Genomic DNA, 57,671 nt, shown 5'->3' with positions numbered 1-57,671 from the left:
TGCGCAGCGGCCCAAAGGCTACCCGACAGCACAGTTGATTGAAATACCGGTGCGGAGCCTGGTGGCGATGTCGTCGATGCACATCGGATTGGTAGGATTTCTTGAAGCGGAGGATGTGCTTGTAGGGCTCGGTAATGTACAATATGTATCGTCGCCGCGGGTGATTGAGCGGATCAAAGCGCGCAGGATTGTGGAAGTAGGCAAAGACCAGGGCTTGAATGAAGAAAAGCTGATCACCATGCACCCGGACCTGGTCATGGCGACAGGTAGCCCGGTTTCCAAGATGAACCACTATGCAGCGCTGCAAGCCGCGGGGATACCAGTCCTGATCAATTCGGAATGGGTGGAAACCACGCCGCTCGGGCGGGCTGAATGGGTGAAGCTGATGGGCGCATTGCTCAATAAGGAAGCCGAGGTGAACGCGAGGTTCACGGTCGTGGAAAACGAGTATAACCGCCTCGCTGCAATGGGCCGGAATGCGGCTGTCAAACCGAGCGTGGTCACAGGAATGAACTCGCGGGATGCGTGGTTTGTGCCGAATGGAAACAGCTACGTTTGTCAGTTTTTGCGGGATGCGGGGGCTGCTTACCATTGGTCGGCAACAAGAGCTACGGGCAGTCTGCCGCTCAGTTTCGAGGCAGTATACCCCATTGCGTTGCAAGCCGATTACTGGCTGAATGTCAGTATCGGAAATATCACAAAAAAGGAGCAGATCCTAGCCAAAGACACACGCTACGCTGATTTCAAAGCATTCAAGTCAGGACAAATATTTAATTATAACAAAAAAATAAACGAACAAGGCGCCAATGATTACTGGGAATCCGGCGCCGTAAATCCCCACGAAATACTAGCCGACCTCATCCAAATCCTCCACCCGGAATTGCTGCCCGAACGGGAGCTGGGGTATTATAGAAGGGTGGATTGAAGACTTCGGCTGTCGGCTTTCGGCAGTCGGCTTTGCGAATGACATCAAGAGAAATAACTTTTAAATAACTAGACAAGAATAGGCCGAAAGCTGACAGCCGACGGCCGAAGTTCACATATGAAAATCTACACCAAAAAAGGAGACAAAGGAACTACTGGATTATTCGGCGGGAGCCGGGTATTTAAGGATGATGTACGCGTGGAATGCATTGGCACGCTCGATGAAGCCAATTCGACGATCGGACTGCTCCGCGTGAAGTTGGGCGAGACGCATGAATGGCAGGGCAATCTGCAAAAGATCCAGAAGGATTTGATGGACATGATGTCGCACCTGGCGCGGCCTTCGGATGCCAAGAAGGAAAACAAAAACCCGATGCCTGTTGACGGGGCCGCATTTTGCGAACAATGGATCGACGAACTGGAAGCCGCCATGACTTCGCCTTCGGACTACTTCCTGCTCCCGGGCGGCAACGAAGTTTCTGCGCTATGCCACGTAGCACGTACCCAAATGCGCCGGGGAGAGCGGCGACTCGTTTCACTGATCAAAACCGACGAAGTGAACGAGGCGATCCCTGCTTATATCAATCGGCTGTCAGACCTGTTTTTCACATTGGCCCGGGCCGAGATGGACAAAGCGGGCGTGGCCGAAGAGAAGTGGCAGCTTTTTCTGTACAAAAGATTTAAAAGCGCAGAATAGATGATCATTTATGTAAGCGGCGGGGCAAGAAGCGGTAAAAGCAGCTATGCCCAGCAAATGGCATTGCAGCTCAGCAAAAATCCCGTTTATGTAGCGACCGCACGCATTTGGGATGAAGATTTTGCGCGGCGCGTGCAGCTGCACCGCCACGAGCGCGGACCGGAATGGGACCTGATGGAACAGGAGCAGGATATCCATTTGCTCCCGCTGCACAACCGCGTCGTAGTGATCGATTGCGTTACCCTGTGGCTCACCAACTTGTTTATGGAACATGAACAGGACATGGAAGAAGCTATAAATGCTTTCAGGATTGAGATAGACGCGATCGCAGCTATGTCCGGAACCTTCATTATCATATCTAACGAGATCGGAATGGGGTTACATGCCGATACCGAGGTGGGCAGGAAGTTTACCGACTTGCAGGGCTGGGCCAATCAGTACGTGGCTGCGAAGGCTGAAAAGGCCATTTTTATGGTTTCGGGATTGCCCCTTTTCTTAAAATAATAATTGGAACAAAATAGCAGAGCACCAAAGATGCCTATGGATTTAGATGCCCGCATCCGGGAGAAAATTGATTCGAAAACCAAGCCGCAAGGTGCATTGGGTTTACTGGAAGAGCTGGCATATCAGATTGCTTCAGTGCAAAATACGCTTAGTCCGCAACTCACTTCCCCGCATATCATTGTTTTTGCAGCCAGCCACGGGATCGCTGCAAACGGCGTGAGCGCCTATCCCACAGAAGTAACCGCGCAAATGGTACTGAACTTCCTGAACGGCGGTGCGGCGATCAATGCATTTACCCGCCAGCACCAGATCGGATTGACGGTAGTGGATGCAGGGGTAGATTATGAGTTTTCGCCGCACGAGAAGCTGCTTGACCGCAAAATTGGTTTTGGTACGAAAAACTTCCTCGAAGGCGCTGCAATGACGGCAGACGAATGCTTGCGCTGCCTGGATGAAGGTGCGAAGCTGGTGGGCTCGATCAGCGAGTCGGGTTGTAATGTGATTGGTTTTGGAGAAATGGGCATTGGTAACACCTCTTCTGCGGCGATGATTATGAGCCAACTGCTCGGCTTGCCTGTGGAAGATTGCGTGGGAAAAGGTACCGGCCTGGATAATGCGGGAGTGGAAAGGAAAACTCAGCTTCTGACCAAAGCTGCTGAATCGCACAGAGATACCGCTAATGATCCGATACAGGTTTTGCAGACTTTCGGTGGGTTTGAAATTGCGATGATGTGTGGCGCAATGCTGGAAGCTGCGGCCCGGCAGATGCTGGTGCTGGTCGACGGGTTCATCGCTTCGGCGGCTTACCTGGCGGCTTTGAAAATGAACCACGGCGTGCGGCAGTATGCGGTATTCTGTCACCAGTCCGACGAGAAGGGGCATAAGATCTTGCTGGACACACTGAATGCGAAACCGATCCTGCATTTGGGAATGCGGCTCGGCGAGGGTACAGGCTGCGCAGTAGCTTACCCCATCCTGCAAAGCGCAGTTGCCTTTTTGAACGAAATGGCGAGTTTTGAAAGTGCCGGTGTCAGCGGAAAGCCCGATTTATGAGACACCAGGCTGCCCTCTTTTTTGCTGCATTGCAATTTTACACCAGGATTCCGATTCCCGGCTGGGTTGTGTTCAAGCCAGAGAACCTGAGTCCGGCTACGCGCTTTCTGCCGCTGATTGGCTGGATCGTGGGCGGCATTTCGGCTGCGGTGTGGCTGGTTATTTCACCGCTGACCGGCTTTTCCATTGCCATCGTATTTTCAATCATAGCCTCCATTCTCACAACAGGTGCGCTGCACGAAGACGGCTTTGCGGATACCTGCGACGGCTTTGGCGGCGGCTGGACGCGCGATAAGATCCTGGTCATCATGAAAGACAGTCGATTGGGTACTTACGGTGCTTTGGGGCTGATTGGTATCCTGGCCTTGAAATTTGCTTTGTTACAGGAGCTAGCTGATCGTTTTGACAATCAGGTTTCACAAGTTTTTGGATTGATGATAGCGGCACATGCGATCAGCCGGTTGATGCCCGCATCGATCATTTACAATCAGCCTTATGCACGCGATACCGACGATAGTAAAGCAAAGCCGGTGGCGCAAAATGTCACAGCCGTTACATTGGCAATTGCTGCTATGTTCGGGATTGTGCCTTTGCTTTTGCTGTGCACGATGTTCAGCTCTGCGCTTCCGCTCTTGTCCATTCCCTTTCTAGGCGTGGTTACCTGGGCGATGAGCCGGTATTTTGTGAAATGGATTGGGGGATATACAGGGGATTGCCTGGGTGCGGTCCAGCAGGTGTGCGAAGTGGGTTTTTACTTTTGCCTGATTGCAATATGGAAATTTATCTGATCCGGCACACTACCCCGGCACTCTCGCCAGGCTTGATCTACGGGCGGCTCGAAGTACCTCTTACCGGGGATTTTGAGAAAGAGTTTGACATCCTGAAAACTCAGCTTCCGGTAAAATTCGATCAGGTATATTCCAGTCCGGCGACACGCTGCACGCTTTTGGCGGAAAAAATTGATCCTGCATTTACCACAGATCCGCGCCTGGCTGAGCTTGATTTCGGCGACTGGGAAGGAAAAACCTGGGATACGGTTGATCAAAACGATCTTCAACAATGGATGGACGATTTTGTGAACTGCTGCGTGCCCGGAGGTGAAAGTATGCTCGACTTGCAGCTGCGGGTCAATGTATTTTGGAGTGAGTTAATTAAAATGAATTGGCAGCGCGTGGCAATAGTGACGCACGCAGGTGTAATCCGGATGCTGCTGACGATCCACCGGGGCACATTGCTTGCCGATTTTTTTAAGATAGAAGTAAAATACGGCGCAGTGCTTGTGATCCGCGTCTGATTTTAAATGCTAACCTGTACGCTACCAAACCATATTAGACGTAGTAGCAAGCATATCCAGTACATACTGCGCAAGCGGATCGTTGGGGTCGTGGGCACTGATGAACTCATTTAATTTTACATCCCAGTCCAGCATCGCAGCCCGTGCTGAATCTCCTGTGCCCAGAATACCCGTTTCCAGATCCGGCCCGAGCAGACATTTGTACATATCCCCGTCGGTAAATACAGCAGGGCGGAAGATTTTGAGGTTACGGGTCAATGCCTCATTTTCGAAATCCACAGGTACCAGTGCATCCTGGTCGATTTTCATTTGTTCCATGTTGTTCAAAGAATGTTGACCGGGTTATAAGCAAGGATTGTGCCAAACGTGCGTGCATTCAGCTACCTGCGTTCACCAACCTGCTGCCGCCACATCGAGTAATAGAGTCCTTTGTGTTCGAGCAGCTCGTCGTGGGAGCCCGACTCTGAGATTTTGCCTTTTTCTAAAACATAAATCACATCAGCATGCATGACGGTCGATAATCTGTGGGCGATTAAGATGGTCATTTGGTGGCGGCTGGTGGATATATCGCGGATTGTGGCGGTAATTTCTTCTTCGGTGAGCGAGTCGAGTGCGGAGGTAGCTTCGTCGAAAATCAACAGCTGTGGATTTCGCAGCAATGCGCGTGCAATGGAGATCCGCTGCTTTTCGCCGCCTGAAAGTTTCATCCCGTTTTCACCTAGAATGGTATCGAGCCCATTGGAAGCTTTGGCAACAAGTCCGAGCGCTGAGGCTTTTCGCAGTGCCTCCTGAACTTCCTCGTCGGTTGCGGCAGGTTTTACCAGAAGGAGGTTATCGCGGATCGTGCCTGCGTAAAGCGCCGTATCCTGCGTTACGAAACCGATTTGCCGCCGCAATGGATTGTAACGAATCTGTGTTGCTGGGGTTTCGTTGAAGTAAATAGCGCCGCTTACCGGCGTGTACAAGCCGACCAAAAGCTTCACCAATGTAGACTTACCCGATCCCGAAGGTCCCACGAAGGCAATGGTTTGTCCCAAAGCAACATCGAACGAAATGTCATCGATTGCATTGTAACCAGCAGTTTGATGACGGAACACAATGTGACTGAAACGCAGACTTTCCAATTTGCCAAGCTCAACCGAGTTCTCGGGTCTTTTCTCAATGGGCTTTTGCATTAACTGATCAAAACTCTTCAAAGAAGCATCGGCTTCACGGTACAGAATGATCATATTACCGAGATCCTGCAAAGGCGTGAAAATGGCAGTTGATATAAATTGCATGGCAATCAGCTCGCCGGTACTGAGCACTTTCCTGAAAATCAGCCAGAGTAAAATGAAGAGGATCGACTGTTTGAGCAGGTTGAGCATGTTGCCTTGCAGGAAGGAGAGGAAGCTTACCTTGCGCGCTTTCTGCATTTCCAGCTCGAAAATATCCAGCGTTAATGCATTCAGTCGTCGTATTTCGGCAAAGGTTAAGCCCAGACTTTTAACAAGCTCTATATTGCGGAGACTCTCTGTAATTACGCCCGCCTGTTTGGTCGTTTGCCGGTTGATGGATCTTTGAATGCCCTTGATGCGCTTGGAAAGCAGTCCGGTGAGCGAGCCTAAAAGCAAAACGCCCACGAAGAACACAGGTACGAGCAGCCAATTACGGTTGATACTGTACCAAACCAGAAAACCCACGCCCACGAAAGACGAAAAGAGTACATTGATGAATGCATTGATAAACCGCTCGGCGTCGGTTTTTACCTTTTGAAGTACGGAGAGGGTAGTGCCACTCCGGCTTTCTTCAAACTCCTGAAAGGACAGGCGGAGTGTTTGTTTGAGTCCATCATTGAAAATGTACATGCCAAAACGGGCCACCGCCTTGCGGGTAATGTAATCCTGTGCCGCTTTGCATAAACGCGCCAGTACTGCTATCCCAAGCGCGAGCAAAAGCCAGCGGGTGGCGCCGCGCAGCAGCTCGTCCTCGCTCAGTCCGGCCGTGTTCGTCGCATATTCGTCGATAATCTTCCCGAAAATAACGGGATCTATCAGAGTCAGCAGCTGGGCAATACCGGCCAGCAGAAGAGCGAAAGAAATGAGGCGGTAATGCGGACGAAGGTATTTTAACAATAATCTCATATCCGCTTACAGCAAAAAAGTTGCGCCAGAACTGACGCAACTTTTGAATTGGAAAATGAACTACCCGATCGCAGGGTTTGCGTATCATTCAGCCTAATCCTGCCAGACGAGCATTCCGAATTTCACCCCGACGGACACGATCGGAGTAAATTTCTTGCCGGGATAAAAATTCTCTCCTTCAAAAAACGGATCGTACGATTCTTCTCTGGGATTTACGATTTCGGTATATCTGACATTCGTGCGGGCGAGGCCAAGTCCGGTGTAAAGGTCAATCGTCAGCTTTTTCGGGATCAGGAATTTGGCGCCGATCTTGCCGGCAAGACCGAATTTTGTTTTACTGAAATTCGATCGCTCGAAGTAGATCTGGGTGGTATCGGATACGTAATGGGAATCTCTTCCCAGCTCCCTGTTTACATGAGAAACAATGCCTTCTGCCGCCAGGTACCAGCCCATGTAGTCTCTTTTAAGCCAGTAGAACTTCACCTCCGGCCGGATTTCCACCATGCTGTATTGGGGTGGTTTGTTGTTGCCGAACAGCGTTTTTCCCAAAGTAAGCGCCCGCACGCCAGCGCCTACACTTAGTCCGTAGCTCCACCTGCCGCCGGTCATAAACTCACTTCCAATCCGGATAGAAGGATCAGGAAAAGCGAGTGCGATGGGCATAATATGAACATCCACATTCCGCCTGAACAAATCAGGTTGCTTTTGACCAAAACTTACAACTGCATTCAAAAGCAATACAGAGCACAGTAGAGAAGTAAAATTTTTCATGGCTGGTTTGTTGAAAGTGTTTAGCAAAAAGTTTTCAGAAAAATTGACCGAAATGCCAGAGAACGCCCGACGGATCGTGTAAAAAGCATTCTTTACCCCAGGTCTCAGTGCGGACAGGCGTTAATTTTACACCTTCATATCTGCCTGGTAAATCCAGGGCGAACAGTTCTTTCCGGTAGCGGTCGGCATCGTCCACTTCCAGGAAAAGCATGGTATTCTCAATCCACTCTTTGGCGTAGTAATCCTGCAAGTAAAAGGCAAGTTCATTGAGCTTGAAGACGGACATATTATAACTGATTACGTGTTCTTCAAACCCAAGATCCCGGTAAAAGCTTCTTGAAATATCAAAATCCTTTGCGCCTATAAATGGTCTTAAAGATTTGGCTTTATGTTCCATACGTGCAGTTTTGGTTTATAAAGATAATTGACATTTTCATTAACTTTCAACAAGTTACTTCAAGGCACAAACATTTTGCCGATAACAAGCTTGTCACCCGAAAAATCTACTTCAAACAAATGTGGGTATCTGATTGTGCGGCCGTTTACGCTTTTGTGGCTGTGTACGGACATCAGCCATTTGCCGCCAAAAGTCTTGAAAAGCATTCCATGGCCAAAGTTCGGCGGGGTAATGGGCTCTTTTTCCTGAATCCACGGGCCGTCGAGCTTGCCGGATTGGGAATATGCTACACCTTGGGTGTACTTATCGTAAATCCAGCTTGTCCAGATCATTCCCAGCTTGCCGGTACCCGAGCGGAAGAGCCAGGGTCCGTCAGTTACTTTATTGGGCAGAACTTTACCTTTCACATTTTCCCGGCTCCACGGGCTTTCACTTGCTTTGAAAAGCAGCTTGCTGTTGCCGGTTGTGCCGCTCAGGTCGGGCTTCAATTCAATTTTCTCAATGGTGCCGTCCAGGTTTTGCAGCCACTCGTAGCAATAAACGAGATAGGGTTTTCCGTCTTCCACCCAGAGAGTACCGTCGAGAGTGGGCATCTGGGCGGGTAGGTAGGTGGGGTCTTTCATAGGAATATACGGTCCCTCGGCTTTGTCGCTGACGAGTACGTGGCAGGCGCGGCGCTCGATCACGTTTTCACCTACGGTATCAATCTTCACATCGCGGTTTGTAAAAGTGGCGAAGTAGTAATATTTATCCTGATAGTAATGCAGTTCAGCTGCCCAGATCATCGGGTTTTTGCCCATCCAGGATTCTGGATCAGTGTTGGCAACCTTGTACGGCCCCGACCATTTCTTCAAATCGGGACTTTTCCACAACATCCCACCGGTGCCTGTCATGTAGTAAGTTTTTGTTTTTGGGTCGGCGAGGATACAGGGGTCGCTCAGGCGGATTGAATCGAGCGGCATGTTTTGTTTCACAACCGGCTCACGGTTTTGGGTAAAGGCGGAGGTGATATTTGCAACAAAGAGTATCGACAGGAGTAATGCTTTTTGGATCATCGGGTCAGGAAAAGTTTGTGAATGGAACCCTTAAACTAAGGTGTATATTGGAACAATTATTGGAGACCGAAGCAGGAGAAATGACTTTTTTACTTTATGCTTACTTCAGACAATCACAATTCCTTACCTCCCAACCCCGGATCGTTCCGTAACAATAAATGCATCCCGAAGGTAATCGAGACAGAGGTACTGCGCGCATTGTCGCATTATCCCGAACTGAAAGACACGCACATCAACTTTATTTTTAAGCGGAAGATCAGAGGTTCGGTCATGCAGGCGCAGCCGAAAATCAGTACAATGTTCAGTACAAAGCGTGCATATAATATCAATATCAGCGCGATGTTCCGGCTGACGCATTCGGCTATCCCCATTCACCAGATCCCGTCTGACATTATTGTCGGCTGGATCGGGCACGAGCTGGGACATGTAATGGATTATGAAAACCGCAGCCTGACAGGAATGATGCGTTTCGGGCTGGGTTATCTGCTTTCCTCAAAGTATGTAAAGGAAGCAGAGCGGGTGGCGGATACTTATGCGGTTAACCACGGTTTGGGAAATTACATTCTCAAAACCAAGCACTTCATATTGGACCATGCTTCTTTGTCGGAAAAGTACAAGCGGAAAATAGCCCGCCTGTATCTTTCGCCGGATGATATCGTGGAACAAGTTAAAAAGCTGGAAGCTAAAAGGACGCTGCCTTCATGAATTAGCCTCTGCGAATGCAGCAAATTCTAGGAAATCCTCTTCTTTCAAAACACGCGGTATCTTCACCTGACCACCTTTTTTCTTGGTCTCTTCACTCCATTCGTAAAAAACCTCCTCAGGTATCAGCTCCACTTCAACACCCTTCAATGCGCGGGTGCGGGCTACATTGTAGTTCTTATTGTTTTCTCGCAAAGTTGCATCCAGTGACTCGGCCACTTTGACTTTGTCAATGGACTTGTCGCAGCTGAGGTACCATTTATTGATATACTCGTCGCCACGGTGAATAGCCGAAATGATAAACTCCTTGATCACCACGTCGTATTCACTTTCAATCACGCGCAGCCCGTCATTCATCTGGTTGACAGAAAGCTGCTCGCCGACCACATTGAGGTAATGCTTCGTTCGGCCCGTAATTTTAATCTCAGCGCGCGCTTTGTCCGTGATCATGACGGTATCACCGATCATGTAGCGCCAGGCACCGGAAACGGTCGAAATCAGCAGTACATATTCAACGTTCTCCTCTGTGTCAGCCAGGGAAAGTACAGTCCCGCCGGGTTTTACCAATCCGTCTTCATCCACATTATCTGCGTTGAATGGTACAAATTCATAGAAGATCCCATTGTCGGGAAAGAGCGCCATTGAAGTTGTATCAGGCCGCTTTTGAATGGCGATAAAACCTTCTGAGGCGAGGTAAGTGTCAATGTAAACAAGCGGCCGGGCAAGCAATCTTTCCAGACTTTTACGGTAAGGTTCGAACGCAACGCCGCCCGTGGTATATACCATTAGGTTTGGCCAGATATCGTGAATTGTTTCAAGGTTGTTGTATCGGATAATCTCTTTAAGCATCAGTTCAACCCAGGAGGGAATGCCCGAAATGCAGCCGATATCCCACTTGGGCGCTTCCTCCGCAATCCGTCTCACACGCTCATCGAAGTCGGTAATGGAGGCGATTTCCTGGCCGGGCTTGTAGAATCCGCCAAACCAGGCGGGCAGGTTACTGGCGCTGATCCCGCTGATTTCGCCTTCCTGGTGATCATCTTTCTGGATCAGGCTGGTACTGCTGCCCAGCATCAGGATCTGCTTGGTGAAGAAGTCGGCCGGGAGGTCGAATACGCCGAGGTTTGTGATTTCTGAAACACCTGCTTTTCGGATGCAGGCGAGCATATCGTCGGTGACAGGGATGTATTTACTGTTGCTGGTGGTACCACTGCTTAGCGCGAAATAGTTTTGTCCGCCTGGCCAGGTTACATTCTGATGTCCTTCGAGCAGGTAATGCCACCACTCTGCAAACATTTTGTCGTAATCGTGTACCGGAACTTTCTCCTGAAATGCCTTGACTAGATCGTCAGCGGCGAGGATGTCGGCGAACTGGTATTTTTTGCCAAATGCAGTGAGTTTTGCTGTTTCGAGCAGCTTTCCCAGTGCTTCTTTCTGGGCCTGGACAGGTTCGGGATCACTGAGGATCTTGCCCGTAAAATCAATTGCTTTCTTGATCAGCTCGCCGATTACAGCCATTTTTCAAGTACATATCGTTGGTTTCGGAAAATATGGAGTAAAAATTTGTGCCATGTAATTTCCGCCAATTACTGCGTAACCCACTTCTTTGCAAATTCATCAGCTTCTCTTTCTTTTTTCTCATCCATTTCTGCGTATGGGACTTTTTCGAGAAAAATATCTTTTTTCCGATGTAGTAGAATGTGGCCTGCTTCATGAAAGAATGTAAACCAGAATCCAGGATCAGAAATGCCCGCAATTGAAAGCTGTATCAGGGGCGTCTCGAGTATCCACCTGGTTGATCCGACTATGGCGGAGTTGGACAGTGGTGGCGTATGTACCACTTTAACGCCTGCACTTAGACAAATACCTTGCAGTTTCTCAAAGAAGCCGGAGGGTTGGTTAAACATCAACTCTCTGAGAACTGGCAAAACTCCCTTAAAACTTTTCTCCGAATAGCTGCCGGCTTGCAACTCTGCTGCCTGCAATTCACCACGTCTGAGCCAGGCAGATAGCGCAAAAGGTTCGGCTGTATTTGCAAGCGAGATGCGAAATGCAACTTTAAGTTGTTGTTTGAAATAGTAATCTTCCCACGCATGATGTTCGGCGAAGCCAAAGAACGTCAGCAAGGCGGCTGCTATGTCAAACTCCGTTTTGCTATCCGGTAACCATCCCATTTGGCACATTTCCGTGATTGGGAAAGATTGCGCCCAGGGAACAGCTTCCTGAATGACCTTTTTTTGTTTTTCGCGAGCAATATGTTCATCAAAACCGCTCTGATGGTTCATCCAAAAGTGAGCGGGAATGCGTGTTACGATCTCGAACTTAACCGCCATGTCGGGGGTAATGGAACTCTCTCCATTTAGCACAGCAGTAATCGTCTTTTCTGGCTTGCCAGTACGAACTGCGAATTCCTTCGGTCCCATTTCAAGTTCATCCAGTTTCTCCCTCAGTGTTTCACCGGGGTGCGGGATTGACTTAGGGGTGTACCGATTTTTCATTTTGATGCTAATTTAATGGTAATCAACAATTTCAATAACTTCTATCCCTGTGACTTCCGCCCAGATATATTGTCCGTACGCATTTATCGGAACCGGCTTTTCTTGTGGTGTAAATATTAATCTGAAAGGTTGATCAAGATCGCACGCCCATTGTCCTTTCCTGTTGCCAGATAATTCATGATAATTGCCCGGCATGTGCCTGACATCATCGAGTGTCTCTGCAAAAAGTAGCTGAGAAAGACGTGCTCTTATCTTTAATGCCCGAGTGCGCCCAAACTCCTTAAATAGCTTCCGATCATCGTTGACGATCTTTTCAAGCTTGCGATCCTTGAAACAAATCTCCAATACAAAGATAATTTTTAATTTACATTTAGTGTTAACTATTTAGGTGTATGCCGTCTCCGTGAATGTATTGTCTTACAGATTACGGCTTTGTCAACAAGATATCGTCAAATTTGCTCGTGCAGGAGAGTAATGAATAAATGAACGGAGATAATGAACAACCGGTAACTCCATGCTCTTTCATTATCAGCCGAAATGACGATATTAGGGGAGTTTTAACCTATTGTTTAACAACTCAACCGACATGGAAAAAATGGTGATTACAAAAGGGTTTTTAGCGCTGGCTTTTGCGCTGCTGGCAACGACGGTTACGTGGGCTCAGGGAGACAAGCCCAAGCCGAGTCCGGCTCAAACAGCTACCGGTAAGGCGGGTGGTGCTACGATCACGATCAATTACTCTGCGCCGTCGGCAAAAGGCAGGAAGGTTTTTGGCGAGCTGGTACCTTTCGATAAGGTTTGGCGTGCCGGCGCGAACGAAGCGACGATTTTTGAAACTGATCAGGATATCATGGTGGAAGGACAAAAGCTGCCGGCAGGAAAATACAGCCTCTACGCCATTCCGGGGGAGTCTGAATGGTCATTTGTATTTAATTCCCAAACAGGTCAGTGGGGTGTTAAAAGGGGCGGAGAGACTTCGAAAGATGCCAGTAAGGATGTGCTAACGGTGAAAGCCAAGTCAAAGAAGAGCGCTTCCATGACCGAGCAACTGGCTTACGAGGTAACCGGAACGGGATTTGTTTTGCGCTGGGAAAACACAGAGGTGCCCGTTGCAGTCAAATGAAATTGCATCAGTTGTAAACCAAAAAATGGCGACGGTAAATTGACCGCCGCCATTTTTAATTGAAGGCGTTTAGAAAGATAGTTACTTCTGCGCATTAGCGGCACCAGGTTCGGTAAATTGGTAAACTGCCAGTTCGGGTTGTTGCTCCAACAGCTTCTTCCTGAATATCGCTTCACTTTTAAATGACATATCTGTCAGAATTCTTTTATCAAAGCAAACTTCAAAATGCGGCAAGTCGAATGGCCAGGGTGTGACTGTAAGCACATTTTCAGCAGGTGATAACAGGTCGTAGCTGATTCCGCCCGGCCCGATACCTATCTCGATTTTCCGGTTTTCCGGCTGTACCATTTTCTGGCAAATAAGGAGCGACAAAGCATCACACCATTGCAGCAGCATATAAGCCTCTTCGATGTCCGATTCCGAAAGTTCCAGCTGTTTGCGCCATTCCTGATCCTGTTTCTTCAAGCCTTCGCAGTATTTTTTGACTGCGGGATCGTCTGACTGGTCGTATAAAAATTGAATGTGCCTTGAAGTCAGCAGGGCGATATAGCGGCTTTTGGTCAGCGCCATATTCAGGAGCTTATCAAGTTTTGGTCTTTCAAAGTCGCGCATCTTATAGTTGACCGGCCCGCCCTGTTCGTTGAGCAGTATATCGTCTTCTTCGAGCTCATTGAATGCATCGTCGTGCCCGAGGGTAGCAGCAATGGTTTCCATCCAGAATTTCGTTCTGAATTCCGCTTTCAGATGAAAGCAAAACTTTCCGGCGAGCAGCCCGTGAGCGCGTTGTGCAATCAGTTCCCAGCCTTTTTCGGTGTAATTGACGATCATGCAAATAGTTGTTTTGCCGGGCTTGCTCAAATACTATGCCTCGTCACAAACCAGAAGATTGTCACGCATTGTCAAGCAAAAATCCGGGATCGATACCCAGCTTCTGGTACACGGCTTTCAGGAAACGCACATCGGGCTCACGCTTCCCGTTGAGAATTTGCGACAATTTAGGTTTCCCAAGCCCCAGCATATCAGCCAGTGCAGCCTGTGTAAGTTTCAGCTGAAACCGCCTTAGCTCGACCATTTCGGGGATGGTTTTGGGTTTAGGGAGAGGATAATGTGTATCCTCAAACGCTTCTGCGGCGATCGCCATTTTCCGAAGCTTCTCCTGTTCAGTTTTGGAAAGATTACCTTCGCCCCTATTCATGAGCGTTAGGATCTCCGCCATTGCTGATTCGTATTCTTTGGTCGTTTTATAGTTGATTTCCTCGTTTTCCATAATCTAGTTTCTGTAAATTACTTTTGATGCATCAATCCTGTCATATTCCGCGTGCGTGCCGATAAAAAGTATGTACACTGTGCGAACATCAAAATGGATCTTCGCGATTAATCTGTAATCGTTGCCCTCGATGTTGAAACATATCTGTCATTTCCAACAAAATCAACGGTGTTGAAAGTCTGCTTCATTTCAGAAAACTTTGACCAGTCGGCGGCTTTGCAGCGTTTGTACCAGTGCAGCAGTGCGTCGGTCGCGCGTGGTTCTTTTTCTGAAAAAGCATTTATAATCCTCTTGGAAAGAATTACCATGTAGTGTGTGTTTTGTGATTATGCAAAGATCATAAGTCTTTTCATATTTTGAAATATTGTTTCAAAATATGAAACTTACCCAAATTAACTTCTTTCAGGTTTGATGAAAACAAACAGCGGCATTCATTTAGAATTATAACTTGGCATTTCAGTCAATTTGGTTACATTGGCTTTGGAAAAATGACACCGTTCAGACTTAACTAAGATTCACTTATACCCCTCTAATTATGCCGCAAAAAATCATTTACCTGGTTGATGATGACGAAGATGACCGTTTCTTCCTGACCGACGCTATTCAGACTGTTTTTGAAAATGTGTCTTTCCGGGAGTTTAAGAATGGCCTGGAATTCCTGACGCACGTTTCCACCCACGGAATGGAGGATCAGCAATGCCTTGTGCTGATGGATATGAACATGCCGCTGATGAGCGGGATCGAAACTATCAAAGAGCTGCGTTCCGGTGCGCTTTTCTCCGAAGTGCCTGTGGTGGTGATCTCCACGTCTTCCAGCGAGGAGCTGATCAAGGAATCGCATTCAGTGGGTGCCTCTGCGTACCTCGTTAAACCTGACAGTACAGCCGGCCTTCTTCAAACAGCAAAATCCCTGGAAAGTTATTTTACCATGGCGTAGCGATTACTTCTTCTTCTCGCTGACATAGCCGATAAACAAAAACAGCGTGGTACCTTCCGGCGCCACGCTGTTTTGTGTTGAATCTCAGACTATTTATTCCACCAAAGCGGCGTTGTGATATCGTCATTTCCCTGCGCTTTTACCGCGTTCTGGTAATTGGCCAGGTTTACACTCTGCTCTTTCGGCGGGTAGTAGAGGCGCTCGGGAACGCCCGTGCCGAATAGTGGTTCAAACTTATAGTTTGTTGTTTGTCCGCTAACCGTTCTGCTCCACACCACTTCTCCGGGCCTCACCAGGAAGGTCGGGTAGCCTGTCCGGCGCACTTCGGCCCAGGCTTCGTCGCCCTGGGTGTACAATGCAAGCCATTTCTGGTTCAAAACATTTGCCTTGTCTGCTTTCGGCAATGCGGTTACATAGGTTGTAATATCAGCCGCCGATACGCCCCATTTTTGTAAAGAAGCAGTAACGCCTTTGATATATTCTTGCTGATCCCAGTTTTTGTATTCAGAAATCAGAAAGGCAACTTCCGCATATTCCTGCAAAACCTCGCCGTAGTTGGCTGCATTCACAACAGTGCCTGGTAAGCTTACATCAGTTGCAGTCAATAAGCCGGCTGCGGCTACCGGTAGTCCGTAAGGCTGACCAACATATTCGCCCGCTGCATTCTTTGTCGCGTAAATTGGCAGACGTGGGTCCTGGACTTTTACGGTGCCTCTTTGTCCTTTCAAAACATCAATCAGCACGTGGGAAACTGCGAAATCTTTGCGGTTGGCAGTGACCGTAGCGCGGAACAATGGCGCTTCGTTTGGCGCGAGCGCCTGGTATCTGAAAACGGCATTATCTGCATTGGATGTAAATACACCTTTTGCCAGTGCATCTTCAAAATGCGTGTTCGACTCCGCTGGCGCAGCTTTGCGGATGCGGGTTGCCACGCGCAGGCGCAGTGAGTTGGCAAACTTGGCCCAGAGCTCGTTTTTACCTTTATAAATCACATCGTAATTGCCGAATGTAGTCGCAGTCTTGTACTTGTTCAGCGTGTCGCCGGCTGCTTTGAGCTCATTCAGAATATCAAGGTAGATCTTCTGCTGGCTCGCGTAAGCCGGACTCAGGTTTTCGGGACTTTGCTGCAATGCCTGGAACTCAGGATCATTGTTTCCATAAGACTGATACGGAATATTCCCGTAAACATCCGTCAGGTTCTGAAATGTGTAAGCCTTCAAAATACGCGCGATCGCGATCTGATTGGCGTTTGTACCGGCTGTACCTGCCGCAGCCACATCTCTCGTTGCAGGGTTGCTGTTGAGAATGATGATCTCGTTCAGGTTATTGAGCGCCTTGTACGCATTGCTCCAGTAAGTGTCCGAGTAGGAGCGGGGAATATCGTAGCGGGACTGGTCGCTGTAAATATTCTGGCTGTAATACTGGGCAAAAAGCTGTGAGCCGCGCAACGAGCTGTTTTCATTGCGAATGTTATCGATCACCTGCTTTTCTGCATTCAGCAGGATCGTCGTGGTTGTCGCGTTGGTCGGACGGTTTGGGTCCTGGTTGATTTCCTCAAAACGGCTGTCGCTGCATGAAGCGAGCAATGCGGCGCCGAGCGTCAGGGAAAGGATGCTTTTACTATATATGAGCTTTTGCATGATCTTCAAATATTAACTTGTTAATGGGCGGTTTAAAATTTCACGTTGACATTCAAACCATAAGTTGCCGGCACCGGAATATTTCCGCCTTCCAAACCCTGAATGTTACCACCGCTGCTGGTGAATTCAGGATCGATGTATTTGCTGGCTGTGTGAATGTTCGCCAGGTTACGTCCGTACAATCCGAAGTAGATCGACTTCACCGTTTTATTAGCCAGCGGCAGGCTGTACCCGAAGGTTACCTCACGCAGCTTCACGAATGTCGCGTCGAAAATGGTCTGTGGGGTTGGTCCGCTGTATTCGCCGCGCGCCCAGGCTTGTGCGGTAATGCGGGTGTCGTTGGGTGAAGTATTGGTCACTGAGTAAGTTCCGTCTGCATTGTAAGTAACGGTACCTTTCACACCTTCGAGCACCACGCCTGTTTCACGAACATTATTAGCAGCCGTTTTTTCCAATACCCCTGCATACATTCCCACCTTATAAGTTTGCGAGAAGAATTTCCCGCCCACGCGACCGTCTACAAGGAAGCCGAGGTTAAAGTTTTTGTAAGTGAAATTGTTTTGGAAACCAAACAGATATTTTGGTAAAACACTACCCAGCGGCGTCAGTTGCTGTCCGCGTTCGTAAGTACCATCGGCTTTGATCACCTTTTGTCCGTCGGCGGCGTAGATGAAATCGTTACCCAGAATCTGACCGTAAGGCTGACCTTCACGAGCAACCAATGTAACCAGGCTATTCGCAAGCTGGAATGTATTTACACCCGGAGCCAGCTGGATTACTTTGTTGCGGTTGCGCGACCAGTTCAGGCTGGAATTCCATTCAAAGCCACTCGCACGGATCGGTGTGCCTGTTAAAGTCACCTCGATACCTTTGTTGTTGATCTTACCCGCATTGATCACCTTCGAATCGTACCCGAATGCAGAAGATACCGGGATATTGATAATCTGGTTGCGGCTCACATTGTCGTAATAAGTTACATCCAGACCAACCCTGTTTTTGAATGCCTGCAAATTGATACCAGCCTCCCAGGAGCTTGTGATCTCCGGTTTCAGGTTTTGGTTGTTCAGCTGGTTCGGCAAACGGTAAGAAGCCAGTCCGTCGAAAGACTGTGTTGCTTCGTAAGCGCGCTGCAGCTGGTAAGGATCGGTATCATTACCTACCTGCGCCCAGCCCAGGCGAACTTTTGCAAAATCCAGCCAGTTTACATCTTTCACACCATTCAACTCCGTCAGGATCAAGCTCGTTGTGAGAGAAGGATATGCGAATGAATTCCGGTTGACCGGCAAAGTGGAAGACCAGTCGTTACGCAATGTTCCGTCCACGAACAGCAAGCTTTTCCAACCTGCTGAGAAGCTGGCGAACACCGAGTTAATCTGCTTGCGGTATGCATTGGAATTGACCAGAACCGAGCTCGCATTTTTCAAATTGTAATATTCAGGAATGATCAAGCCGCCTTGTGTAACGGCGTCACTGATACGGCGGCGCTGGCTCATGATGTTACCTCCCGCATTCACATTCAGGGAGATATCTCCCCAGCTTTTATTGGCCGAAGCTAAAAGCTCATAATTGAATTCGCTGAAATTGTTGTTGTACTCCTGGTACTGCGACTGTGTTCTGGAATAAACGGCAATACGGTCCTGGTACTGGTATTGGTACACGTCTGCATTCACTTTTCCGCTCACTTTAAGCCAGTCGTTAACATCGTAAACCATACCTACGTTTCCATAAAAACGGTCGCGGTTTTCTTCCAGGTAACTTTCGTAAGCCGACCAGTAAGGGTTATCGATGAACTTGGCAGCTTCGCCTGCCGGTGTGTTCTGGTAGCCGCTGCGGTTCCACAGGATCTGGGTACCATCAGCGCGTTTGTAATTTTTCAGCTTGTCGTAATCTACCTGCACCTGTCCCCATTGAAATGCTTCCAGAATGATATTCCTGTTGGTAGCACCTGTCCAGGGCCTGCCGGTAGACTGGTTTTTGATGTAGTTGAAGTTGTTGTAAACTTTCAATTTACCCAGCTGTGACGAGCCTGAAAAGTTGATCGAATTCCGTTTCAGAGAAGAATTCGGTACGGTACCTTTTACATTCTTGTTGGTATAAGAAAGGCGGTAAGTAGAATTTGCATTTCCACCGCTCACAGCCAGACTGTTTGTGTTCGATACGCCTGTTTCAAAGAATGAATGCACGTCGTTTTTGGGATAAAGCCAGGGTTCTGGTTTCAAGTACTCCGCTGTATTTTCCGGATCAAGGTTATACCAATGCAAAACGGGCGTTCCGTCCAGTTTTGGTCCCCAGCTTTCATCCACGGCATATTCCGCGATGTTGTACTCGGCTCCATTGATCGTTGCTTTCTGGAATGTCGGATTAAAGCCACCGCCGTACAGTTTCTGACGTTTAGGCAGGCGCACGATATTTTCAAACTCAATGCCTGTATTCAGCGTGATATTTACCTTGCTGTTTTCCTTGCCTTTTTTGGTAGTGATCAAAATAACGCCATTGGCAGCACGTGTACCATAAAGTGCCGCTGCGGAAGGTCCTTTTAGTACCGATACATTCTCGATATCGTCGGGGTTCAAATCCTGGATCATGTTACCTACGTCCTTACCACCGCTGCCTGCGCTTGTGGCCGCGCTGTTCAGGTCCGCATTGTCGATCGGCGTACCGTCGATCACATAAAGCGGCTGGTTATTACCGGAAATGGAGTTGATCCCGCGCAGAAGCACGCGCGACGAGCCGCCCATGTTACCGCCGGAAGACGTTACCTGCAAGCCGGCCACGCGTCCCGACAATGCGCTCAATGCATTGGTTGGCCGCGTTTGCAGCGCCTCGCCTTTAATTTCCTGGACTGCATAACCCAGAGCCCGTTTTTCACGCGAAATGCCGAGGGCCGTCACTACGACTTCGTTCAGGATCTTGGTGTCGGGTTTCAATGCAATCGTGATGCGGTTGCTGTTTCCGATTGCCACATCCTGCGCCAGGTAACCGATAAATGAAACCACCAGTACCGACGCGTCGTCGGCCACATTGAGGCTGAAAGATCCGTCGGCTTCTGAAAGTGTGCCGGTGGAAGTACCTTTTACCGCGACCGAAGCACCCGGCAGGGGAGAGTTATCATTAGCATCGTTGATAATCCCCGTAACGACCCGCTGCTGCGCCTGAGCCAGCCCGGCTGACAAGAACGTCAGCATAATCAGGTAGAGAATTCTGTTTTTCATAATTGGATTTTAAAGAGAGTAGTTAAAGAGTAATGTGGAGTTTTTATTCTTGTTGTTTGTAGCGATCATTTAATAATATATTGCGACATATATGTAATGCAAAATTTTGTTTTGTAGAGTTTTGTAAATGCAATCATGCGTGCTGGTTCGTAAGTTAATCTTCTGCAAAGGTATTAAAAAGTAGTTAAAACTTTATTATCTATCGAATTAATAGAGTAAATAAGTTAATTGTGTTTTTTCCTGATTACCGACTAACAACAATCTGCAATTTCTGGTGCCGGAGAGGACAAAATCTTTGGGTTGAATTTGAAGGGGGACTTACCCGGAGAATGTGGAAAGGAAAATGACTTGGACGTTTGTAAGTTTATGCCGCGCTGCGCCGATGACGAGGCGTGGGCTGGCCGGAATTCCTCATTCTATCCATTTTTTTAATTCAATGTAAAAGTGATAACCCGGAATTAAGACCTACTAGGGAAATAATTAGTGGTACTGAATTACAGAACTATAATGTCACGCTGGATGATGCTATTACCATTGCTTCCAATACCATGTCCATTACGGAGGCAGCTCGGACAAATAGACAAGCACGACATAGCAGCATAAGTGACGAAAATCCTTTCGTTGGTACAAGGAAGGAGGTTGAATTCAAGGAAACTGTAAAGGATGGAGAGGATGATATGTATCACATAATCAATTATAAAAATAGTCAAGGATTTGTGATCATTTCTGCCGATAGGCGCGCTATTCCAATATTAGCATATTCTGACAGTAATCCCTTTAAGAATGAAGGACTAGGAGGAATAAGTGAATGGTTTGAAGTTGCTAAATACCACATAAAAAAAGCGAAACAGAAAGATCGGCCCGAGCCGGGAATAAGCCGGTTATGGGAAGTTTTAGAAACCAAGGGTAGAAATGAAGGTGGCCGAGTAGCCGATTGGACAGGATGTGACTATTTCTATAATTACCATGAAACTGGCAGATATGTTGATAATGTTGCCAGATGGAATCAAAGTGGATCAATAAAGTATTATTCTACCTCGGACAATGGTTGTACTTGTCAGAGACGAGCAGCAGGATGTGGGCCGGTAGCTATGGGAATGGTCATGCGTTACCATCAGTACCCTTCGAATGTTACATTATGCTGTAATGGAAATTGTTTTGTGCCGGACTATCCTTCAATGCCAAGAGATTTGGATATAGATTGCAATTTTCCTTCAACCACCGGCAGGAACCAGCGCGCTCTGCTAACACGCATTGCCGGCGCTGCTGCAAGTTCAAACTATGGAGTTTTAGGAAATTGTAATACGTGGACAGTTCCACGGAACATAAACAATGCACTGAAAAATGGGTTGTTTTTCGCAAATGGTGGTACATGGGGGATCTGAGTAGCAAGTATGCGCAAGTAAAAAGCGACTTAAACAATTATTTCCCAGTCATCTTTACGGGAACTTTAAATGGTGTAAATGCAAATGATGCGCATATATGGGTGGGAGATGGATATTCGACATTATCTACGCAGTACAAAACATATGTCGGATGCGATGAAAATGGAGATAATTGTATTGAAGATTGCAAAAATTACGAGGCGGAATACATTGGTATGAACTGGGGATGGGGAGGTACCAGCAACGGATATTTCTTCACAACTTACAGTTTTACAACGGCCAATGGTACATATGACACCTATTTAAGGGCATTAACAGGCATAAGACCAAATTAACTCACTATGAGAAACATTTTATATTTACTCATCGCAGGTCTAATTACTAGCCAACTAGCTGCTTGTAAGGATCCATATTACGGAAATACTGCTGAAATGATTAGTATTTCCCATGGCTTTTGGAAATTAGAAAAGATTGAGGGCAAAACGGCAACCATACTTGCCCAAAACATGGGGTACGAACAAATTATTGAGATTGGCGAAGAAAACAGGAGAAGTTACTTCAACGAATTCCAGAACAAAAAGTTAGTTGATGTAATTTATATGAATAGCGCCATGAATGTAGAAGGTAAAAAGGGCGCATATATATGGAGTATACAGCTGGTAATCGCCTTCTCAAATTGGAATTATTGGATAGTGCGTTAGATGGTAAATTCAAGCTGATAAGCAGCGGATTTGTTAATAGTACAGCTAAATCTGATACTGTTAAGTACCACTATTCATATCTGGGAGCTACTAAATCTTGGTAAAGTTGCCTCGAGTAAAGGCGAATCGAAATCCAAGTTTTTTTAAAGTTAATTTAATTGCTATTATTCAATAGAACCCGTTGTGCACTTAGCATAGTAATGCATGCCAAATTCTCCCTATCTGTTTGCCTCAAATTTTAACCGCACAACGGGTTTTAAGATCCTAGTTCCAGCCCCCGCCAAGCGCGCGGTAGATGTTTACGGTTGCATTCATCTGCTGCATCTTGGTTTCGATCAGGTCAAATCTCGATTCCAAAGCTTCGCGCTGGGTTAATAACACTTCCACATAATCCGCTCTTGCTGAGGTGAAAAGGCGGTTGGCAATGTTGGTAGATTCCGTTAATGCAGCCACTTCGCGTGTTTTGGTTTCGTAGCTTAGTTGCAGGTTGTTAATGTTAGATAACTGGTTCACAACCTCAATATAAGCATTCAACACTGTGCGCTCGTAGTTATAAATCGCCTGTACCTGTCGCGCATTTGCACTGTAATAAGTAGCCTGGATCGCATTCTTGTTGATCAGCGGACCAGCCAGATCAGCTACCAATGTCGACATCAGTGATTTGGGAACATTACCTAAATAGATCGGATTGAAAGCCTGTAAGCCGACTGCCGCATTCAAACCCAGCGAAGGGTAGAAGTTTGATCTTGCAACCTGCACATCCAGTTTGGCAGCTTCCAGGTCCTGCTCAGCCTGGCGCACGTCCGGGCGGTTTTGCAGCAATTGGGAAGGAATGCCCGCCTGGATGACGCTTGGAAGCATATTCTCGAAATTCTGGCTGTTTCTGAGGACAGGCTGAGGATAGCGGCCGAGCAAAAAATTGATCCGGTTTTCAGTTTCAACGATCCGCTGACGAATAGCATACTGGCGGTTTTGCGTGTTCAGCACCTGCGCTTCAAAACGGCGAACAGCCAATTCTGTAACCCGCGTTGCTTCTTTCTGCATTTTCACGATTCGCAGAGCATTGGTTTGAATTTCAATGTTTTGCGTAACAATGTTCAGCTGCGTATCCAAGGCGAGCAACTCGTAGTAGGAGTTTGCTATCTCTGAAACCAAATTTGTCATCATGAAATTTTTACCTTCGATCGAAGACAAATACCGGTTAACAGCCGCCTTTTTCGCATTACGCAGCTTGTGCCAGATATCCACTTCCCAGCGCGCATAAGCAGCTACTACAAAGTCTGGCAGCGGCTCCGGGGTTTCTCTTCCCGGCTTGATCTCGGTTGTGGCTTCACTGGAACCTACCTGCGTATAACGGCCCGCTTTTTCAATGCCGGCACCGCCTCGCAAGCCTACAAATGGAAGGTACTCTCCCTTGCGGGCGCGGATTTCCTGGCGGGAGATCTCGATTTCCTGCAAGGTAATGTTCAGCTCTTGGTTGTTTTTAAAAGCGGTGTCAATCAATGCATTCAGCTGCGGATCGGTGAAATAGTTCTTCCAGCTCAGCTTTCCGGTGTTGGTCGAATCGGCAGCTTGTCCGTCCACATAAGTAGCCGCCAGGTCTTTGTTCGGCGACCGTTGCACCAGTGAAGGCGCGTTACAGCCACTGAAAGCCAGGGTAACACATATTGTTACCCCGACCCAGTTTAATATTCTTTTATTGCGCATCATTTTGAGTTTCTTGAATTTGAGGGAAAGCGTCGATCGCGTGGACAAACCCTTCTGACAGAGAGTGGTCTTCTTCATCTTTGATCATTTTCCGACCATCGGCCAGTGTGCCAAATATGTAGTACAATCCAGGGATGATTATGACCCCGAAAATGGTTCCGAAAAGCATACCGCCCATCGCAGATGCACCAATCGTACGGTTACCAATAGCACCGGCACCTGTGGCGATGATCAAGGGGATCAAACCGGCAACGAATGCAAACGACGTCATCAAAATCGGACGGAAACGAACTCTCGCGCCTTCGATAGCAGCATTCAGGATGGTTTCTCCCTGCTGCCGCTTCTGAACGGCGAACTCCACGATCAGTACGGCGTTTTTACCCAGCAACCCGACAAGCATGATCAAGCCGATCTGCGCATAAATGTTGTTTTCCAGACCCATTAATTTGAGCAAAAGGAAAGATCCGAACACCCCGACCGGCAGTGATAGCACCACCGCAAATGGAATGATAAAGCTCTCATACTGTGCTGCCAGCACGAAGTAAACGAAGGCTAAAACGATCGCAAACACCACCAGCGATTCATTTCCACGGATCGATTCGTCATAAGAAAGACCTTCGAATGCGATGTCGTAACCTTGCGGCAATGTCTTCGCTGCTACCTCGCGAATGGCGCCGATAGCATCTGCCGTGGTGTAACCCTTAGCTGGAAGTCCCTGAATAGCGGCTGAGTTATAGAGGTTGAAACGCGTGATCTCGTTCGGGCCCTGACCTTTTTTCAATGTCATGAATGAGGAGTAAGGCACCATTTCGCCTGCATCGTTTTTCACAAACAATTTCAAAAGATCCGAAGGAAGCCTTCTGAAACTTGGGTCCGACTGCACGTACACTTTAAAGAACTGGTTGAACCTTGTGAAACCCTGTTCGTATGTACTACCGATCATAATGTTCAGGTTGTCCATCGCTTTTCCGATCGACACGCCTTTTTGCATGGCAAGCTGGTTATCGATCTGCAATTCATACTGCGGATAGTTTGCTGCGAAGAATGTAAACAAGCCTGTCAATTCAGGGCGCTTTGCAAGGTCGTCCATGAATTTCTTGTTGATCTTATCGAATTCGGCGTAATCGGTGTCAGAGGTTTTGTCCAAAAGACGCATAGAAAAACCGCCTGATGTACCAAAACCCGGGATCGCTGGTGGTTCGAAAAATTCAACGACCGCACCGAGGCCTCTTGTTTCGGCTTCCAGTTCTTCCATGATCTCTTTCACATTCTGCTTGCGGTCGTGCCATGGTTTCAGGTTGATCAAACAAGTTCCTGCATTGGAACCGCGACCTTCGGTCATGATCTCGTAACCTGCCAATGAGGATACCGACTCAATGCCTTCCACTTCTTCACATATCTTTTGAAGACGACGTGAAACTTCGTTCGTTTTTTCAAGCGTTGATCCCGGAGGCGTCTGAATGATGGCGTAAATTGTGCTTTGGTCTTCATTTGGAATAAAACCTGCGGGCAGAATTTTGTTTACGAAAACAATCCCTGCACAGAAGCCCAGTAACACGACCCAGGTAACCACTCTCCGGCTCACAATGCGTTTCAGCAAGCTTACATATCTTCCGGTTAGCTTATCGAATGTTCTGTTAAAAGCGTCAAGGCCTTTGGTAAGGAAGTTTTTCTTCTTCTCGTGGCCGTGGTGATTTTGCAATAGCATCGCACACAAAACCGGCGTCAATGTCAAGGCGATGAGGGCCGAGATAACGATAGAGCTGGCCATGGTAATGGAGAACTGGCGGTAGAATGTTCCCACAGGACCGGACATGAAGGAGATCGGAAGGAATACCGAAACCATTACGGCCGTGATCGCGATAATGGCACCGCTGATCTCACCAAGCACTTTCTTTACCGCATTGAATGGGGAAATCCCCGGCTCTTCCTCAAACTTTGCATGGACGGCCTCGACGACGACAATCGCATCATCGACCACAATACCAATCGCAAGCACAAGCGCAAACAGCGTGATCAGGTTAATCGAAAGCCCGAAACCCTGTATCACAAAGAATGCCCCAATGAGCGAAACCGGCACAGCCAGGATCGGAATTAAGGTAGAACGCCAGTCGCCGAGAAAGATGAATACTACGAGCGCAACCAGGATAAATGCATCGCGCAATGTGTCGATAACCTGCTCGATAGACGCGTCCAGGAACTGGGAAACGTCATAACTGATCTTGTAATCCACGCCCGGAGGGAAGGATTCTTTCATGACGTCCAGCTTCTTTTTCACCTCTTCAATTACGTCGCTCGCATTACTTCCATAGTTCTGGCGCAACACGATTGCGGCCGAAGGGTGACCGTCAAGGTTGGAGTAAATGTCAAAGAATTCAGAACCGAGCTCCACCTTGGCAATGTCACGCAAGTGAACACTTTCACCCTGCGCATTGGCACGGACAATGATGTTTTCGTATTCTTCCGGCTTGTCGTACCGGCCTTTATAAGTAAGCACATATTCCAGCGACTGGGCTGCAATACCGGAGCTCTGCCCGATACGGCCCGGGCGACCAACGATACTTTGTTCGCCCACCGCCTTCATAACTTCTTCCGTAGAAATGTTGTAGGCACGCATACGCTCGGGATTCAGCCAGAGACGCATCGCATATCTTCTTGATCCTAATATTTGTGCTCTTGCAATCCCTTTTGTCCGCTGGATTTCGGGGATCATTTTTACTGTTGCGTAGTTGAACAGGAATTTCTCGTCAATGCTCTTTTCTTTCGAATAAAGGTTAACGTACATCAACATACTGGGCTGAACAGGCGAGATAATAACCCCTTCACGCTGAACCAACTCGGGCAAAAGCGGCATCACCTGATCCACCCTTGTCTTAACCCGGATTACGGCGTCGTTGGGGTCGGTGCCGGGCTCAAAGATGATCCTGAGCGTCGCCTCCCCCGCACTCGTTGCATCGGTAGCAATGTACCGCATATCCTGAACCCCGTTAATGGCCTGTTCAAGGGTGATCAATGTTGATTTTACCAAAACATCGGCACTGGCGCCAGGGTAGGCAATGAAGATGTTGACGGTGGTAGGGGCAATGTCCGGGAACTGGGAAATGGGTAATTTCTCAATCGCCAGGATGCCTATAAATACGATCATGATCGAGATCACGATTGCAAATACAGGTCTTCTTATAAATTGATTGAACATGTCTTTATGTGCTTTTAAGATACCTGACTATTCGGCGTACAGACTTAAATTGGAGATCACGGAATCAGGTTTCACGAAAGTGGAGTGGATTTTTTCATTCTCTTTCACCTGTCGCAGACCTTCCAGAAGGATTTTGTCATCTGCTTTCAAACCTGATTTCACGACGAAAATGTGCGGAAGCTCAGCCTCTATCTCGATCTCTCTCGAACGGATCTTGTTGTCTTTATCCACCACGTACACGTATTTCTTCTCCAAAACCTCGAAAGTGGCTTTCTGCGGGATCAGCAATGCATTCTTCATCGGCACGGTTACGAGGATATTCCCAGTTTCACCGTGTCTCAGCAGTCTTTTCGGATTCGGGAATGTAGCCCTGAAAGCGATGTTACCGGTCTCGTTATTGAAATCCGCTTCAATTGTTTTCACGGTTCCGGAGTGGGGGAACATTTGGTTGTTGGCCATGCGAAGGTTCACATTCAACATGCCGGCTGTGGCTTCGTTTGCTTTGTAATCCAGATACTCAGCTTCCGGAACATTGAAGTAAACCCACATTTCGCTGTTATCTGAAAGCGTCGTCAGCAAATCGCCTTCGTCCAAAAGACTTCCTAATCTTACCTGGAAGTGATCCATTATGCCATTAAATGGTGCGCGGATTTCAGTAAAGCCCAGGTGCGTTGTAGCTAGTCCGAGTTCTGCTTTGGCTTTGTCCAATTTGGCTTTGGCAAGCGCCAGCTCATTTTTGGAAACTACATTGCTATCGGCGAGTGACTTGGTGTTTTTGAATTCAATCTCTGCAAAATTAGCCTCTGCCTGCGCTTTCTGCTGTTCAGCCTGGTACAGCATTGGCATAATCTTGAACATTAACTGCCCTTTTTTAACAGTCTGTCCTTCATCCACATAGATGTTCTGCAGATAGCCTTTTTCCAATGCGCGCAGCTCAATGTGACTGATCGCGCGGATCTGGCTTACATATTCCTTTGTGACCAGGGTGTCTCTCTGGAGAGGGCTCGTCACGAGGAATTTTACTTCTTCTTCCTTTTCTTCTTTTTTGGATTCACAGCTTGTTTGCACGAATAATGCGCACAAGCTCATGAACATCAGAATTCTCTTCATGATAGTTAACTTTTTAGGTGATAGTAGGATTTTTCAAAGTCTTATGAAGCGCGTACTTCTTGCGTCTGTTTGCCGCCTTCCGTAGAAAATCCATGTAAATGCAGGTGACTTCGGAGGGCTTTGGCGATGCAGATCGCAGTACAAAAAGCGCACATCGACCTTAACAGGGTGTTAAAAGCGAATTAAAAACCGATTAAAAGGGGCAGCGCCCATTTGAAGTGCAGCTCACGAACCCCGGTATATGCATTATGTGCTAAAAATTCTTTTGATGCTGCAATTGCGTAAGTCGGCCCCGCGTTTGCTCTCAACTATTCTAATCTGGTTCTAATTAATTCCTAATAAGTATTAGAAAAATGTAGTTGCGCTCCTATCTTTGCGACCGTTTAATTAATCTAAATAAGTATGAGTCGTTTTTATAAATATTTACTTTTTCTAAGTTGCCTGTTCTCCCAGGCTGCCATTGCCCAGAGCAGCAATGGTACCATCCGGGGGCGAGTGAAAACCAGTGACGGCAAGCCTGCTGCTTACGTGAGCGTGGGGATCGACCATTCGAATAAAGGGACCACGACCGATGAGGACGGGAACTACGTACTCACTGACATCAAGCCGGGCAGCTACACTTTGAAGGTGTCTTTCGTAGGCTTGCAGAGCCAGGAGCAGCAGGTTACAGTGGCTGCGCGCGAGAAGGCGGAGCAGGATTTTACATTGTCAGAAAGTGCTTCTCAGCTCAATGAAGTGATCATTACGGGCGGTGCCAGCTCCAACAAGCCCGTGTCACTCGGAAAAGCGGATATCCGTCCACTCGATCTGCCGCAAAGCGCAGGGGTGATCCAGAGCAAGGTGATTGCCGACCAGCAGGCAGTGCGCCTGGGTGATGTGGTAAAGAATGTAAGCGGGGTTTCGCTCACGCAGTCGCGTGGCGGTGTGGCTGAGACTTTCTCGGCACGCGGTTACAGCATTGGTATCGCAGGTTCAGGCGGCAGTATCTTCAAAAACGGGGTTATTTCAAATACACAAGGCTTCCCGGACGCAAGTACATTGGAGGCGATTGAAGTACTGAAAGGAAGTTCTGCATTGCTATACGGTAATGTTTCTGGCGGCGTGATCATTAATATGGTTACCAAAAAGCCTGTATTTGACTGGGGCGGTCAGGTTTCCATGCTGTTCGGCAGCTACAATCAGTACAAGCCTACTGTGGATGTGTACGGGCCGATTTCCAAAAAGCTGGCATTCCGCGTTATTGGCACACATGAAAATGCGAAAAGCTACCGGGATGTGGTCAAAACAAACCGCACTTACGTTAACCCGTCGCTGCTATATAAGATCAGCGACAAAACTGACGTGTTGCTGCAGGTGGATTATTTGAAATCCGACCTGGTACCTGATGCCGGCGTTGGTATACCGAATGCACGCATTACCGTAACCGAAGTGCCCGACGCGCCGCGTTCTCGCTTCATTTATCCGAAATGGGCATTCAACAATACCGAACAAAAAGCAGCTTACCTGACCATCAATCACCGCTTTAACGACAACTGGAAGCTGACTGCCATCGGATCGGCCCAGGATACGAAGGTCAACGGTCTTAGCGTAGGTGTTCCTACGAGCATTGCCGCAAACGGCGACTGGAACCGGGCACTGAGTGCGGTTAAGTCGGGTGAAAAAGATTACACCGGACAGCTCAACCTGAACGGCAGTTTCAAAACAGCGGGCATTCAGCACCAGTTTTTGGGTGGAGCCGATTTTACCCGCATTGTAACCCAAAGCAATACATTCAAATATACCTCTGCCAATGGCGTAGTGGGTACTGCGTACGACAAGATCAATATTTACGACCCTGCCACATTCCATGTGCGCACCGACATTCCTACTGTTACGGATACTGCCAGAACCACCACGCCCCAGAGCAGACTTGGTATTTATGTACAGGACCTGATCACCCTAACATCCAAGTTCAAAGTGCTGGCCGGCGTGCGCTGGTCTTACCAGAAAGCTTTCCAGAGCACCATTTTCAACCAGGAAAAACAGCAGGAGCGCAGAGGAACAGCAGCTGACAAGAAAGACAAAGCGTTTTCACCCAAAGTCGCGCTGATCTTCCAGCCTGTGCAAACCAGCTCTATTTACGCGAGCTACACTAATAATTTTACGATCAACTCGGGTACTGATATTTACGGAAACAACCTGGATCCTTCCATTATCAACCAGTATGAGCTGGGAATGAAAAATGAGTTTTTGAATGGAAGATTGTCTGCCAATGTGAGCGTGTACCGCATTCAAAACAGCAATTTCGCGCAAACTGCGCTTTTTGACCAAAACGGTAATCCTAATACCAACAGCAGCATCCGCGAGTTGAACGGACAAACTACCAGCGACGGGTTTGAGGTTGATTTCAATGGAACGCTTTCGAGAAACTTCTACTTTCTGGCGGGTTACGGATATAATTTCATGCGGTATACCAATACGACCGGCGCAGTGGGTTCGCAGGTAGAAGGCGAGCGTTTGATCAACAATCCCGCGCACACCGCAAATGGTTCGATCTTCTATACTTTTGATAAGGGTGTGAAAGGGCTCAAAATTGGTGCATCCGCATTTTATACGGGCCAGAGAATGGGAGGTAACAACAACGTGGTAGGACTAGACGGCGGGCTGAACAACACAGCCGCCAACCAGACTTCCTACAATGCACAGGTACCATTGAAAGGATTTGCGACGGTGGATCTTTCTGCGGGTTACAGCCTGCGCGGCGTTTCGTTGCTGGTGAAGCTGTCCAATATTTTTAACGAACTGAACTACATTGTTCATGACCGTTACAGCATCAACCCGATCCCACCGCGCATGTTTGCTGCTACATTGTCATACCGTTTCTAAGTTTTTTTTCGCAGTTTTGACCGGAAGAGGATATAGACTCTTCCGGTTTTTTGTTTTAAATGCGATTTGAAAAACTCCCGCTGCTGCTTCATGAGAGTAATTTTTGCTTGTCTCCTCTTATTTTTTTCTATTCACTCCCAGGCTCAGGTGCTGCGAAAGCGGACCACGATGCTCATGGGCGGGCGGTTCGACATTACCATTGTAGCAAAGGATTCGGCGGAAGCGGAGTTGCATATTGATGAGGTTATTGCGGAGATTACGCGGATCGAAAACCTCATTTCTGACTGGAAGCCGGCCTCCCAGGTTTCGGAAGTGAATGCCAATGCGGGTATCCGTCCGGTAAAGATTGATGCAGAAGTTTTTGAGCTCACAGAAAGGGCATTGAACCTATCGGAACTGACTAATGGTGCATTCGATATCAGTTTCGCAGCGATGGAGCGGATCTGGAAGTACGATGGTTCAATGACGGAAATGCCTTCGCCTGAGGCGGTAAAAAAATCGGTTGCGCTCGTCGGCTACCGGAATATCATTTTGGACAAGGCGAACTCAACGATTTTCCTGAAAATGAAGGGGATGAAGATCGGGTTTGGTGCATTGGGCGAGGGTTATGCGACGGATAAATGCCGGAGTATGATGCTCGCAAAGGGAGTACAAGCGGGCATTGTAAACGGCTCGGGCGATATGAGTGTGTGGGGAAAACAGCCTGATGGCCGCGATTGGGTAATCGGGATCAACGATCCTTTGAAACCGGGCGAACTGTTTGCGGTGCTGCCCATCCGGCAGGGCGCGGTAGTTACTTCGGGCAGTTATGAAAAGTTTGTCACGCTGGATGGAAAACGTTATTCGCACATCATTAACCCTGCTACCGGCTACCCTGCTACCGGACTTACGAGCGTCACCGTCTTTGGTCCAAGTGCTGAAATGGCGAATGGGTTCAGTACTTCTCTGATGGTAATGGGAAAGGCGGCGGGACTCGCGCTGTTGAACCAGCACCCGGCATTCAGCTGCCTGATGATCGCAGACGACGGTCAGGTATTCAGTTCTAAAAATCTGAATATCAACAAACACAAAGTAAGACGGAGGCGGCGCTGAACATCTTGTCAGTAACAATCCATGAGCACCTGACTTCTCGATTGATAAAAGCTGACAGGTTTACCCAAGTGCTTCACGCAGACTTCTTCCAGCAACGCGACGACATTGTTTTGCATCGAAAGCGACCCGCAAAGCATGATCACGCCGCCGTTGGCCAGCGTTTCGGTCAGTAGCGATTCATCTTTCGACAGCAGGTCTTTTACATACTCCTTTTCACCTTCCCGCGAATAGGCAATTTGCAGGCTGCGGAGCTTCTTTTCGTCTTTGTTTTTGTTCAATGCATTTTGATACAATGCAAAAGAAGCCCGGTCGCGAAAACCGCAGTACAGGTGGCAATCTGCATTTTCAGGCTGCTGATCGATCATCCCCAGGAATGGCGCAATGCCGGTACCGTTGGAAATCATAACGACAGTTTTGCCGGGTTCAGGAAGATGAAAATGTGCGTTGTTCACAATTTTGGCACTAATTACCTCTCCCGGAGCAAGCCTGGAAAGATACTCCGAGCCAAGTCCGCCCGCATGCAGCTTCACACTCAGCTGGATATCCTTTTTTATTTTACCAATGGAATACAGGCGCTCGCGGTGATCATGGGCAGGATAGATAGCCAGCAAGTCGCCGGATGTAAATGTCGCATTCGACTGCGGACGCAAGCGCAGCAGAAATGATTCACCTGCTACGAAAACGGGCGTTTTGTCCATTACGGTTAATGCTTGCGAAGGTTCCTTCCTGGTAACCGCCAGGCCAGCTGATACCTGCAAAGCCACACCCGCGTGCTGCGACCAGTTCGCCGCCCATTGACTGAATTCCTCCGGCGATTTATCGTTCACCGTATGGATTTCTACCAGCGGCGCAGCCCATTGTTGTTTGGCCAAAAGGGTATCTACTTCAAAAGCAAACTTGCAATAATCAGGATAGGCATGCGAGCCAAAACCAACAACCGAATACCGGATCTGCTGTGATTGCCTGTACTGCTGCATGCGTTTTTCAAAGTGCGCTGCATTTGTGGGCGCATTACCCAATCCGTAAGTAGCAGTCATGACAATGATATGCGACGCTTTTGGAAATGCAGTAAAATTGTCCAGTTCCGTCACGTAAGCCGACTTTCCTGCCGCGATAAGCTGCTGGTGAATCGCATTGGCGAAGCTGAATGTGCTACCGTTTTCGGAACCTACCAGGATGATAAATTCGCTTTCGGCCGCTGTGTACTTGTTTTTTACGCGGTTTGCGCGGCGCCGGAATGTGATTGTAAAACCGGAATAGATAAAAAAGAGAATGTTCGCCGAAGCGATCGCCAGCACAATCGCCCACCATGCATTGGTGCGCCCGGTGTGCAGGTCGAGGCTCAGGTTGGTAAGTATCACCGAGGCGGAATACTTCACTTCGCCCAGCACTTCTCCTGTGATTTGGTTGACGGTAACTTCCCGGTCAGTCAGTTTGAGTGTGTAGTAATCTTCCGCGTCTTCGGAAAAAGGAAATTCTACCGACTGTACATCGGCGAGCTGCGTAGTTTTGAAAATCTCAAAGTCAGCCGGATTCCTCTCCGGGCCGGATTTAATCGCATCGAAATCAACTTCCATGGAAGCCTGCTTTGTATCTATCAGCTCAAAACGCGCAAGGGAAAGGTAAGTGCCCGTTGCAGCGATGATCAGAATAGGGACAAGGGACAGGCGGCCGAGCACAACGTGGTAGTACTGCGCAAAATTGTCGCGCACAATGCGCGTAAAGAAGCGCTTCAAGCCGCGCTGCCGCTGGATGATCAGGATCGAGCCTGAAATGGTGATCAGTAAGAGCAAAAATGCGGTAAGGCCGATGAAAAACCTCCCGGCTTCATGAAGAAATAAGGAACGGTGCAATGCAGTTACCCACTCAAAAAATTCGGACGGATTAGCAGGGGTACCGAGTACTTTTCCGGTGGCGGGATCAACGTAAGCCAGCAGCTTTTCACCGTTCGCGTCGCTGCCTTTGATCTGGACAAACTGGTTTGCATCCACCGACAGTTCACTGATGCCGGGATATTGTTTTCTTAATGTCGGAAGGGTTTGGGAAAGAGTAGCCTGGCTGAATTTTTCCGAACGGTAGGACTGCGTTTTTTCTGCCAACGGTTTGAAAGCCAGAATAACGCCCGTAATGGAAGCCAGCGTAAGTAAAAGAAAAGAAGATACAGCCAGTGCAAGGTGGCTGTATCTCCATACAGAAATTGTCATAAAGAACTCCGAATGTTAATTGGGGCTGAACCGGACGTAGCGGATGTAGCCGGTACCCTCACTTTTGGCTGAAAGCGCCTCGGTCGTCAGTGGAATTTCCAGGTCTTTCACATGGTAAGCCTTGTCTTCCACTGCACTTTCAAACCTGACCTTATAACCGGCATCGATCTTGGATTTATCAATTTCGATCACATTCACACTCCGGTCTCCACCTGTCACAGACGCACCGGTGATCGCGCTGATATTGTCCTTCTTTTTGGCCTGGTACTTATGCCACTCTTTAAGACTGTTGTACCATTTTTTATCGGGCCCTAAAACGTACAGGGTTTTCTCGTAAGCATTTTTACTGTTGATCAATGAAATCACCACGTAGGCACCTTCGCCCATATAGTTGGTCATCTGGATCATGCATTTGTACTTGTTTGTCGCCTGCGCGAAAATGGTATTCGGGCGCGCAAATGTCAGCGCAGTAAAAAGGAGTGCTGTTTTTATGAACTTGGACATGAAAATTATTTCAGAAAATTAACGGTTACATTGTTCTTGGAGAGTGATTCATTTTCGCCCGCCAGGTCGAAGGCTGTCTCATCAAAGCTCGTCACGATGTCTTTTTTCGCGCCGATCGAGATCAGGTATTTCAACATACTATCATCTTTCGCGATCATCGCTGCCTTGTGCAATGCGGTGATTCCTTCCTTGTTTTTCGCATTCACATCAATCTGGTAAGCTTCCAGCTTTTTCACCAGCGCGAGGTCGTTTTTCGCTACTGCCAAATGGTAAAGCGTATTTCCGTTTTGCTGTGGTGCATTGAGCTTCAATTCTTTGTCTTGCAGGATTTTTATTTTTGTGTCAAAATCCGCAGCAGTGCGCGGGCTGTACGACTGAACCAGGTAAGCAGCCAGGTTATCTCCGTTGCGATCGCTCACATTTACGTCAGCTCCTTTGCTGAGCAGGTAACTTACAACAGCCGGTGAATTGCCGCGCACTGCGAAAGCAAGTGCAGTTGTGCCTTTTTGGTTAGCCTGGTTGATGTTTTTTACTTTGGGCACAAGCAGCGCCAAAGTTGTAGTATCCGGATTGGATGCCGCTGCATTCATAAACACCGTATTTCCATCCTCGTCAGCCTGGTTTACATCCACACCTTTCGACAGGAAGTAAGTAACAATTTCGTCCTGCTTCGGCCTGCGAACAACGGAGTGCAGCGCATTCTGGCCGTTCTTGCCTGTTACATTGGGCTTGATATTCAGGCTTTCGAGGTATTTGTAAACTTCAATGGAATTGGCTCCACGTCGTGATCCCTGCGCAGCCATTAACATGGCAGTCGGATTGGCTGGGACACCTTTTTGTAAAAGGGCTTTCAGTACTTCAATGTTACCACCGCGTGCCGCATAGCTGAAAGCATTGTTGCCGGCAGCGTCTGTACTTTTCAGGTCCAGGCCTTTTGAAACAAAATAATTAGTAAGTGTCAGGTCTTTATCGTTTGCCACAGCCAGCAGCAATGCATTGGCACCGTCATGGTTCAGGTCTTTTTTAAGGTTGGCGCCATTTGCGATGCAGATTTCGTAAATTTTGGTATTCACCTGTCCGCCGCCCGCCGCGAAATTCAACGGAGTGGAACCGTGGCTGTCAATTACATCTGCTTTCGCGCCTTTTGAAACGAGGTACTCCATTATTTCCACATTGCCTCTGTTAGCCGCCCAATGCAGGTAAGTGCGGCCGTCGTGCGTCAGTTTGTCGACGGTATTGCCGGGTTGAGCCAAAAGGAACTCGATGGTTTGCTGCGGTGCACCTGAGTTGATCGCCATAACGACGGGATCAAAGCTCATCGGGTTCAGCTGGGCAGGATCTGCTCCTTTCTGGATTTCTGCTTTTACTGTATTTACATCCGGCGAATTCTTCCAGAACGCTTGATCAAGAAGGGTGTTTTTTTGCTGCGCATAACCCGCAATGGAAGAGCATGCAAACAGGGCAATCAGAAGTTTTTTCATAAAAACATAGTTAATGGGACGCTCGCTATCTGCGTAATACTTCGCAACAGATAGGTTACAAAGCTAACGATAATCAGTCTAAATAAAAGAGTTTAGGCGAAAGAATATGGCATGACGATGTTACCCGCAAGCTTGGGAATTGACGCTGCGGGTAACCGTTGAGCAGGCTTTTGCTCCACCAGGAAGGTTTTGTTAAAAGTTTACCCGCATCCCTACACCCGCTTTCACAATGTCGGGCAGGGAAAGGGATTGCAGATTCTGAACGTAGCTGATCAGGTACAGATCCGTTGCATTCAATTCCAGGTAAGCAGTGATGGATTTTATTTTGGCCCCTTTCTTTATCTTATAGGTAAACGAAGACTCGGTCGTCAGGTGCAGCCGCACGGCCGATTTCCACCAGTAGTAGCCTCTGGGGAACCTCTTGGGCCAGTTTACGTAAAACTGGTCGCCAAAGTGGTAGCCTACCTTTGTGCCTATATCCAGCGGATTTAGCAAGATGTGGTCTGAAATGCGTACTGTAATGGGTTTAAAGAAAAGAGAAGCTGAGACGATTTGCAGGTTTCCTCCGGCCTCTTTTGGAACAAACCCATATTGCACGCCGAGCCGCGCGTGGTCTTTGAACAAATTGTACCCAGTCCCAAATCCCATCCAGCCGGTACTTCCGGCATATTGGACGGTTACGTAATCAGGAAAAAAGCGGCGGGCGTTTTGTGCAAGGCACAGAGAATCCGATGCTCCATTCAGGAGCAGCATCAACAGAATCCAGGTTGCTTTCATGACTAGTAGCCGACGATGGTTTTGAAGACTTTCCCGTTTGCGATTTTCAACAATACGAAGGCATTCTGATTGAAAGCGTAGCCGGTTATATACCTGATCCCATCTTCAAAAGGGTAGAAGTCTAGGTGTTGGTGTACATGCCCGTGCAGCGACAACAACATTTTGGGGTGATTCCGGAGCAGCGATGTATAAGGCTGTACGAGTTCCTGGTTGAATTCCAGCTGACTGAATGGAGGTATGTGGGAAATGGTGATGATGTGCTTCACGGCATCAGTATCTTCCATTTGTGACACTAACCAATCCATATCCGGTACTTTACGCTCGGAGTATTCGAGGCTGTTGGTGTTGTGGGCAATGAACTTGATACTATCGTAAACAAACGAATAATCTAACGGGCCAAAGATACTTGTGAACACCTGCTCGCCATTCGCGACCAGATCGTGATTGCCGATAACTCCCAGATAGGGCTTTTTCAGTCTGGCTAGTCTCTCGTCTACCCATTTAAATTCCTGTAAAAGGCCAAAATCGGAGATGTCGCCCGCCAGCAGAATCAGGTCCACTTCCTGTAATGCATTTACTTTCTCGACAAACTTATCGAGTTCATTGTACCACCGCTGTGAATCCCCCGCCAGCACAATGGTAACGGTGTCGTCTGTCGGCGCCTGACGAAGTTTTTCCAGATTTTTTGCATTCAAATCACGCGGCGAATGCCTGTCGATAGTCTGGTTCGGGCTAAACTCGAAATGTTCGCAGGCACTTGTAAAAAGTACAGTCAGGATACACAAAGCCGCCTTCAATCTCGTGGTGAAATTGTTCATAGTAGTTGATGTTAAATCCTAAAAATCTAAACGCAGAGCGTCATTACCTGCACTTTTGGAATGCAGGGGGTTCTTTAAATATTTGTACTTATTAGACTATACGCAGCGTGCTTTCAAAAAGCCAATCCGAGACTGACCTTGGTCCTGAAACCAAAATCGGACTTCGTACTGGCCAGGTAATCCTGGTAATTGTAAGATGTATTGCAGTCGAAAAATCCATTCTGGAAAAGCCGTAATTGAAAACCCAGCAGCGGACCTGCATTGAGAACGTGGTCTTTTCTGCGTAGTTCGGTTATGTAAGCACCGTGCTTGCCATTGTAATAAAAATATTCCGCATTAGCGCCGGTGTAAAGACCTGATAGTCCATTGGTGTTTTTGCCTTGCAGCTGGCGTTTTTTCATCAAGAGATAATACCGCGGCTGAATGGAAAAAGATGCTGAGTGTTCGGAGGAATACATCTGAACAAGTTCACGTGGAAGAGGCTCGTAATCTTGACTAATGCGGTGAAAACCCCGATTAAATGCTGCATCGATTTGAAAATTCAGGCTGAGAGGTAGATCTGCAATCTTCTTTTCGTAAGCTATACCAATCCTGATCTTATTGTTATAGTATCCAATAGTTGTTTCTGGCAGACGGATTTTCCACTGATGCCTGACTTCTTGATTGCAGTAGAGAATATCGCACAGCGGCGGGTTCGCCGACTTCTTCCAATCACCAAATGCAAAACCGAAGCCGACCTGGGAAGAGAAGGTCCAGTCATGCAGCAAGCCGTAATAGAAAAATTGTTTTTCCTGCCGGAGAGCAAATGAGAAATCTAAAACACCTGAATTGAGGAAGCGCCTTTGAAAACCTATTTTCAATCCAATGCCGGCATTCCACCTGTTTGTCAATGGCGAATTATAGAATAAGGAGATGTAGTTCCCGCTGAAATTATTGGCGCTTTTTCTGGATTTAATACGTTTCCTCATATCGAAAAACCAGCGTAACTGTCCGTCAATCAGTATGTAATGAGAAAATTCGTGGGACTGATTCACAGGTAAGTGACCACTAACAGCAACCGAGAAGGAAGGTAAGAATTTGAATTCGTAGCCAACCAATAGAGAAATATTATCGATTACCTGTTCATTCATCAAGGGGGTAAGTTGTACCTGCTGGTACTGAGAAAGCCCGACTTTGACCATGTGCCTGGTCGGTATCTTTGTCATAAATACATTTTCGTACCGATCAATAAAGCGCTGTCTGGTGAGCGTATCTGGCTCCTGGCTGAATGTGATCTGCGTGGTATCCTGAGCCTTGGCCCAACTCACCAGCAACAGCCACAATAGCAACACCAGGGGTTTTCTCATACAAGCACTATTTGGATTTTAAGTCTCAGGCTCTCACAAACCTGATTCGCAGACCCGACTTCTTTAAAGTGGCAGGGTCGCCGCTAAATGGTTGTATGGTTACAAAAAATTATTTCAATTACTTTGTGTCTGCTTCCTCTTACAAAACCCTGTCAAAATGATTTACAAGATCACCCTCTTTGCTTTTTTACTTATAACCTTCCATTATGCAAAGGCCCAGAAATCATTTGAGCCCGGCTACCTGCTTGTTTTCGCAAATGACACGCTGAATGGGTATGTTGATTATAAAAACTGGTCAAGAAACCCTGAAACAATCAGCTTCCGGAGTGCACCAGGGGATGCAGCGAAAACCTACGGACTAGACGAAATCGAAGGTTTTTACGTGCACGGAGAGCGTTACATCAAAGCAGAAGTGGATGTGAATACCAGTCCGTCGACCATCGATGAACTTTCCCATTCACCTTTACCAAAGCTTGAAAAAAGAACCGCTTTTCTAATGTTCATCAACAGCGGCCCGAAAAGCCTTTACTATCTGAAGGGGAGGGACGACAGAGTCCAGCTCTATATCAGTGACAAGCCGGGCGTTTACGAATTGCTGGTAGATCACCGGTACCTCGCCAGCAATGCTTCGAAACAGGTCGTGACTGTCAATCAATACAGGGATCAGTTGAAGAAGTTTTTCTCTGATTGCGAGGGAGTGATGACGGACAAAAGAAAGATCTTTTACTCGTCGAAAGCGATCAGCCAGCTATTTGACAGATACTATGCGCAATGTGCCTCCACAAAGCCCGCCGTATCCTACAAATCTCCTACTTCTGTTAGTCAGTTCGGAGTTGTTGCAGGATTGTCGGGATCCAGATTGAGCTTCGAGGGCGTTTATGATCCGCGGCTTGTGAATGGAAACTTTCCGGTATCGTATCATGCAACTGGCGGGCTGTTTTTGAATCTCCTGGTTCCCCGTCTCAAACAACGCATTTCCATCTACAACGAACTCGCATTTGTTTCTTACAAGACGAGCATCGTAGACGAGACCAGATATGCAGGAGAAAACTACAACCGCTGGACCAGCACAATGGGTTATAACTATATCAAGCTGGCTAATATGGTCAGGTACTACATTCCGGCGGGCGGCTTGAAGCTGTTCGTGAATGCAGGTATTTCGAATGCCCTGGCGATTTCTGAAACAAACGAGGAGATAATAGAAAGCAGATTTTACAACCCGCAGCCGGTCGTTTCAAGAAATATAGTGTTGGGCGCTACCCGTAAGCACGAGCTGGGATTGGTTGCCGGTGTGGGAGCGACTTACCGGAAATTCGGCGCTGAATTCCGCTACGAGTCTACCAACGGAATGTCCTCGTTGCTGGATTTGAAGTCAAAAGTCAAGCGGTCTTACTTCCTGGTCAGCTACCGGTTTAAGTAAAAGCTGCTTATTTTTTGCTGCCCTGTTGCTCCTGGCTTCCCAGAAGTAACAGGGCAGTTTGATAAACTGCTAATACGGACTTGCAGCGTTAAAGCGCGCCGAAAATTGCGTGGTCTCGTGCTTTTCCGTTTTGTCGTCGTAATAATGAAGCGTTCCGGAGATCTTACCTTTTACCCGCTTTTGGGCACGGTCGTATTCGAGAATGGTAACCGTCAGCGGGCCTACCACCTTTTTGCCGTTGCGCGGGTAATACGAGTCCGACCAGGATTTGCGCCGGGCGTCCATGGCACTGATGTGAATGGTTCCGTTGTCCGTCACAGCATACGCGCCAACACCTGGAAATGGAAGCATATTCAATGTCATAATCGCTTGCTGGTGGTCACTCAGGTTGCGTTCTGACAAGCTGATCTGAAAGAATTCCTTATCTACCACACTGATCGTGCCTATTTCAGCGCTATCCACTCTGGCTCCCGTGAACTGAAATGCATTGGCTGCCTCAATGACCATATTCGAGACCAGGAACAATCTGGCTTTTGATTTCAAGATCACCTCCACGCTCACGGCAACCTGGTTCGGGTTGGGAATGCGGTTCGGAGCCATATAAGTCGCACTGGCGCCATTGCCATTGATGCTCAATCCGCCCGCTTGCGGATCGGTTTGTGTGCCTGGCTCGTTCCCATTCAATTTCCAGTTTCGCACTTGCTCTTTGCCCAACAGTGTCGGCATCGTCAGCGGCGCGAGCTCGCTGTCGTCTTCATGACCTGCGTGAAAAAAGACTTTCAGCTCCACGTGTTCACTCGGGACGAGCGAGCGCGAAGCGGGTAACATGTAGTAAGCTTCGTAAAAAGCGGCTGGAAGTAATTTGCTAATTGGCGTTTTGGCTTTGCGTTGTGCTTTGTCCAATGTGATATTTTGTCTTCCCAGCCAGCGCTGGTCAGCCTGCTGAAATGCAATGCCCAATGCTTCGGGTGCCGAGCCGGCGATATCCGCATCCGAATAATTCCAGATCAGATCTGCTGGCTTGGCAAGTTCCAGGTTTTTAGGACTTAACTCATAACCTGATCCTGTACCGCCCCACGCTTTGTTTTCGACCGGCTGGATTGTAATGGTAGTATCCCGCGGCAAAGCTCCTGCGGGGATAATCAGGGTAAGTGCCTGATCGGGAGTGGAAATACTGCCGCCGGCCGGCCCGATCTTCTTTTGTACCGGAGCACCTCGGGGCTTACCTGCCTCCGTAGGTGTTCCTTCTGTGGGCACGCTGGTATCTGGTTGCGGATCGGACTGGTTTTGCTGGCAGGCGAGCAGGCTCAGCATCAGGCCGAGGCTGAGGAAAGTGTTAAAAATTTTCATGGCTAATAAATCGGTTCTTGCAAATGTATGTTTGTCAAAAATGCGGGGTTTGTCAGACCGGGAGCATTATCTGACCGAGCGGGAGCTTTACCCGTTCTGGTAATACAAAGGTGGCAGCCGAGCCGATCGGGAGAAACCATCAACTCGTCCAAATGCAAAAACAGCGCGGTGAAATGTTATTTCCGTGTTTTGAACTGATTTTTAAAGAATGGTAGCACCAAGCCGAGTGCCACGCGTCAAAAAACAGCAGCGGCAGCACAAACCTTGAAAGCAAGACAATTAGCCTCTGACTTAATTATCTTGTACTTGGAGCCGGTTAGAAAGCAAGTTGATTTGGGAATACTCAATCTTCCTTTCCTGCTTAAAAAGCCACTCGACCAGGTCTGGTGTATTCATAACCTGTATCCAGATACCGTGTCCTGCATCCGGGTATTCGCTGTATCTTGGATTTGCACCGGCTTGACGAAGCGCAGAAATCATTCGCCGGGAGCCACTCACGGGGACGTTAATGTCTTTTGCTCCGTGAAACGCCCATATTGGCACCTGCGACATTTGTTTGGCGAGACCTGGATCTCCATCGCCGGAAATGGGAATTGCGGCTGCAAATAGCTTTGGGTATTTACCAATGAAATACCATGTTCCGTATCCTCCTAATGAATTACCAGCAATGTAGCGGCGCTTTCTGTCGATCTTAAATTCCTTTTCCAGGTTTTGCAGCAGTTCTGCTACGATCGTATCTGCCGTTTCTAAATTTGGAAGACCACCCCAGCTGTATCCTGCACTGACTTGCGGTACTACGAGAAAAGCCGGATGTTTTTCACGCACCAGGTAGTTGGAGAGGAGCACAGCGGGAAGTGAGCCAAAAACCTGCTTGATATTGTCCGTTCCCCAGCCGGCGCCTCCGTGAAGGCATAAAACCACCGGGTATTTTTTTGCCGTGTCGTAATGCATGGGTTTCATCAGCCGGTACTGTAACCTGTTACCCTTTTTATCAACATAAGTTCTCGCTTCAAACCGTTCTGCATGGGCAACGTCCTTGCTGGTGGCTGGCGGTTCAGGTGATTTTGCGACAGGCTTTTCGTGCAATAATCGGTCGTGCACTACAAGTCCCGCGATAGCACTGGCCATGCCGGCGAGGAAGACCGCCAGCTTGATCATGCGGGACAAAGTACTGCGGCTTACGGATACTTCGGTTTGTTTCCAGCCTATCACCCAATGTACAAGCAGCGGCACCGTCGCCAATTCGCTAAACCATGAGAGCTTGTTGTGAAAATTCTCAACCGCAGCCTTGTACGCAGCATCCGTGGCGTACAAGTACATGATCAATGTAACAATAAGGACTGCAGTGATTCCAATGATGTAAAACCCGGCGGTTTTCAGCCAGACCCGATTTTTTTCACTGGTATAGATCAAACAAATCCCATATAAGCCCCAGGTAGTCAGAACAAGAAAATAGGACGGGAAATACAGGTTCATCTGGCTGCCGGCCGAGAAAACAGCATAAATTGTATAACATCTGAAAATAGTAGCAATCAGGTGTATTGTAATGGCGATTTTGGCCGCGGGGTGATTAGCGATTATATGAAAGGAGAGCAGCGCGCCGAGCCACAGCAGGGAAGTTGCGAATGCAACACCAAGCCACGGCAGAAATGACGGCAGGAGAAATAATTGGTGACCTAGAAAGTCTTGCAATGAGATTTGAAGCGCGGTACTACCCACATAGAGGATGCCGCAAAATGTCAGTAATAAATAGGTGATTTTTGACATAGCTGCGGGTCGGGTAGGGTATATTGGTTTAAAGAACAGGACTAAAATGGTCGTTACCAGGGCAATGTACTTCCCTGTATCCGGATGTGCTGCTGAGTTAAGTTTATTTAACAGTTCAGTTGTGTAGCAGTTGAGCCGTACGGACAAAACCTTTGAGCCGCAGAAGCAACTCGCACGCGGCTGGAAACCTGAAATTTGTGTCATGGAAAATATCACAAAAATTCAGCTGGGCCACAATGGTCCGTTCGTGTCCAAGCTAGGTTTGGGCTGCATGCGTATGTCGTCGGTCTGGGGTGGACCTACCGCTGACGAAACCGAAAGTATCGCTACGATCCACGCCGCGCTGGATAGCGGCATCAACTTTCTGAATACGGGAGACTTCTACGGCGCGGGTCACAATGAAATGCTGATCGGTAAAGCACTTAAAGGCAGGCGCGACGATGCATTTATCAGTGTCAAATTCGGCGCTATCTTTCACAATGGTCAATGGTTGGGAATGGATTTGCGTCCCGTTGCGATCAAGAATTTTATCAACTACTCGCTGACGCGGTTGGGAATCGAAACGATCGACCTGTACCAGCCGAGCCGAATGGATGGCAGCGTGCCCGTAGCGGACATCATCGGAACGGTAGCCGACCTGATCAAAGAAGGAAAAGTGCGTTACATTGGTGTATCGGAAATCACAGCCGGGCAGCTTCGCGAAGCCAACAGCATTCACCCGATAAGTGCATTGGAAATCGGCTATTCACTGGCCGACCGTCAGATTGAAAATGAACTGCTTCCCGCGGCAAAGGAACTGGGCATTGCTGTCGTGGCATTTGCAAATACCGCGGAGGGTCTATTGACCGGCGATATGAAGGCGCCACTGTCGCAAGACGATCACCGTAACCATTTTTCTCGCTTTGAAGGCGAAAACCTGGTGAAGAACCTGGAAAAAGTAGAGGTATTGAAACAGTTGGCCAGTAATAAAGGTTGTACGCCAACACAGGCTGCAATTGCCTGGGTGAATGCGCAGGGTGACCATATAATGCCTTTGGTGAGCATGAGCCGCCGGTCGCGTTTGCCTGAAAATATCGCGGCGATGGATATCGTATTCACGCCGGAAGAAATGAATACCTTAAACACTACTTTTGCGCCAGGTGCTATCCTAGGCGGCACTTACTTACAGCGCTAAATGACCAGTCCAGCAGAAATACTCCCCGGCGTGATCTTCTATTCCTACCTCTCTACGGAGCGGAAAGAGAAAGTTGCTTTCTGGAACCACCCTACATTGATATTGCAGGTTTCAGGACAGTTTACCCTGGAAACTTCCCAGCAAAAGATCTCAATGGCAGGGGGAGAAATGCTGCTGGTCGGCAAAAACCAGCTGGGTACGCTCATTAAAACGCCCGGACCCAGCGGTCACTACGAAACTATTGTGATATCTCTGCAGGAAGACCTGCTGCGCAGGATCGCGCTGGAAGAGAAGCTGGAAGCAGAGCGGAAATACATTGGTCCGCCCAATATCCTGATTCCAGTCAATGAATTTCTGCAGGGATATTTTCAATCCATAGTCCCCTACGCGCGCAGCTCGGGCGCGGAGATGACGGACGAAATGGGCATTCTGAAAGTAAAGGAGGGAGTTAAACTATTGCTGCTTGCCGTGCCCGCGCTTCGCAACTTTCTATTCGACTTTTCTGAGCCGTATAAGATCGATCTGGAAAGGTTTATGCTTCATAATTTCCATTTCAATGTACCCATTGAAAAGTTCGCTCAGCTTACCGGCCGCAGTTTGGCAGCATTTAAACGGGATTTCGTAAAAACGTTTGGTGCCCCGCCGCGTCACTGGCTGCAGGAAAGACGGCTGACCGAAGCAAAGCACCTCATTGAAACGAAACATGAAAAACCTTCGGCCATTTACCTCGATCTGGGGTTTGAAAGCCTCTCGCATTTCTCCCGTTCCTTCAAGAAAAAGTTCGGCATAGCGCCCACTGCATTGAACAATGGTATTTCGATGCAATGAATGGCTGGTAACCTCAAAACCAGTGTTCACGCTTACACGATACCTTCGTTCAGCGATGGAGTGCCGAAGCGTTTCAAACTGGCGATATGTGATTTCACAGCCGTAAAGAAAGTTTTGTTTTCAAGATACGACAACCCGAATTCACTTGCAGTTTGTTTGACAATGGGAGCGAGTTTCGGATAATGGACGTGACAGATTTTGGGAAACAAATGGTGCTCAATTTGGAAATTTAATCCACCGATATACCAGCTTAACCACTTATTGCCAGGCGAGAAATTGACTGTTGTTTCCAGCTGGTGAATAGCCCAGTCTTTTTCAATCACACCGCTTTCATTGGGAAGAGGATGCTGTGTGCCTTCCACCGAATGCGCGAGCTGGAATATCACCGTCAGCACCAGTCCGGCAGTAAAATGCATTAACAGGAAACCTGCCAGTATCTGAAGGAATGGAATATTAAAGACAAGGGTAGGGATCAAGAAAAAGACGCTGAAATACACCAGTTTCATGACAATCAAACCGGCGAGCATTTGTCTGTTCTCAGGCTGGCTCTGCCGGTTTACTCCTGATTTGATGAAATTATAATACTGTAAAAAGTCTTTCAAAACCACCCAGTAAAGCGTCAGAATGCCGTAAAAGAAGAAAGCATACAGCCATTGAAAGCGGTGCAATGTGCCGACTTTCTCATGAGGGGAAAGCTTGATCACACCACGGTCCTTGATGTCTTCATCTACCCTGGCGACATTGGTGTAGGTGTGGTGCAGGATATTGTGCTGGAGTTTCCAGTTTGCTACACCAGCCCCGGCCAGGTTGATCGTATTACCGAGCCATTTGTTGATCGTTGCATTCTTCGAGAACGCCCCGTGATTGGCATCATGCATGATGGACATCCCAATACCTGAAACGCCAAGGCCCATTACTACCCAAAGGCACATCGCGACCCAAACGGGCGGATTGAACACAATAAGTGCGATGAATGGAAGAATGTAGCTGCTTAGTAAAACAATGGTTTTCACAACCATGGTTTTGTTAGCATAGCGGGTTTTATGATTATCAATGAAGTACTGATCTACCCTTTTCTTGAGCGTGGTGAAGAACTGGGTTTTATCTTTTGCAGCAAATCTGATCTTTTCACTATTTGACATATGGTCTTTTCGTTTTGAACTCGTTACAGACGGCCAGGTGAGAGAACAAAACTGAATCCTTCGCTATGTCATAAAGCCTTCTGAATATAAAACGCTGAAAACCAATTATTATTAGGTAAATGAAAAGAAACTACGAGAATGTTCTCAAAACAATTTGATGTTAAAATAGAATAGGTACGAACGGTTGTCGTGCAGCTGCCTTGAACTTACCAGGTGAAAAAGATAATAGTACATTGCTGGTGGAATCAGCGCGGTTTTATAATGTGATTTGTAGCAGCGTAACAGTTTGTAAGCTCAGAGCACTTACCTTTACCCATGACCGTTACCGACCCGAAGCCCATTTCATCTATAATTATCCTTGATACACACCCGGTTGTCAGAAAAGGACTGGCAGTACTTTTAACCGAAAGTCTTAAACAGACGCGGGTTGCTGAGGCCAAAAATGTGGCTGAGCTCCGTCAGACAAACGCGGATTACGGGTCAGCGCTTTTCATTATTGTGGTGAATTCTGACTTTGAGGAAGACGGGACAAACCCAGTATTTGAACTGAAATCCTTCATCCCGGCGGCTCCCATTATTTTGTACGGCGAGGAGACCAAACCGGAGCTGGTGATTTCCTATTTCAAGTCGGGCATCAAAGGATACCTTTCCAAACACAAGGACTTATCTGAACTGATTACCTGTATCAACACGGTAAGCGCCGGGAAGCGATATGTTAGTTCAGATCATATGGATTTCCTTTTTGGGTATCTGATTGATAATTATAAAAGCCTCAAAAAGACCGACCTTCTTACCCCGCGGCAGAACGAAATAGCCAAGTACCTCATGCAAGGCATGTCGACAGGATCAATAGCTGAAAAGACGGGACTACATATTTCAACCATCAGCACCTTTAAAAGTGCCATTTTTGCCAAGTTGGGCATTGATAATATTTTGAAACTGAAACAAATACTGGAAGCGGGGGAGAGCTAAGTGTGCTATAAGTCGCAGTTCATGTCAACCCTCGCCAGAGATTTTCCAATGCGTTTTCAGGTAAGGTTGTTCGCATTCAATTGAAAGGTTTACGCCGCGTCTTCGCCAAGCCGCCTTTGAGACCTCAGTGTTTCCACATACAAGGAAAGCTCGCGGACGTAATCATCCATTTTCAAGACCGAATCATGGATGTGCTCAAAGCATTGCAGTTTTTCTTCCAGGGATGTGTCTTGCTGATTGAGGAGCGGCGCTATACCCAGCATGCTGCAAATGGGCGAACGTAGCTGGTGCGAAATCATAAACATCATCTTTTCGAGTGATTCAATGTGTTTGAGATTATTCTTTTCCGCGGCTATTCTTATCGAAATGTCGCGGCAAACCAGAATGATGTCATGTACTTTTCCGACCTCGTCACGCAGCGGCGCAATCCGGCAGCTCACCCACATGAAGCTGCCATCTCTCTTTTCAATTTCTATATCCAGCCTTTGGGGCTGTTCGGTTTGAAATACGATCTGGCAGTGCTCAATGAATACGCGTTGGTATTCCGGCAGTATCATCTCTGGAATGCGCATACCAAGGAACTGTTCCCGGCTGATCCCGTCATAGCTCCGGTTGACGTAACTGATTGTCAGGGAATCGTCCACAACGGCAATGAAATCAGGCGACTGCTCAGCGACCGCAAAAAGGCGCTGGTTACTGGCCCTGTGCAGCTTTTCCGACTCGATATGAGCTTTTCTAAATTCAAGTTGCTTGATCACCCGCTTACTGAGCAGGGCAAGAGCCGATTGTTGCTGGTTAGTAAGGCTGCGTGCGACGTGATCGATCACACACAAGGAACCTAATGCAATGCCTTCGGGCGTTACCAATGGAGCTCCGGCGTAAAATTTGACATAAGGCTCACCTGTGGCAAGCGGATTGTCTTTGAAACGATCGTCAAGCGCCGAGTCTTCTACTATTAAAAGTTGATCCGGTGTTTGTACCGCATGATTGCAAAATGACTGACCTAGGGGAGTTTGAGAGATGTCCAATCCGACTTTGGATTTGAACCATTGCCGGTCAGAGTCCAGGAAAGTGATCAGTGAAATGGGAGTCCCGCATATAGCAGCGGCCATTTCCGTAATTTCATCAAAATCTGCTTGTGGCAATGTGTCCATGATCTGATAAGAACTCAAAGCATGGAGTCTTGACAAGTTATCCATAATCTACTTAAATAAAACCAAGATAATTGGTTTTTAAATAGCAGTATGTCTACTAGTCAAATTAAATTAGTTGTACAATGTACACTCTCCGCTTACCTCTTTTAGTACACCTATATACGCAGAACAACGAAATTTACGCTCTTTTGGCGCGATAAGGAGCGATCTTACTGGTTACAAGTCACAGCGGCAGCGGTAATTTCATATAAGGAAAACTAGGTTATCAAAGTCGCAGTAAATAGTTTTACGGTCGAATGATATCTCAGCGTCATACTTCTAAAGTCGACTTTTCGTCACCCGTGGGTGATCCCCCTGACTTAGCGATGGCTAAAAATGATTCTGTTACTTTTCGCAAGATTTCAACAATACCACCTCTTTGGATGAAACTGCATTCGATTATACCGATGGGTATCTGCGTTGCGCTGATCCTGTTTTTTCTTTCACTAGTGATTAGTAACTCGGTTAATGTGCCGAATGGCGATGACCTGTATTGCCTTTTACTTTTTACCCAACAATTTCAGGACGCGTCTACGTTTTCAGAGCGCTTACATCTGCTTACCGGACAATGGGTCGAGCACCGGATTGTGTATTCGCGGCTTGCAGCGCTGGTTTCGTACTGGCTCACAAGTCAGGTTAACTTTGTAACCATTATCCTGATCGGCAATGCGACCCTGGTAGGCTTCACAGTGCTTTTCTGGAAATTGATTAAGAAAGCAAATGTTTCCCTTTACTATTTAATCCCGGTTGTTCTGACGCTATTCAGTCCTGTAACTTACGAAGCCAATTTGTGGGCCGGAGCAAGCACGGTGTACATGCCGGTGGCGTTTCTCGGGTTGTTGACCATTTATCTGCTGGTATACCACGGGCGTACCGGCATGATCCTGGCTATGTTATCCGCATTGCTGGCCACTTTTTCCTTTGGGAACGGTATGTTCACTTTCGTTGCCGCCATCGCCGTGCTGCTGTACCAACGGAAGATTAAGAGTGCTGTCATTTTTGGAATTGCCGCAGTTGCTGCTGTATTTCTCTACTTTCAGGATTTTGAGGCGCATAGCAGTACCAATGCTTTCGGGGTGGCCGAACACTTTAAAAAGCCGCAGTACCTGGCTTATAATCTGTTTGGATTTGTAGGTGGAATCCTGGATTATACCGAGAATTCTAATGCCCCTGTCGTCGCTTCGAATAGCCTCGGCTTAGTGCTTGGCTTGTTGCTGTTTGTGGCTATCTGCGCTGGAAGTGTGATTTTTCTGCGGGAGCAACCCCTGGGAGGCGAACGCCCGGGTATGAGAAACCTGAAAATCGCCTGGCTGGGCATGGCCGCATTTATTCTCATGACAGCCGTGATCATGGCCTACTCAAGGACTTCTGGCGCGGCGATGAACACGCTTTCAAGCCGGTATAAGATATATTCAATGCTATGCTGGATAATGGTCTACTGTTTATGCCTGATCCATTTTAATAGAAAAAAGGTTGTCGGGATGGTGTTTGGAGGAGTTAGTTTGCTGATCTTGCTCTTCAACTACTACAATCATTATGATAAGCTTACCAACTACAAATCTTATCTGCTCTCCGGTCTTTTCAACTACACCACGAATGGTCAGTGGCTGATTTACAGGCACACGGCGTATTATGAGGGTGCGAGTAAAATGCTCAGCGATTCGATTGCAAATAGTCTGGAACCGGTCTATGCATTCAATCCGGTTTTTAACGAGCTTTCTCACAGCGCGCTGAACCGGGCAGCTCTTTTGAAAAACGTCAGGATATCGGAAGATACTACTATCGACGGTAAATTCGGGAAACGCCTTACAATACACACCGACGATTACCCATCCAGCTCGAACTATTTTAAAGGCATTTATCTGGTCGTATACAACGATACGAACATTTATCTGTTTGTCGCCAACCCGGCCAAAAACGGCCGGATTAATATGGTTACCAGGGGTGAATACTTCAAAAAAGGATTTTACCTGGATAACGATTTTGGTAAAACCCTTAAACCCGGCAGTCAATATAAGTTAGCTGTTTTCTGCCCGACAGAACATGAGAAAATCAAACGTCTCGACTATCATGTTGAGGGCTAGCGGCTGGGTTATAATCAACCGCCAGCACAGATTTCTGACCGGCTGCGAAGTCGTCGTCAGCATTTCAGACATTGATTTTTGAAAAAACGTACAGCGTTTCGGTTGCAATTTGCCTGCAACGCTCGTCGTATTGAGCCGCTTCCTGCGAAGTGCCATCAAATGCTTTAGGGTCGTCGTAAGGGACAGCCACCCGTGCTGCTGCGCCTTTTACAAAAGGACATGCTTCGTCGGCCTGGGAACAGGTCATAATCGCGCAGAAATTACTTTGGGGATTGCTGCTGTCGCTAAATATCTTCGAGAATGCTTTCAGAGGCTCGGTACCGCTTGCATAGCTTACATGATAAACGGGGTTTTCACCATCAGATGTTTTGGTAATCTCGAAACCGGCCCGCTGGCAAGCAGCAACCGCTCTTTCATTGAATGCGCTGGTCTCTGTGCCACCTGAAAATGTTTTCACATTCGGGATATTGTAGTAAGCAGCGGCCGTAGCTGCCCAGATTTGCCCGAAATGGCTGCGCCGGGAATTGTGGGTACAGATATAAGTCAGCTGCACTGGCTCAGCAGCTTTTACCTGTTTTTGAATGAATACGACAATCTTATCAAGCTCTTCTTTTCGCTCGTCGGGTATTGTTGAGAAGTCATCTTTAATCGTGTTGATGTAGGCGGCAAGCTCGGGATTTAGTGCATTGTGATTCTCCGGATTGTTGGACAGCATAGTTGCGGCGGTAGTAAAAATCGTCATGATAAGTAATGTGATCAGGTTCATATTAACTAAAACCAATAGCAGTAATTCATCGTAAAGATACGATAGATTTCGAACTGTAAACATAATTAATCGTAATATTGCAATTGGCAGATTGTCCGTTATATTTGCAGCATGGGAGTTACTAAAACCGAAATATTCACTGCGCAGCAAAACCGGATCGCGGATCTGGCCAAGGCATTCTCGCACCCGGCCAGGGTTGCAATCCTGCAATTGCTGATCGCCCGAAAGTCTTGTATCTGTGGAGACCTGGTCGACGAGCTGGAACTTGCACAGGCCACGGTCTCCCAACACCTGAAAGAACTGAAACGCATCGGGATCATACAAGGTGAGATCAATCCGCCGCGGGTCTGCTATTGCATTAACCCGGTAGTGTGGTCAGAAGCCCGGGAGGCATTTGGGGCCCTGCTGGATACATTTATACCCACCACATCCTGCTGTAACTAGGCAGGGTATTTTTTTGATTATATCAATCGTAATATTACATTTAAACAATGGAGACCATAAGCCAATTAAATCCGGTGACCCGCGGTCCGATGACATGGGGTGATTTCAAAAACACTCTCGAACAAAATCCAGATTTACACCTTCAATTCCAATATGAAGAAGGTAAGTTTGTTGATAGCTCTTACCACATTACCGAAATCAAGCAAGCGCCGATTGTATCTGTGGATTGCGGCGGGCAAATGAACAGCTGGACAGAAGTAATTGTGCAGCTCTGGGAGCCTTCAATGAAAGAAGTTGACCGGTCCATGAAGGTAGATAAGGCGCTGAAAATTGTGAACCTGGTTGAGAATACCCTGCCTTTGAACCCGAATGCTACCGTTAAAATTGAATTCGGCAATTCGAAGTTTGCTACACGGCAAATGTACCCAGGTGAGTTTGTTGCTGATGGGGAAGCGTTCACGGTCAACCTTGTTCCGGATTTCACCCAGTGCAAGGCGCTCACCCGCAACCAAAGCTGCGGTACAACATCAGCAGAAGCTTCATGTTGCGCGCCTGCACCTGCTAAACAAGAACTGGAATTGGTTACCTCGGACGGAAGCAGCTGCCAGCCTGGTTCTGGATGCTGCTAGTCAAACAAGAAACACGGTGACACTACAAATTGAAAATGCAAAGCCGGCAGAAAAGGAGTCAGTGGTCAGCTTGCTTAAAGAAGTAGGCCTTCTTACCGAAGATCTGCCTAAAGGGCTGCCGAATTTTCTATTAGCTAAGGAAGGCGGAGCACTTGTTGGTGTGGCTGGTCTTGAACTTTTTGGATCAATAGGCTTGCTGCGTTCGGTGGCTATCAGTCCTGCTCATCAAGGCAAAGGTATCGCCGACCGGATGGTCGCGCAGCTTCTGGCTGGTGCTGACCAGCAGGAACTACAGGCAGTTTATCTGATCACAACCACAGCGGATCGTTACTTCGACAGGTACAGCTTTACGGCCGTGGACCGCGAGCAGGTTCCGGAAGCAATTCAGCAAACCAGGCAGTTTAGCGGCCTTTGCCCTTCATCAGCTGTTGTCATGAAAAGGAATTTAAAGCATCAAACCACATGAATAACCCCCGTCTTTCTTTTTTAGACCGCTACCTGACCTTGTGGATCTTTCTGGCCATGCTGATCGGTGTGTCAATCGGCTACTTTTTACCCGGGGCGCCTGAATTTATCAATCAGTTTAATTCTGGGTCAACGAATGTTCCATTAGCTATTGGTTTAGTGCTGATGATGTACCCGCCTTTGGCCAAGGTGCGTTATGCAGAGCTGCCGAAGGTGTTTAACAACACCAAAATCCTGGGGCTCTCCCTGCTTCAAAACTGGATCATAGGCCCGCTGCTGATGTTTGGCCTGGCGGTAATCTTTTTGCCGGATAAGCCAGAATATATGACCGGCCTAATCATGATCGGCATTGCCCGCTGCATTGCGATGGTCATCGTCTGGAATGATCTGGCTCAGGGTGACCGTCTTTATGCGGCAGGACTTGTTGCATTCAACAGCATTTTTCAGGTCTTGTTTTATTCGGTATATGCCTACGTGTTTGTGACCGTTTTACCGCCGCTTTTCGGATTGAAGGGATATCAGGTAAATATTACCATCGGCCAGGTCGCTCAAAGCGTTTTTATCTATCTGGGTATCCCATTCATGGCTGGTATTATTTCCAGAGTGGTATTAAGCAGGTTGTTTAGTAAAGAATGGTACGAGAACAAATTCCTTCCGGCCATTAGCCCGATCACTTTGGTGGCTTTGCTGTTTACGATTGTGGTCATGTTCAGCTTGAAAGGGCAGCTGATTGTGAGCATCCCCTTTGACGTCCTGCGCATTGCATTGCCGCTGACGATCTATTTTGCTATCATGTTTTTCTCGGCTTTCTACTTGTCAAAACGTGCAGGAGCGGATTATGCAAAATCAACTTCCCTGGCATTCACTGCCGCAGGTAACAACTTTGAGCTCGGGATTGCGGTCGCTATCGCCGTATTCGGGATTGACTCTGGCGCGGCATTCGCAGCGGTGATCGGTCCGCTGATCGAAGTGCCCGTATTGATTCTGATGGTCAATTTTGCACTTAAACAACAGCACACGTTTTCCAGGTAATTGTTGAAAAGCATCGCTCAGCTTGCTTCCTGATGCATTTGCCGATAATCTAAGGAAAGCTTATTAATCTCTGTCCCAAAAAGAAAGTGTAAAAGCGGAGACAGCTATTTCAGCGTTTTTCATGAGCAGCCTTTTTTGCATTCGAGTTTAATCCCGAGAGCATCTGTCCGGCTTGGCGGCCGTAAACAAGGTGCTTGGGCTGCTCGATCCGCTGGGAACCGTAAATTCCCCGGTGTCCCGAAAAGAAGTACGCGATAATACAGGCAATCGCTACATATACCCCACATTCAGCACCGAAGAGTTCAATGGCCATCAGGATGCAGGCAAGTGGCGTGTTCGCAGCTCCGGCAAACACAGCGACAAAACCCATTCCGGCCAGCAGGCCGGTTGGCAGGGGAATAAAAAGGGAGAGTGCACTGCCCAAAGTGGCTCCGATGAAAAACAAAGGGGTAACCTCGCCGCCTTTGAAAGCAGCTCCCAGTGTCACCGCAGTAAAGATTATTTTTAATGCAAAATCGTAGGGGGGCAGCTGTGTGGTGAAGGATTCTAAAATGACAGGAATACCTAGCCCGATGTAACGGGTGGTACCAAGTCCCAGTACTGCAAGCGCCACAATGAACCCGCCGATCAGCGGCCTGAAAGGAGGGAATGCAACCTTGCTTTTGAACAGACCCCCAATGGCATGGGTCAGGTAAGTAAACAAAAGCGAACCTGCGCCGAAAACAGCCCCCGCCACGGCCGCATAAAGAACGTGGAGCGCCGAAAGCTCCGGGACGAATGGAATGTAATAGTGTGTATGACCAACCTGCCAGGCTCTGGTGGTTAAATCTGCAAGTATTGCCGACGCAAAAGCGGGGAACAGCGCGTCGTACCGTAATCGGCCAATCAGGAATACTTCAATGGCGAAAATGCCGCCGGCAAGCGGTGTCCCGAATACAGATCCGAAACCCGCGGCTATTCCTGCGATCAGGATAAGTTTTCTGTCACGTGGACGAAGGCCAAGAAGGCGGGTGAATTGATCTGCGATTGAGCCGCCGATTTGCAGTGCAGTACCTTCCCTGCCAGCCGATCCGCCAAACAAATGGGTCGCAATCGTGCCAATCAGCACAAACGGTGCCATTTTTAACGGGATAACCTTAGTGGGCTGATTGATGTTTTCCAGCAGCAGGTTATTTCCTGCTTCCACTTTTTTTCCAAAATAGTGGTACATGCATCCAATCAGAAAGCCGGCCACCGGCAGCAATGTAATAATCCAGAGATGGGTTTCCCTGAACCTGGTAGCCCAATCCAGCGAAACCAAAAAGAAGGCAGAAGCAGAGCCAACCAACAGCCCGACCAACGCCGATAAGATCAGCCATTTGATCGTAAAGAAAAGAACCGGGAACTTCCAGAAAAGAAAGGCAAGATTTTTAGGGAGACGCAAACGAGAAACTGACATGTATATATACCTACTAGTTGAACAAATATAATTTGATCCTAATAGGCGCCATCAGCCGTGTAAAGGGCGGTTTCAGCAGGAAGACACCATTTCCTGTATTGTGAGTCAAAAATAAGGCAAAAACTTGAAAGTAGCTTACGCTCTTGCAGATGACTTATGCCGCGTTGAACATTTAGAATGAAATTAACGACGACCCTTAGATCCAAATGAATGTGCCTATTTGCTGTGCTTAGTACTTAGTTGTTGCAATTACCGTGGAGATCGCGGCTGCAAGCTCCTGCGGTTTAGACTGCTTGCTAATATATGCATTGGCTCCTGCCTGCAGGATGGCGTCTGCATAAACGTCTTTCGGGAAGGTCGAATAGATAAGTATGGGTAGATTTGGCTGAGTTTTGCGAAGCAACTGCATTTGCTGTTTGTATGTGTCAGAGTCTGCACCGATGTCTGTAATTACCAAGTCCAGCTTGTTTGTAGATAAAATCGCCGCAGCGTCCTCAGGGTTAGCAGCTTCGTGCAAAAAGTAGTCGGTCGATACTTCCGACATAAGAAACCGCATACCGATCCTTAGTAAAGTTTGTGAATCGATAAATAGTATGTTCATCACATGATTATTAAAGTTAAGATTATGTCGTCAGTGAATCAGGACAATGTGCCAGGGTGACGGAAATATCTTTCGTCGCTGTCATCGGCTTAGCTCTTTGATATGGTGGCTTTTGAGCCATCGCCGAAAGTGGGTTGCATTATCTGGTCTGTGATGTACAATTTTTCCATCTGTCAGTAAGATCACAAATCCGTCTGCTGACTCAAGAAAACGTACCAGTTCCGCCGCAGAAGCAATAAAGCCATGATAGTTTTGCTCAGTACCGGGCTTCTTTTTGAAGTGGATAGATATCATACCTGAGATTACTGGAGTGCCTATGCTTAGAAGAAAATGAAAATTCATTTAAGCCCGATCTCTCGCAACCGGTTGGCTGTTCAGCCATGATCAATGTATGCATTAAGTGATAAAAATAGTCCGGCAGAGAATTTCCCTGCCGGACTGGTAAACGTTACCTGGTAACGGCTACTTTGTGTGTGCTGATAGTGCCGTCAAACAGGATCAGGGTAATCGTGTAAATTCCTTGCTGGAGCTTTGTGACGTCGATGCCTTCGGCTGACACTTTCTGGCTCTGATGGATTTTTACGCCTGATTTATTATACATAACGAGCTGCTTGACCTGATCGAAGTTGCGTACCATAAGCCTGTCACTAACCGGATTAGGGTAGGTGGCCAGAACAAGACCTGGTTCCAGGTAAGCAGACCGGATGCCGCTATAGGAGAACGTCAGATCTTTATCGATCATTTTCAGACGGTAGTAGTTGTTGCCGCCAGCTGGATTTACATCCTTGAAGGTGTACTCAACCGCACTAGCGCTTTCGCCTTGCGCCACCACCGAACCGATTGTTTCCCATTGCTTACCAGAAAGGCTACGCTGGATTTCGAAACGGTCACTGTTTGATTCAGCCGTCGTCTTCCAGGTCAGTACTGCAACTTTCTCAACTGCTTTTGCATCGAAGCTTACCAATGTCACTGGTAGCGGGGAG

General features: G+C 47.7%; 52 protein-coding genes, 1 pseudogene and 1 riboswitch (1 of these 54 running past the window's edge). Of the genes and pseudogenes, 23 read left to right on the top strand and 30 right to left on the bottom strand.

The annotated features are described in order from the left end of the window. The 6 genes from Q369_RS0103710 to cobC form a co-directional block, all read left to right on the top strand. On the top strand, positions 1-925 hold the 3' portion of the coding sequence (locus Q369_RS0103710; RefSeq protein WP_031526451.1) for an ABC transporter substrate-binding protein. 251 nt of this gene lie to the left of the window's left edge; 925 of the gene's 1,176 nt are visible here — the last part of the coding sequence; the start codon falls outside the window, past its left edge; it ends in the stop codon at positions 923-925. Positions 926-1,042: 117 nt separating this feature from the next. Then, positions 1,043-1,621, top strand: a complete 579-nt coding sequence (locus Q369_RS0103705) for a cob(I)yrinic acid a,c-diamide adenosyltransferase (protein WP_031526450.1) — start codon at positions 1,043-1,045, stop codon at positions 1,619-1,621. After that, a complete protein-coding gene (locus tag Q369_RS0103700) occupies positions 1,622-2,125 on the top strand; it encodes a bifunctional adenosylcobinamide kinase/adenosylcobinamide-phosphate guanylyltransferase (RefSeq protein WP_031526448.1) in 504 nt (167 codons plus the stop codon). It begins immediately after the preceding gene. A gap of 36 nt (positions 2,126-2,161) precedes the next feature. Continuing rightward, positions 2,162-3,178, top strand: a complete 1,017-nt coding sequence (gene cobT / locus Q369_RS0103695) for a nicotinate-nucleotide--dimethylbenzimidazole phosphoribosyltransferase (protein ID WP_031526447.1) — start codon at positions 2,162-2,164, stop codon at positions 3,176-3,178. Continuing rightward, positions 3,175-3,966 carry an adenosylcobinamide-GDP ribazoletransferase gene (locus Q369_RS0103690; protein WP_031526446.1) on the top strand — a complete coding sequence of 264 codons (792 nt, stop codon included), beginning with the start codon at positions 3,175-3,177 and terminating at the stop codon, positions 3,964-3,966. The genes cobT and Q369_RS0103690 overlap by 4 nt, the downstream gene beginning before the upstream one ends. Beyond that, complete coding sequence (cobC, locus tag Q369_RS0103685; RefSeq protein ID WP_031526445.1) at positions 3,951-4,472, top strand: alpha-ribazole phosphatase; 522 nt, start codon at positions 3,951-3,953, stop codon at positions 4,470-4,472. The genes Q369_RS0103690 and cobC overlap by 16 nt, the downstream gene beginning before the upstream one ends. A gap of 21 nt (positions 4,473-4,493) precedes the next feature. On the opposite strand, the gene Q369_RS0103680 is transcribed toward cobC, so the two are convergent. The 5 genes from Q369_RS0103680 to Q369_RS0103660 all read right to left on the bottom strand — a co-directional run bounded on the left by Q369_RS0103680 (position 4,494) and on the right by Q369_RS0103660 (position 8,818). Next, on the bottom strand, positions 4,494-4,781 hold the full coding sequence (locus tag Q369_RS0103680) for a hypothetical protein (protein ID WP_157488024.1): 288 nt from the start codon (positions 4,779-4,781) through the stop codon (positions 4,494-4,496). 71 nt (positions 4,782-4,852) lie between these two features. After that, positions 4,853-6,595, bottom strand: coding sequence for an ABC transporter ATP-binding protein (locus Q369_RS0103675; protein ID WP_031526442.1), 1,743 nt, complete (start codon positions 6,593-6,595; stop codon positions 4,853-4,855). A 93-nt stretch (positions 6,596-6,688) separates the two neighbouring features. Continuing rightward, the gene (locus Q369_RS0103670; RefSeq protein ID WP_031526441.1) at positions 6,689-7,366 is read right to left on the bottom strand and encodes a DUF3575 domain-containing protein; all 678 of its coding nucleotides are present in this window, start codon (positions 7,364-7,366) and stop codon (positions 6,689-6,691) included. Positions 7,367-7,400: 34 nt separating this feature from the next. Further along, positions 7,401-7,763, bottom strand: coding sequence for a VOC family protein (locus Q369_RS0103665; protein WP_031526440.1), 363 nt, complete (start codon positions 7,761-7,763; stop codon positions 7,401-7,403). Positions 7,764-7,822: 59 nt separating this feature from the next. Then, a complete protein-coding gene (locus Q369_RS0103660) occupies positions 7,823-8,818 on the bottom strand; it encodes a glycoside hydrolase family 43 protein (RefSeq protein ID WP_031526439.1) in 996 nt (331 codons plus the stop codon). Positions 8,819-8,914: 96 nt separating this feature from the next. Between Q369_RS0103660 and Q369_RS0103655 the strand changes: the two genes are divergently transcribed. Further along, positions 8,915-9,523 carry a hypothetical protein gene (locus tag Q369_RS0103655; protein ID WP_031526438.1) on the top strand — a complete coding sequence of 203 codons (609 nt, stop codon included), beginning with the start codon at positions 8,915-8,917 and terminating at the stop codon, positions 9,521-9,523. Here the strand turns inward: Q369_RS0103655 and Q369_RS0103650 are convergent. From Q369_RS0103650 to Q369_RS0103640, 3 genes are all read right to left on the bottom strand, one after another. Next, the gene (locus tag Q369_RS0103650) at positions 9,518-11,038 is read right to left on the bottom strand and encodes a GH3 family acyl-acid amido synthetase (RefSeq protein WP_031526437.1); all 1,521 of its coding nucleotides are present in this window, start codon (positions 11,036-11,038) and stop codon (positions 9,518-9,520) included. The two genes, Q369_RS0103655 and Q369_RS0103650, sit on opposite strands and share 6 nt — an antisense overlap. Before the next feature lie 68 nt (positions 11,039-11,106). Then, entirely contained in the window at positions 11,107-12,018 is a 912-nt protein-coding gene (locus Q369_RS0103645; protein ID WP_051663898.1) for a HigA family addiction module antitoxin, read from the bottom strand. A gap of 12 nt (positions 12,019-12,030) precedes the next feature. Beyond that, positions 12,031-12,363, bottom strand: coding sequence for a type II toxin-antitoxin system RelE/ParE family toxin (locus Q369_RS0103640; RefSeq protein WP_031526434.1), 333 nt, complete (start codon positions 12,361-12,363; stop codon positions 12,031-12,033). A 250-nt stretch (positions 12,364-12,613) separates the two neighbouring features. Between Q369_RS0103640 and Q369_RS0103635 the strand changes: the two genes are divergently transcribed. Next, on the top strand, positions 12,614-13,141 hold the full coding sequence (locus Q369_RS0103635) for a DUF2911 domain-containing protein (protein ID WP_229206727.1): 528 nt from the start codon (positions 12,614-12,616) through the stop codon (positions 13,139-13,141). Between the two features lie 81 nt (positions 13,142-13,222). On the opposite strand, the gene Q369_RS0103630 is transcribed toward Q369_RS0103635, so the two are convergent. The 3 genes and pseudogenes from Q369_RS0103630 to Q369_RS27500 form a co-directional block, all read right to left on the bottom strand. Next, a complete protein-coding gene (locus Q369_RS0103630; RefSeq protein ID WP_051663897.1) occupies positions 13,223-13,969 on the bottom strand; it encodes a DUF3891 family protein in 747 nt (248 codons plus the stop codon). Between the two features lie 61 nt (positions 13,970-14,030). After that, entirely contained in the window at positions 14,031-14,408 is a 378-nt protein-coding gene (locus Q369_RS0103625; RefSeq protein ID WP_031526430.1) for a helix-turn-helix domain-containing protein, read from the bottom strand. Positions 14,409-14,411: 3 nt separating this feature from the next. Next, a pseudogene (locus tag Q369_RS27500) lies at positions 14,412-14,716 on the bottom strand (type II toxin-antitoxin system HigB family toxin). 227 nt (positions 14,717-14,943) lie between these two features. Here Q369_RS27500 and Q369_RS0103615 point away from each other — a divergent pair. Next, positions 14,944-15,345, top strand: coding sequence for a response regulator (locus Q369_RS0103615; protein WP_031526429.1), 402 nt, complete (start codon positions 14,944-14,946; stop codon positions 15,343-15,345). A gap of 89 nt (positions 15,346-15,434) precedes the next feature. Here the strand turns inward: Q369_RS0103615 and Q369_RS0103610 are convergent, their stop codons facing one another. Both Q369_RS0103610 and Q369_RS0103605 read right to left on the bottom strand, forming a co-directional pair. Continuing rightward, entirely contained in the window at positions 15,435-16,985 is a 1,551-nt protein-coding gene (locus Q369_RS0103610) for a SusD/RagB family nutrient-binding outer membrane lipoprotein (protein ID WP_031526428.1), read from the bottom strand. 32 nt (positions 16,986-17,017) lie between these two features. Beyond that, positions 17,018-20,197, bottom strand: a complete 3,180-nt coding sequence (locus Q369_RS0103605; RefSeq protein ID WP_031526426.1) for a SusC/RagA family TonB-linked outer membrane protein — start codon at positions 20,195-20,197, stop codon at positions 17,018-17,020. 392 nt (positions 20,198-20,589) lie between these two features. Here Q369_RS0103605 and Q369_RS29640 point away from each other — a divergent pair, with 392 nt between their 5' ends. Genes Q369_RS29640 through Q369_RS0103590 form a run of 3 tightly spaced genes read left to right on the top strand, consistent with a single transcriptional unit; the run spans position 20,590 to position 22,283 of the window. After that, positions 20,590-21,582 carry a Spi family protease inhibitor gene (locus Q369_RS29640; protein WP_031526425.1) on the top strand — a complete coding sequence of 331 codons (993 nt, stop codon included), beginning with the start codon at positions 20,590-20,592 and terminating at the stop codon, positions 21,580-21,582. Continuing rightward, positions 21,570-21,917, top strand: coding sequence for a C10 family peptidase (locus Q369_RS29635; RefSeq protein ID WP_031526424.1), 348 nt, complete (start codon positions 21,570-21,572; stop codon positions 21,915-21,917). Before Q369_RS29640 ends, Q369_RS29635 begins: the two co-directional genes overlap by 13 nt. A gap of 6 nt (positions 21,918-21,923) precedes the next feature. Beyond that, positions 21,924-22,283, top strand: a complete 360-nt coding sequence (locus Q369_RS0103590) for a hypothetical protein (protein WP_031526423.1) — start codon at positions 21,924-21,926, stop codon at positions 22,281-22,283. A gap of 264 nt (positions 22,284-22,547) precedes the next feature. Here Q369_RS0103590 and Q369_RS0103585 read toward each other — a convergent pair whose 3' ends face one another. Genes Q369_RS0103585 through Q369_RS0103575 form a run of 3 tightly spaced genes read right to left on the bottom strand, consistent with a single transcriptional unit; the run spans position 22,548 to position 28,296 of the window. Then, positions 22,548-23,990, bottom strand: a complete 1,443-nt coding sequence (locus tag Q369_RS0103585; protein ID WP_031526422.1) for a TolC family protein — start codon at positions 23,988-23,990, stop codon at positions 22,548-22,550. Next, the gene (locus Q369_RS0103580) at positions 23,980-27,186 is read right to left on the bottom strand and encodes an efflux RND transporter permease subunit (protein ID WP_031526421.1); all 3,207 of its coding nucleotides are present in this window, start codon (positions 27,184-27,186) and stop codon (positions 23,980-23,982) included. Before Q369_RS0103580 ends, Q369_RS0103585 begins: the two co-directional genes overlap by 11 nt. 27 nt (positions 27,187-27,213) lie before the next feature. Further along, positions 27,214-28,296: an efflux RND transporter periplasmic adaptor subunit gene (locus Q369_RS0103575; RefSeq protein ID WP_031526419.1), complete on the bottom strand. Its 1,083-nt coding sequence runs from the start codon at positions 28,294-28,296 to the stop codon at positions 27,214-27,216. A 402-nt stretch (positions 28,297-28,698) separates the two neighbouring features. Here Q369_RS0103575 and Q369_RS0103570 point away from each other — a divergent pair, with 402 nt between their 5' ends. Together Q369_RS0103570 and Q369_RS0103560 are read left to right on the top strand one after the other, a co-directional pair. Next, on the top strand, positions 28,699-31,161 hold the full coding sequence (locus tag Q369_RS0103570; protein ID WP_031526418.1) for a TonB-dependent receptor: 2,463 nt from the start codon (positions 28,699-28,701) through the stop codon (positions 31,159-31,161). A gap of 90 nt (positions 31,162-31,251) precedes the next feature. Beyond that, positions 31,252-32,253: an FAD:protein FMN transferase gene (locus Q369_RS0103560; RefSeq protein ID WP_031526417.1), complete on the top strand. Its 1,002-nt coding sequence runs from the start codon at positions 31,252-31,254 to the stop codon at positions 32,251-32,253. 8 nt (positions 32,254-32,261) lie between these two features. On the opposite strand, the gene Q369_RS0103555 is transcribed toward Q369_RS0103560, so the two are convergent. The 6 genes from Q369_RS0103555 to Q369_RS0103530 form a co-directional block, all read right to left on the bottom strand. After that, positions 32,262-34,457 carry a PepSY domain-containing protein gene (locus tag Q369_RS0103555; RefSeq protein WP_031526416.1) on the bottom strand — a complete coding sequence of 732 codons (2,196 nt, stop codon included), beginning with the start codon at positions 34,455-34,457 and terminating at the stop codon, positions 32,262-32,264. Between the two features lie 15 nt (positions 34,458-34,472). Continuing rightward, positions 34,473-34,961 carry a DUF2271 domain-containing protein gene (locus Q369_RS0103550; RefSeq protein ID WP_031526415.1) on the bottom strand — a complete coding sequence of 163 codons (489 nt, stop codon included), beginning with the start codon at positions 34,959-34,961 and terminating at the stop codon, positions 34,473-34,475. Between the two features lie 5 nt (positions 34,962-34,966). Further along, complete coding sequence (locus Q369_RS0103545) at positions 34,967-36,442, bottom strand: ankyrin repeat domain-containing protein (RefSeq protein ID WP_031526414.1); 1,476 nt, start codon at positions 36,440-36,442, stop codon at positions 34,967-34,969. Between the two features lie 192 nt (positions 36,443-36,634). Continuing rightward, positions 36,635-37,219 (bottom strand): hypothetical protein, encoded by a 585-nt coding sequence (locus tag Q369_RS0103540; protein WP_031526413.1) that lies wholly within the window; start codon positions 37,217-37,219, stop codon positions 36,635-36,637. Between the two features lie 2 nt (positions 37,220-37,221). Next, positions 37,222-38,037 carry a metallophosphoesterase family protein gene (locus tag Q369_RS0103535; RefSeq protein ID WP_031526411.1) on the bottom strand — a complete coding sequence of 272 codons (816 nt, stop codon included), beginning with the start codon at positions 38,035-38,037 and terminating at the stop codon, positions 37,222-37,224. A gap of 113 nt (positions 38,038-38,150) precedes the next feature. Continuing rightward, positions 38,151-39,383 (bottom strand): hypothetical protein, encoded by a 1,233-nt coding sequence (locus Q369_RS0103530; protein ID WP_031526410.1) that lies wholly within the window; start codon positions 39,381-39,383, stop codon positions 38,151-38,153. A gap of 157 nt (positions 39,384-39,540) precedes the next feature. On the opposite strand from Q369_RS0103530, the gene Q369_RS0103525 reads away from it, so the two are divergent. Further along, positions 39,541-40,803 carry an outer membrane beta-barrel protein gene (locus Q369_RS0103525; RefSeq protein WP_031526409.1) on the top strand — a complete coding sequence of 421 codons (1,263 nt, stop codon included), beginning with the start codon at positions 39,541-39,543 and terminating at the stop codon, positions 40,801-40,803. Between the two features lie 69 nt (positions 40,804-40,872). Here the strand turns inward: Q369_RS0103525 and Q369_RS0103520 are convergent, their stop codons facing one another. Both Q369_RS0103520 and Q369_RS28190 read right to left on the bottom strand, forming a co-directional pair. After that, entirely contained in the window at positions 40,873-42,153 is a 1,281-nt protein-coding gene (locus Q369_RS0103520) for a hypothetical protein (protein ID WP_031526408.1), read from the bottom strand. Between the two features lie 291 nt (positions 42,154-42,444). Then, positions 42,445-43,920, bottom strand: a complete 1,476-nt coding sequence (locus Q369_RS28190) for a carboxylesterase family protein (protein WP_051663896.1) — start codon at positions 43,918-43,920, stop codon at positions 42,445-42,447. Between the two features lie 202 nt (positions 43,921-44,122). Between Q369_RS28190 and Q369_RS0103510 the strand changes: the two genes are divergently transcribed. Continuing rightward, entirely contained in the window at positions 44,123-45,094 is a 972-nt protein-coding gene (locus Q369_RS0103510; RefSeq protein WP_031526406.1) for an aldo/keto reductase, read from the top strand. Then, positions 45,095-45,922, top strand: coding sequence for a helix-turn-helix domain-containing protein (locus Q369_RS0103505; protein ID WP_031526405.1), 828 nt, complete (start codon positions 45,095-45,097; stop codon positions 45,920-45,922). It begins immediately after the preceding gene. A 32-nt stretch (positions 45,923-45,954) separates the two neighbouring features. Here the strand turns inward: Q369_RS0103505 and Q369_RS0103500 are convergent, their stop codons facing one another. Beyond that, positions 45,955-47,064 (bottom strand): fatty acid desaturase family protein, encoded by a 1,110-nt coding sequence (locus Q369_RS0103500; RefSeq protein WP_031526404.1) that lies wholly within the window; start codon positions 47,062-47,064, stop codon positions 45,955-45,957. 315 nt (positions 47,065-47,379) lie between these two features. Between Q369_RS0103500 and Q369_RS0103495 the strand changes: the two genes are divergently transcribed. Continuing rightward, positions 47,380-48,036, top strand: a complete 657-nt coding sequence (locus Q369_RS0103495; RefSeq protein ID WP_031526403.1) for a response regulator transcription factor — start codon at positions 47,380-47,382, stop codon at positions 48,034-48,036. A gap of 89 nt (positions 48,037-48,125) precedes the next feature. On the opposite strand, the gene Q369_RS28185 is transcribed toward Q369_RS0103495, so the two are convergent. Continuing rightward, the gene (locus tag Q369_RS28185) at positions 48,126-49,235 is read right to left on the bottom strand and encodes a GAF and PAS domain-containing protein (protein ID WP_051663895.1); all 1,110 of its coding nucleotides are present in this window, start codon (positions 49,233-49,235) and stop codon (positions 48,126-48,128) included. 377 nt (positions 49,236-49,612) lie between these two features. Between Q369_RS28185 and Q369_RS0103485 the strand changes: the two genes are divergently transcribed. Continuing rightward, positions 49,613-51,313 carry a hypothetical protein gene (locus Q369_RS0103485; protein WP_031526401.1) on the top strand — a complete coding sequence of 567 codons (1,701 nt, stop codon included), beginning with the start codon at positions 49,613-49,615 and terminating at the stop codon, positions 51,311-51,313. A 64-nt stretch (positions 51,314-51,377) separates the two neighbouring features. Here the strand turns inward: Q369_RS0103485 and Q369_RS0103480 are convergent, their stop codons facing one another. Then, the gene (locus tag Q369_RS0103480) at positions 51,378-52,142 is read right to left on the bottom strand and encodes an arsenate-mycothiol transferase ArsC (RefSeq protein ID WP_310588965.1); all 765 of its coding nucleotides are present in this window, start codon (positions 52,140-52,142) and stop codon (positions 51,378-51,380) included. A gap of 48 nt (positions 52,143-52,190) precedes the next feature. Between Q369_RS0103480 and Q369_RS0103475 the strand changes: the two genes are divergently transcribed. Genes Q369_RS0103475 through arsB form a run of 4 tightly spaced genes read left to right on the top strand, consistent with a single transcriptional unit; the run spans position 52,191 to position 54,649 of the window. After that, positions 52,191-52,523, top strand: a complete 333-nt coding sequence (locus Q369_RS0103475) for an ArsR/SmtB family transcription factor (RefSeq protein WP_031526398.1) — start codon at positions 52,191-52,193, stop codon at positions 52,521-52,523. A gap of 47 nt (positions 52,524-52,570) precedes the next feature. Beyond that, on the top strand, positions 52,571-53,152 hold the full coding sequence (locus Q369_RS0103470) for a DUF6428 family protein (RefSeq protein WP_051663894.1): 582 nt from the start codon (positions 52,571-52,573) through the stop codon (positions 53,150-53,152). A gap of 16 nt (positions 53,153-53,168) precedes the next feature. After that, positions 53,169-53,618 carry an arsenic resistance N-acetyltransferase ArsN2 gene (arsN2, locus tag Q369_RS0103465; protein ID WP_031526395.1) on the top strand — a complete coding sequence of 150 codons (450 nt, stop codon included), beginning with the start codon at positions 53,169-53,171 and terminating at the stop codon, positions 53,616-53,618. Continuing rightward, positions 53,615-54,649, top strand: coding sequence for an ACR3 family arsenite efflux transporter (arsB, locus tag Q369_RS0103460; RefSeq protein WP_031526394.1), 1,035 nt, complete (start codon positions 53,615-53,617; stop codon positions 54,647-54,649). Before arsN2 ends, arsB begins: the two co-directional genes overlap by 4 nt. 109 nt (positions 54,650-54,758) lie before the next feature. Here the strand turns inward: arsB and Q369_RS0103455 are convergent, their stop codons facing one another. The 3 genes from Q369_RS0103455 to Q369_RS0103440 all read right to left on the bottom strand — a co-directional run. Further along, positions 54,759-56,087, bottom strand: coding sequence for a voltage-gated chloride channel family protein (locus Q369_RS0103455; protein ID WP_051663893.1), 1,329 nt, complete (start codon positions 56,085-56,087; stop codon positions 54,759-54,761). Positions 56,088-56,122: 35 nt separating this feature from the next. After that, positions 56,123-56,190: riboswitch (Fluoride riboswitch) on the bottom strand. 126 nt (positions 56,191-56,316) lie between these two features. Further along, the gene (locus Q369_RS0103450; RefSeq protein ID WP_084165633.1) at positions 56,317-56,688 is read right to left on the bottom strand and encodes a response regulator; all 372 of its coding nucleotides are present in this window, start codon (positions 56,686-56,688) and stop codon (positions 56,317-56,319) included. A 448-nt stretch (positions 56,689-57,136) separates the two neighbouring features. Further along, positions 57,137-57,671, bottom strand: a 535-nt coding sequence (locus Q369_RS0103440; RefSeq protein WP_035332961.1) for a T9SS type A sorting domain-containing protein, incomplete at its 5' end; no start/stop codon positions are given.

It is taken from the genome of Dyadobacter crusticola DSM 16708, assembly GCF_000701505.1.
Taxonomy (GTDB): domain Bacteria; phylum Bacteroidota; class Bacteroidia; order Cytophagales; family Spirosomataceae; genus Dyadobacter; species Dyadobacter crusticola.
This window is presented reverse-complemented; position numbering and strand designations above follow the sequence as displayed.

Bases quoted from the DNA above. Each gene is read 5' to 3' on its own strand.
- Q369_RS0103705 (WP_031526450.1), top strand. From the start codon at position 1,043: ATGAAAATCTACACCAAAAAAGGAGACAAAGGAACTACTGGATTATTC.
- Q369_RS0103700 (WP_031526448.1), top strand. From the start codon at position 1,622: ATGATCATTTATGTAAGCGGCGGGGCAAGAAGCGGTAAAAGCAGCTAT.
- cobT (WP_031526447.1), top strand. From the start codon at position 2,162: ATGGATTTAGATGCCCGCATCCGGGAGAAAATTGATTCGAAAACCAAG.
- Q369_RS0103690 (WP_031526446.1), top strand. From the start codon at position 3,175: ATGAGACACCAGGCTGCCCTCTTTTTTGCTGCATTGCAATTTTACACC.
- cobC (WP_031526445.1), top strand. From the start codon at position 3,951: ATGGAAATTTATCTGATCCGGCACACTACCCCGGCACTCTCGCCAGGC.
- Q369_RS0103680 (WP_157488024.1), bottom strand. From the start codon at position 4,781: ATGAAAATCGACCAGGATGCACTGGTACCTGTGGATTTCGAAAATGAG.
- Q369_RS0103675 (WP_031526442.1), bottom strand. From the start codon at position 6,595: ATGAGATTATTGTTAAAATACCTTCGTCCGCATTACCGCCTCATTTCT.
- Q369_RS0103670 (WP_031526441.1), bottom strand. From the start codon at position 7,366: ATGAAAAATTTTACTTCTCTACTGTGCTCTGTATTGCTTTTGAATGCA.
- Q369_RS0103665 (WP_031526440.1), bottom strand. From the start codon at position 7,763: ATGGAACATAAAGCCAAATCTTTAAGACCATTTATAGGCGCAAAGGAT.
- Q369_RS0103660 (WP_031526439.1), bottom strand. From the start codon at position 8,818: ATGATCCAAAAAGCATTACTCCTGTCGATACTCTTTGTTGCAAATATC.
- Q369_RS0103655 (WP_031526438.1), top strand. From the start codon at position 8,915: ATGCTTACTTCAGACAATCACAATTCCTTACCTCCCAACCCCGGATCG.
- Q369_RS0103650 (WP_031526437.1), bottom strand. From the start codon at position 11,038: ATGGCTGTAATCGGCGAGCTGATCAAGAAAGCAATTGATTTTACGGGC.
- Q369_RS0103645 (WP_051663898.1), bottom strand. From the start codon at position 12,018: ATGAAAAATCGGTACACCCCTAAGTCAATCCCGCACCCCGGTGAAACA.
- Q369_RS0103635 (WP_229206727.1), top strand. From the start codon at position 12,614: ATGGTGATTACAAAAGGGTTTTTAGCGCTGGCTTTTGCGCTGCTGGCA.
- Q369_RS0103630 (WP_051663897.1), bottom strand. From the start codon at position 13,969: ATGATCGTCAATTACACCGAAAAAGGCTGGGAACTGATTGCACAACGC.
- Q369_RS0103625 (WP_031526430.1), bottom strand. From the start codon at position 14,408: ATGGAAAACGAGGAAATCAACTATAAAACGACCAAAGAATACGAATCA.
- Q369_RS0103615 (WP_031526429.1), top strand. From the start codon at position 14,944: ATGCCGCAAAAAATCATTTACCTGGTTGATGATGACGAAGATGACCGT.
- Q369_RS0103610 (WP_031526428.1), bottom strand. From the start codon at position 16,985: ATGCAAAAGCTCATATATAGTAAAAGCATCCTTTCCCTGACGCTCGGC.
- Q369_RS0103605 (WP_031526426.1), bottom strand. From the start codon at position 20,197: ATGAAAAACAGAATTCTCTACCTGATTATGCTGACGTTCTTGTCAGCC.
- Q369_RS29635 (WP_031526424.1), top strand. From the start codon at position 21,570: ATGGGGGATCTGAGTAGCAAGTATGCGCAAGTAAAAAGCGACTTAAAC.
- Q369_RS0103590 (WP_031526423.1), top strand. From the start codon at position 21,924: ATGAGAAACATTTTATATTTACTCATCGCAGGTCTAATTACTAGCCAA.
- Q369_RS0103585 (WP_031526422.1), bottom strand. From the start codon at position 23,990: ATGCGCAATAAAAGAATATTAAACTGGGTCGGGGTAACAATATGTGTT.
- Q369_RS0103580 (WP_031526421.1), bottom strand. From the start codon at position 27,186: ATGTTCAATCAATTTATAAGAAGACCTGTATTTGCAATCGTGATCTCG.
- Q369_RS0103575 (WP_031526419.1), bottom strand. From the start codon at position 28,296: ATGAAGAGAATTCTGATGTTCATGAGCTTGTGCGCATTATTCGTGCAA.
- Q369_RS0103570 (WP_031526418.1), top strand. From the start codon at position 28,699: ATGAGTCGTTTTTATAAATATTTACTTTTTCTAAGTTGCCTGTTCTCC.
- Q369_RS0103560 (WP_031526417.1), top strand. From the start codon at position 31,252: ATGAGAGTAATTTTTGCTTGTCTCCTCTTATTTTTTTCTATTCACTCC.
- Q369_RS0103555 (WP_031526416.1), bottom strand. From the start codon at position 34,457: ATGACAATTTCTGTATGGAGATACAGCCACCTTGCACTGGCTGTATCT.
- Q369_RS0103550 (WP_031526415.1), bottom strand. From the start codon at position 34,961: ATGTCCAAGTTCATAAAAACAGCACTCCTTTTTACTGCGCTGACATTT.
- Q369_RS0103545 (WP_031526414.1), bottom strand. From the start codon at position 36,442: ATGAAAAAACTTCTGATTGCCCTGTTTGCATGCTCTTCCATTGCGGGT.
- Q369_RS0103540 (WP_031526413.1), bottom strand. From the start codon at position 37,219: ATGAAAGCAACCTGGATTCTGTTGATGCTGCTCCTGAATGGAGCATCG.
- Q369_RS0103535 (WP_031526411.1), bottom strand. From the start codon at position 38,037: ATGAACAATTTCACCACGAGATTGAAGGCGGCTTTGTGTATCCTGACT.
- Q369_RS0103530 (WP_031526410.1), bottom strand. From the start codon at position 39,383: ATGAGAAAACCCCTGGTGTTGCTATTGTGGCTGTTGCTGGTGAGTTGG.
- Q369_RS0103525 (WP_031526409.1), top strand. From the start codon at position 39,541: ATGATTTACAAGATCACCCTCTTTGCTTTTTTACTTATAACCTTCCAT.
- Q369_RS0103520 (WP_031526408.1), bottom strand. From the start codon at position 42,153: ATGAAAATTTTTAACACTTTCCTCAGCCTCGGCCTGATGCTGAGCCTG.
- Q369_RS28190 (WP_051663896.1), bottom strand. From the start codon at position 43,920: ATGTCAAAAATCACCTATTTATTACTGACATTTTGCGGCATCCTCTAT.
- Q369_RS0103510 (WP_031526406.1), top strand. From the start codon at position 44,123: ATGGAAAATATCACAAAAATTCAGCTGGGCCACAATGGTCCGTTCGTG.
- Q369_RS0103505 (WP_031526405.1), top strand. From the start codon at position 45,095: ATGACCAGTCCAGCAGAAATACTCCCCGGCGTGATCTTCTATTCCTAC.
- Q369_RS0103500 (WP_031526404.1), bottom strand. From the start codon at position 47,064: ATGTCAAATAGTGAAAAGATCAGATTTGCTGCAAAAGATAAAACCCAG.
- Q369_RS0103495 (WP_031526403.1), top strand. From the start codon at position 47,380: ATGACCGTTACCGACCCGAAGCCCATTTCATCTATAATTATCCTTGAT.
- Q369_RS28185 (WP_051663895.1), bottom strand. From the start codon at position 49,235: ATGGATAACTTGTCAAGACTCCATGCTTTGAGTTCTTATCAGATCATG.
- Q369_RS0103485 (WP_031526401.1), top strand. From the start codon at position 49,613: ATGAAACTGCATTCGATTATACCGATGGGTATCTGCGTTGCGCTGATC.
- Q369_RS0103480 (WP_310588965.1), bottom strand. From the start codon at position 52,142: ATGTTTACAGTTCGAAATCTATCGTATCTTTACGATGAATTACTGCTA.
- Q369_RS0103475 (WP_031526398.1), top strand. From the start codon at position 52,191: ATGGGAGTTACTAAAACCGAAATATTCACTGCGCAGCAAAACCGGATC.
- Q369_RS0103470 (WP_051663894.1), top strand. From the start codon at position 52,571: ATGGAGACCATAAGCCAATTAAATCCGGTGACCCGCGGTCCGATGACA.
- arsB (WP_031526394.1), top strand. From the start codon at position 53,615: ATGAATAACCCCCGTCTTTCTTTTTTAGACCGCTACCTGACCTTGTGG.
- Q369_RS0103455 (WP_051663893.1), bottom strand. From the start codon at position 56,087: ATGTCAGTTTCTCGTTTGCGTCTCCCTAAAAATCTTGCCTTTCTTTTC.
- Q369_RS0103450 (WP_084165633.1), bottom strand. From the start codon at position 56,688: ATGAACATACTATTTATCGATTCACAAACTTTACTAAGGATCGGTATG.